A 56,483-nucleotide genomic window follows, 5' to 3' on the forward strand; every position below is an offset into this window, starting at 1 on the left:
ATAGTTGACGAGCTAACGAACCCGAGCTATTTTTTTAAAAAAATGTTTTGAATGTTTTTTTTGAAAGTGCAATTGAGCGATTAAAATAATGAAAATAACGCCATTTCACGCTTTTGTTTTTTCATCCAGCCACGCTCCTTGCAGCGCCACCGCGCTGTCCTTTGTAGCATCCCTGCCAACAGCCGCTGTGCGGAGGCTGCCATGACTGTTTCCGTGGCGGCACCCGGCGTCTGGAGCGACGGCAAGCGCCACCTCTGGTGGCTCGGCACCTTACCGATGATCACCCCTTTGCTGGCCGGGCTGTTTGCCCTGATCAGCGGTGTCCAGGTGTTCTGGTGGAGCGGCGTGCTGGTGATCTTTGGTCTGATTCCATTGATCGACGGCCTGTTGGGAGAGGACGCCAGCAATCCGCCGGAATCCGCGGTTCCCGATCTGGAGAAACAGCCTTACTACCGCTTCATCGTCTATAGCTGCGCCGTGCTCTCGGTGTTGTCCCTGGTGGTCACTGCCTGGATGGCGGTCCGCGGGGTGGACTGGATCATCGCCGGCGGCTTGCTGCAGTTGAGCCAGCAGCTGCACCTGCAAGGCGGTTTGGCGAACTTTGCCACCTTCCTTACCGAGCGCGCGCAACTGCACGGCAGTATCGGCTGGTTTACCTATCTGGGCATGGCCATGTCCACCGGTGCCGCCACTGGCATCGCCATCAACATCGCCCATGAACTGGGGCACAAGAACCGCGGTATGGCCAAGTTCCTGGCCAAACTGGCCCTGGCCTCGACCTTCTACGGGCACTTCTTCGTCGAGCACAACCGTGGCCACCACGTTCGCGTGGCGACCCCTGAAGACCCGGCCAGCTCACGCCTTGGCGAGTCGTTCTGGAGTTTCCTGCCGCGCACCGTCTGGTTCAGTCTGCGTTCGGCCTGGCACCTGGAAAGCGAACGCCTGCACAAGCTCGGGCTGCCAACCTTGCACTGGAAGAACGGCGTGCTCAGCGCCTGGCTCTACAGCGTGGTGCTCTGGGGCGTGCTGATTGCCTGGCTGGGGGTGACGGTGATTCCCTTCCTGGTGATCCAGGGCATCTACGGATTCTCCCTGCTGGAGGTGGTGAACTACGTCGAGCACTACGGCCTGCTGCGCCAGAAACAGCCCAACGGCCGTTACGAACGCTGCTCGCCACGTCACTCCTGGAACAGCAACCGCATCGTCACCAACATCTTCCTGTTCCAACTGCAACGGCACTCCGATCACCACGCCAACCCGACCCGTTCCTACCAGGCCCTGCGTCACTTCGACGAGTCGCCGCAGCTGCCTTATGGCTACGCCACCATGATCGTCTGGGCCTATGTGCCAGCGCTCTGGCGGCGGCTGATGGACCACCGAGTCCTGGCGCATTACTCCGGGGACGTGAGACTGGCCAACCTGCATCCGGCCAAGCGTGCCGAGCTGCTCCGGCAATACGGTTTTGCCGACACCGATCCAGACACCGCCGTTTAGCTGTAGCGCTCGCCTTCAAGCACCGGTGGCCCTTCCTGGGCACCTGCTTGAAGGGGCAGGGCGAAGCCACACCGAAGTCCTTACGCCAAGTTGACCGACAACAACAATAAGCAACTGCAAGGAAGTTACGGATGTCTATTTCACCTTTGTTCGCTGCCCGTCTGTTCGTGGTCCTGGTGGGCGTGTCACTGATGAACGCCGCCGAAGCCGCGCGCATCGAACCGGCCAACACCGAGTTCAGTGCCAAGGGCCCCATCAGCTTTGCCAAAAGCATCATCAATGCCGACTGCACCATCCAGGTCAGCGGCAAGGTCAGTCCCGACGGCAGTTTTGCCAGCGTCGACAAGGTCGATTTCAGCGGCGGCCTCAAGTGCGGCCAGGTGGAAGCCACGCACCTGCCCTGGAAGCTGGTTGCCAAGGACGAAACCAGCGGCGCCATGTCTGGCATCCGGGTCACGGTGCACGCGCCCCTGGTGGGTGGCGAGTGCGGGCCGAGCACCGCCGAGGGCCGCTGGAACAACAGCACCGGAAAACTCGAGGCCGCCCAGGTCAGCCTCGACGGTGGCTGCACCATCAAGACCGTTTCGATCCAGATGCCGCCCACGTTCCGGGTTGCGCCCTGAAGCCAACACAAAATCCATGGAGGGACGCTGATGAAACTGCGATTGAGTCCGGAAGTACCGGTTCTTCAAGCCGGGTCGGTATCGCCCTAGCGCGCTCCTGTAGCGAATTTGGTCGAGCCCGAGAGCCGATGGCGTCATCGACACCCTGGCAAGGCTGATAACCCCCTGGCAACCGACCGTTGCCTAAATCTTGAGGAAAACAACAATGCAAAGCATCAAGACTCTGGTATCCGTAGCTTCCTTCGCCATCTGCCTCGGCGCCGCGTCGATGGCCAACGCCGCTACCATTGCGCCTGCCGGGGCGACCTTCTCGGCACCGGGCACCATTTCGGTGTCTTCGCCGGCGTCGTTCGGTATTCCGGTCAACTGCAACATCAATTTCACCGGTACCGTGGCCGCCAACGGCTCCAGTGCTTCGATCACCGGCGCGACCGTCAGTGGCAGCAATTCGCTGTGCAGTGTGCCAGTGCTGCAGAACCTGCCTTGGACCCTGACAGCCACCAGCGCCACGACCGGCGTGGTGAGTGGTGTCAGTTTCAAGATCCTCTCTAACTGCAGCAGCGCTCCAGTGACCATCAACGGAACCTGGAGCAACGCCACCAACACCCTGAGCATTCCTTCGGCGCAGGCGGTCGGCAGCTGCAAGATCACGGCGCTGAGCGTCAATCCAAGCCCGGCCTTCACCGTCACTCCATGAAGTTGATCTGACTTCAGCCTGCTGATCACTTGCTGAAAAAAGACAGGTGCCCCGCCAGGGGTGCCTGTTGCTACACCCTGGGTCGGTGATAGCCGATCGCGGTCGATAATAATAAGGAGTGGGGCATGAATAATAAGAAACGGAGTATTCAGGCAGCCGTAGGCCTGGCGGTACTGGGCAGCCTGATCAGTACCGGATCGGTACAGGCGGGTGGCTTCTCTACTCCGACCTACGGTGCTCCCGGCTGGGGCCGGGCGTTCGGTGGCGGATCGCTGTTCAAGAACGATCCCAGTGCGGCTTACAACAACCCGGCGGCCATGGCTTTCATTGATCAGAACATCGCGCAGATGACCGTGGATTACGCGCGGATCAAGATGAAATACAAAGGCAATGCCACCGATTATCAGGGGCAGCCGGCTTCCACCATTCCAGTGGACAGCGATGGCGTACCCAGCGGCCCGGCCGAGGAACTGACTGGCAATGGCGGGCAGGGCGGTTTCACCGCCTGGCTGCCCACAGGCTTCCTGGTCATGCCGCTCAACGACCGCTTCGCGTTCGGCCTCAGCCAGGTTGTGCCCCAGGGGATGCGCAGCACCTGGGACGATGGCTGGAAAGGTCGCGACTTCGCCGTCGATACCAAGATCGAGACGGTGGGGGTGACCGGTTCGCTGTCGTTCAAGGTCAATGACCAGTTCTCGCTAGGCGCCGGGCTGATCGTTCAGCACAGCACCGGTTTCGTCAGCCAGAACCTCAACCTCACCGGGGCCGCGGCGCTGTCCCCAAACATTGGTATTCCATTTCCGTCCGGCGTGGGTTCCAACCTGATGCGGGTCAAGGTCGACAACACCTCGGTGGGCTGGTTCACCGGCGTAGTCTGGAAGCCCACCGAACAGGACACCCTGGGCCTGAACTACCACGCCAAGATCAAGAACAAGATGGAGGGTAAATACAACATCTACGCAGATGCCCTGGGCCGCAGTTACACGACTCAGCCGGCGGGCCCGAATGGCGAGACCTTGGTGGAACTGGCCTATCCCGGCCTCAAGCTGAACCCGGACGGCGCCAATGCCACCACCCAACTGGATATTCCGGCGACCCTTGGCCTGGACTGGGTACACGTGTTCAACGACCGTTTCACCCTGGGGGCCAGTGCCACCTGGACGCAGTGGTCGTCGTTCAAGGACCTGACGCTCAAGTCCGATGGCAACACCATCGTTTCCATTCCGTACCGCTACAAGGATTCGATGATGTACTCCCTGGGTGGCGACTATAAGCTCACCGACCAGTTGACCCTGCGTGCCGGGGTGGCGTTCGACGAGACGCCGACCCGTGATTCGACCCGCGACCCGCGGATTCCGGACAATGACCGCTGGTTCACCTCCCTGGGTTTTGGCTATGACATCAAGGCCATTCCCGGGTTGACCATCGATGGGGCGTACTCGCGACAGTTCGTCAAGGAAGCCAAGCTCAAGACGGTCAATCAGGATCGCCTCGGCGGCTCCAGCCTCGACGGTAAGGTTGACGCCAAGGGCGAGGTAGTCAGTCTTTCCGCGACCTACCACTTCTGATCCACGGCGCTCCAGCCTGACGGCAGTGCCCGAGGATGGTGCTACTGCCGTTGACCGGACGGGGTCTGCCTGGCCCGTCCGACCCATTTCCGTTTCCCCCTTCGGCTGACCTGGTTCAGCCGTTGTACGTTGCCGAATAGTCTCAAATAATATTTTCAAAATAAAATTTGAAACATGCTTCTTTCCTTTGTAGGGTGATCTGCGAGGGGCCGGCACAACGCCCAGGGCCCTGGTGGTCGTCTCGTTAGAACAAGAGAGGTATTCCATGATTGTCTGGTTATTGGTGGGACTTGCCGCAGCGCTCGCGCTGGCTTATCGACAGGCGACAGCCGCCCTGTGGCTGGGCGCCGCAGTGGTGTGGCTGGCGGCCGCGTATCTGTTCAGCCTGGTGGGCACGCTGGGCTTGACCCTCGGCGTGCTGCTGGTGTTGGCGCCGGCCGCGCTGTTGAGCTTCAAGCCCCTGCGCCGGGCCTTGCTGACCCGCCGCGCCCTGGCGATGTTCCGCAAGATCATGCCGGCCATGTCCGACACCGAACGTGCGGCCATCGAGTCCGGCTCCGTGTGGTGGGATGCCGAGCTGTTCAGTGGCAAGCCGGACTGGGCGCGCCTGCTACAGGCCGCACCAGCGAGCTTGAGCGCCGAGGAGCAGGCGTTCATGGACAACGAAGTGGAAACCCTGTGCGACATGGCCAATGACTGGGAAACCACCCAGGTCTGGCAGGACCTGTCGCCCAAGGCCTGGCAGTACACCAAGGACGCCGGCTTCCTGGGGATGATCATTCCCAAGCAGTACGGCGGCAAAGGCTTCTCCCATTACGCCCATTCGCAAGTGGTGATGAAGCTCTCGACTCGCTGCTCGGCGGCGGCGATTTCGGTGATGGTGCCCAACTCCCTGGGCCCGGCCGAACTGCTGCTGCACTACGGCACCGAAGCCCAGCGCCAGCATTACCTGCCGCGCCTGGCCCGGGGTGAAGACATTCCCTGCTTTGCCCTGACCAGCCCCTATGCCGGCTCCGACGCCGGGGCGATTCCCGATACCGGCGTGGTTTGCAAGGGCCAGTTCGAAGGCCAGGAAGTGCTGGGCTTCCGGGTTACCTGGGACAAGCGCTACATCACCCTGGGCCCGATCGCCACGGTGCTGGGGCTGGCGTTTCGCGCCGAAGACCCGGACGGCCTGCTGGGCAGCAAAGGCAGCCTGGGGATCACCTGCGCACTGATTCCCACCACCCATCCGGGGGTCAATACCGGGCGTCGCCACTGGCCGCTGAACGCGGTGTTCCAGAACGGCCCGACCACCGGCAAGGATGTGTTCATTCCCTTGGAATGGGTGATCGGCGGTCGTGATCAGGTGGGCAATGGCTGGCGCATGCTGATGGAATGCCTGGCCGCCGGGCGCGCCATTTCCCTGCCGTCGGCCAACGTCGGCCTGGGCAAGGTGGCGGTGCGCGGCACCACGGCCTATGCGGCAATGCGCAAGCAGTTCGGCCTGCCGATCGGCAAGTTCGAAGGGGTGCAGGCGCCCCTGGCGCGCATGGCCGGGCATCTGTATGCCTGTGACGCGGTGCGCAAAGTCTCGGTGGCCTCGCTGGATGCCGGGGAGAAGCCTTCGGTGATCTCGGCCATCGCCAAGTACCACGTCACCGAACGGGCCCGGGCCATGGTCAATGACGGTATGGACATCGTCGCCGGCAAGGGCATCTGCATGGGCCCCAACAACTTCCTGGCCCGGGCCTACCAGCAAAGCCCGATCGCCATCACCGTGGAAGGCGCGAACATCATGACCCGTTGCCTGATCATCTACGGCCAGGGGCTGATCCGTTGCCATCCTTATGTGTTCCGCGAAATGGAAGCGGCCCGGGACCGCGGGCGCAAGGGCCTGGAAGATTTCGACAGTGCGATGTTCGGCCATATCAGCTTTGTCTTCGCCAATACCGTGCGTGCCGCCGTGCATGCGCTGACCGGTGGCCGCCTGATCAAGGCCCCGGCCAATACCGACAAGGCCCTGGCCGGCTATTACCGGCAGATCCAGCGCCTGTCGGTGGTGCTGGCCCTGGCTTCGGACATTTCCATGGGCGTGCTGGGCGGCGCCCTCAAGCGCAAGGAAAGCATCACCGGACGCCTGGGCGACATTCTGTCCCAGCTGTACATCCTGTCCTGCGTGTTGAAGCGCTTCGAGGACGACGGCCGGCCCCAGGCCGATCTGCCCCTGGTGCACTGGGCGGCTCAAGACTCACTGCTGCGGGCCCATGAGGCGCTGTCCGAAGTGCTGGACAACTATCCGTCCAAGGTCGCCGCGCGGATCATCCGTGGCCTGAGCTTTCCCCTGGGCATTCCCCAGCACAAACCCAGCGATCGCCTGCTGGCCGAGGTGGCCGAGCTGGTGCAGACCCCGGGCGCGACCCGCGACCGGCTGCTGGCCGACTCCTACATTCCCCAGCCGGACATCGACAAGCTGGCCTATGGCGAGCTGGCGTTCCGCCTGCAACCGCAAGTGGAACTGATCGAGGCCCGGCTCAAGCCGGCGATCAAGCAGGGCCTGCTGGCGCCGCTGCCGATTTCCCGCGAGGCCTTCGGCGTCTGGCGGGTCCAGGCCCTGGAGCAGCACTTGATCAGCCAGGACGAAGACGAGTTGCTCAGTCGTTACGTGGAATATGGCGATCACGCGATCCAGGTCGACGACTTCCCTCAGGACTTCGGCCTGCTGGAAGCCCTGCAGCAGCGTCAGGCGCACTTCGAGCAAGGCGCCAGGCCGGCCTCGCGCAAACGCGCGGCCAGCAGCGAAGACGCGGTGGCCGCCAGCGATTCGGCCTATTGACCCACTACTGGATTGGATCGGGATCTCTTTATGTCTGACGGTTATCTTTCGTTCGTCAACTCCGGGTGGGGGCGCTGGCTGGCCCAGCGTACCGGCCTGCCGCAACCGCTGCCGCTGCAACGCCAGCGCGAGGGGCAGGGCGGCCACCTGATCAACCCGGTGATCCTCGCCGCGGCGCCCGAGGGGCGCCTTTTAGGCGAGCTGCAACGGATCTTCGCCGCCACCGACACCGTGGCGGCCCAGGCCGCGAGCATCAACGCACCCTCCACCGTGAAGGTCCAGGGTCTGGTCTTCGACGCCAGCGGGCTGGCGGATATCGCCCAGCTCGATGAGCTGTACCGCTGCTTTCACGCCAATGTCCGGCGCCTGGGCGCCCATGCTCGGGTGCTGGTGCTGGGCACGCCGCCGGAACAGTGCAAGGCGCTGGAGCAGGCGGTGGCGCAGCGCGCCCTGGAAGGTTTTGTGCGCTCCCTGGGCAAGGAACTGCGCCGGGCCATCACCGTGCAATTGCTGTATGTCGAGCCCGGCGCCGAAGCGGAACTGGACAGCAGCCTGCGCTTCTTCCTGTCCCGGCGTTCGGCCTATGTCTCGGGCCAGGTGGTGCGCATCGGCGAGCCGGTGGACGTGCCCCGGCACTTCGACTGGGAGCGGCCCCTGAGCGGACGCCGGGCCCTGGTCACCGGCGCCTGCCGTGGCATCGGCCTGGCGATTGCCCAGGTCCTGGCCCGGGACGGTGCCCAGGTGGTGTGCCTGGACATTCCCCAGGTCGAGGCCGAGTTGCAGCAGGCCGCGGCGGGCCTCAAGGGCGAAGCCCTGGCCCTGGACATCACCGCCGCCGGGGCCGGGCAGCGCTTGCTGGAGTTCGTCGGTGAACACGGTGCATTCGATATCGTCGTGCATAACGCCGGCATCACCCAGGACAAGACCCTGGCCAAGATGACCGAGGCGGCGTGGCGCAAGGTCATGGCGGTCAACCTGGAGGCGCCGCTGCTGCTCAGCCAGGCGCTGCTCGAAGGCCAGGGCCTGAACCCCGGCGGGCGGATTGTCTGCGTCTCGTCGATTTCCGGAATCGCCGGCAACCTCGGACAGAGCAACTACGCCACCTCCAAGGCCGGGGTCATTGGTCTGGTGCAGAACCTGGCGCCCCTGGCGGCGCGCCAGCAGATCACCGTCAACGGCGTGGCCCCGGGGTTCATCGAAACCCAGATGACCGCGAAGATCCCGCTGCTGATCCGCGAGGCGGGACGACGCATGAACTCCATGAACCAGGGCGGGCAGGCCGTGGACGTGGCGCACACCATCGCCTGGCTGGCCCATCCGGGTTCCGGCGGGATCAATGGACAGGTGGTCCGCGTCTGCGGGCAAAGCCTGCTGGGGGCCTGAGCCATGAATAGCGACTGTGCGATTCGCATCATCGAACCGCCGCCGTCTCGGGGCCAACTGCTCTACGACGGCATCCGTAGCCTGCGCAAGCCCAAGCCGGAGGCTGCGCCAGCGCTGCCCGCCGAACGCCTGGTGCGCCCGGCGGTGGAGCTGCAGGCCGCCGGGATCGCCCGCTACGCCCAGGCTTGCGGCTTTCGCCGCGAGCACGGGGTGCCGCTGGCGTTTCCCCATACCCTGGCGTTTCCCTTGCACCTGTTGTTGCTGACCGACCGCACCTTTCCCTATCCGGCCAGCGGCATGGTTCACCTGGCCAATCGCATTCGCCAGTACCAGAAGCTGGAGGAGGGCCAGGCCCTGCGCCTGGAAGTGTTCGCCGAACGCTGGCTGGCCCATCCCAAGGGCCAGGCGCTGTCCATCGCCACCCGGGCCCACAGTGGTGGCAGCCTGGTCTGGGAAAGCGACAGCCTGTATTTGCGTCGTGGCGTGCCCAACCCTATCGGTGAGCCCTGGGAGGGCGCGCTGAAGCAGGATGAAGCGCCGCTCAATCGCACCCAGCGCTGGAACCTGGGGGGCGACCTGGGGCGGCGTTTCGCCCAGGTCAGCGGCGACTTCAACCCGATTCACACCTCCTGGCTCGGTGCCCGGCTGTTCGGTTTCCGTCGGCCCATCGCCCACGGTATGTGGACCCTGGGCCGGGCCCTGGCGGCCCAGCAACCGCCGCATCCGCTGGCAGTGGCGGAGCTGAACTGCGAGTTCAAGCTGCCGATCCTGCTGCCGGCGGCGGTGACCCTGTGGAACCGTCTGCCGGACGGTCCGCGCCATGAGTTCGAAGTGCGCAACGACGCGGGGGACAAACCCCACATGCGCGGCCTATTTATCTGGGGAGCTGGGCAATGACTGAGTACAGTTTCAATCCGGCGCCGGTGCGGCGGGTGGCGATCATCGGCGGCAACCGGATTCCCTTCGCCCGCTCCAACACGGTGTATGCCAACGACAGTAATCAGGACCTGCTGGTGGCCGCGTTGCAGGGGCTGGTGGATCGCTACGGCCTGTCCGGCCAGCGCCTGGGGGAGTTCGCCGCGGGGGCGGTGATCAAGCATTCCCGGGACTTCAACCTGGCCCGGGAAAGCCTGCTGTCCACCACCTTGTCGCCACAGACCCCGGCCTACGATGTGCAGCAGGCCTGTGGCACTGGGCTGGAGGCGGCGTTGCTGGTGGCCAACAAGATCGCCCTGGGGCAGATCGAGGTGGGCATTGCCGGCGGCGCCGATACCACCTCCGACGCGCCAATCGGCATCAACGAAGGCTTGCGCCGGATCCTGCTCCAGGCTAACCGGGCCAAGGGCACCGGCAACAAGCTGCGCAGCCTGCTCAAGGTGCGCCCGGGGATGTTGTTCAAGCCGCTGCTGCCACGCAACGGCGAGCCGCGCACCGGCCTGTCCATGGGCGAGCACTGTGAAGAAATGGCCAAGCGCTGGCATATCAAGCGCCTGGCCCAGGATGAGCTGGCCCTGGCCAGCCACCAGCAACTGAACGCGGCATACCAGCGGGGTTTCTTCGATGATCTGCTCACCCCGTATCGCGGCCTGGCCCGGGACAACACCCTGCGAGCCGATGCCAGCCTGGAGAAGCTCGCCGGCCTGGGCCCGGCCTATGACCGGCACAACGGCAGCCTGACCGCCGGCAACTCGACCCCGCTCACCGACGGTGCCTCGGTGGTGCTGCTGGCCAGCGAAGACTGGGCCGCGGCCAACAACCTGCCGGGGCTGGCCTACCTGCGTACCGGGGAAACCGCCGCGGTAAATTTTGTCGATGGCAGCGAAGGGCTGCTGATGGCCCCGGCCTATGCCGTGCCGCGCATGCTGGCCCGGGAAGGCCTGGGCCTGGGGGACTTCGACTTCTACGAGATTCATGAAGCCTTCGCCGCTCAGGTGCTGTGCACCCTCAAGGCCTGGGAAGACGCCGATTACTGCCGGGAAAAACTCGGCCTCGAAGGGCCGCTGGGCAGCATCGAGCGCAGCAAGCTCAACGTCAACGGCGGCTCCCTGGGCTGCGGGCATCCGTTTGCCGCCACCGGTGGACGCTTGCTGGCGACCCTGGCCAAGGCCATTCACCAGCGCGGCTCCGGTCGGGGACTGATTTCCGTCTGTGCAGCAGGCGGGCTGGGTGTCACCGCCATCGTCGAAAAATAAAATAACCAGGAGACTGCCAATGAGTGTCGTGAGCCTGCAACCCGCCGAGCGTATCTGGCTGAACGCCTACCTGCCGGGGGTGCCCGCCGATATCGAAGCCGACATCGACCGCTACCCGTCGCTGCGGGAAGTGTTCCTCGAACACGTGGACAAGTACCGCCACCGAGTGGCCTACGTCAGCATTGGCACCGAGATGGGCTACGACCTGTGGGAGAAGCGGGTGTTCGCCTTCGCCGCCTGGTTGCAATCCAAGGGGGTTAAGAAGGGCGACCGGGTGGCGCTGATGATGCCCAACTGCCTGCAGTACCCGATCTGCCTGTTCGGCACCCTGCTGGTGGGGGCGGTGGTGGTCAACGTCAACCCGCTGTACACCGCCCATGAACTGCGGCACCTGCTCAAGGACAGCGGCGCGGAAACCGTGGTGATCTTCGAGAACTTCGCCCACACCCTGGAGCAGGCGATGTCGGGCAGCCGCCTGAAGAACATCGTGGTGGCCGCCATCGGCGACCTGCTGGGGACCTTCAAGGGCGCGGCGCTGAACTTCGCCCTGCGCCACGTGCAGAAGCAAGTGCCCAGGTTCAACCTGCCGGGCTCGATCCGCTTCCCGGCGCTGATGAAGCTGGCCAGCGTGCTGGAACATCGGCCGGTGGAGCTCAATCAGGATGACATTGCCTTCCTGCAATACACCGGCGGCACCACCGGCGATGCCAAGGGCGCCATGCTCAGCCACCGCAACATCCTGGCCAACCTGATGCAGGCCAAGGCCTGGGTCGGCGATCAACTGGACGAGAGCCAGCAGGAAACCAACGTCACCTTGCTGCCGCTGTACCACGTGCTGTCGCTGACGGTGAACTGCCTGATGTTCATGTGCCTGGGCGGGCGCAACATCCTCATCGCCAACCCGCGGGATGTGAAGCGGGTGCAGATGATCCTGCGCAAGGAAAAATTCAGCGGCATCGTCGGGGTCAATACCCTGTTCAACGGCCTGCTGGAGAACGAAGAGTTCCGCAAGCGGGATTTTTCCGACCTGAAACTGGCCATCGCCGGCGGCATGGCCACTCATACAGCGGTGGCCCGGCGCTGGAAGGAAGTCACCGGGGTGCCGATCATCGAAGGCTACGGCCTCACCGAATGCTCGCCGGTGGTGAGCATCAGCCCGATCGACGTTGCGCGCATGCGCGAAGGCGATTTCACCGGGACCATTGGCGTGCCGTTACCGTCGACCTGGGTGCGTTTCGTGCGTGAGGACGGCGAACTGGCGGAACTGGGCGAGGAGGGCGAACTGCAGGTGCGTGGGCCCCAGGTGATGAAGGGCTACTGGCAGCGCCCGGAAGAAACCGCCAAGGTCCTGGACCGCCATGGCTGGCTGTCCACCGGGGATATCGGGGTGATGAACGAGCAGGGCTTCATCCGCCTGGTGGACCGCAAGAAGGACATGATCCTGGTGTCCGGTTTCAACGTGTACCCCAACGAGATCGAGGACGTGGTGGCCCTGCATCCGGGGGTGGCGGAGGTGGCGGCGATTGGCGTCGAGGATGAGGTGACCGGGGAGAAAGTGAAGATCTTCGTGGTGCGCAAGGACCCGAGCCTGACCCAGGAGCAACTACTGGCCCACTGCCGCGAGTACCTGACCGGCTACAAGGTGCCGCGCTACGTCGAGTTCCGCACCGAAGAGCTGCCCAAGACCACCGTAGGCAAGGTCTTGCGCCGCGCCCTGCGCTGAGACCCTGAACGGCCGCTGGCGCCGACAGGCCGACGGTCTTCTTGTAGGAGCCGGCTTGCCGGCGAAGAGGCCGTTGGTGAGGGCGTTGTTCTTGAGTACGCCTTCGCTGGCAAGCCAGCTCCTACGACGGTGTTGCTGTCGGTGTTGTTGTGCTCAGGGGGCTCCAGGCAGGCGCACCTGGCCCGGCTGCAGGCCAAACACTTCGACACCTTCCGCGGTTGATTGGCCGACGCTTACCGGCAGCCGTTTTGCCGGCTGATCGGCGCTCGCCCGATATTCCACGCTCATGCCATCTGCGCCGCGCTGGATCGCGGTCGGCGGGACGACGATGGCCTGATCGTTGCGGTAGGTGATGATGCTCAATCGCGCGCTCATGCCCAGGCGCACGCGCTGTTGTTGTTCGTGGGTCAGCCTGGGCACCGACAGGGTCACCGGGAACTGCGCGCTGGCACCGCTGGCGTCACCCGGCAGGGCCAGACTGCTGACGATGTCCACCTGGCCCTGGAGGCGCTCGCCATCAAAGCCGTCACCGAGAATTTCCACGCTCTGGCCCTGGCGCAGCTGGTTGATGTCCAGCTCCGACACCTTGCTGACGATCTTCAGTTGCTCGATGTTGGCCAGGCCGAACAGGGCTTGGCCCTGACCGACCTTGCTGCCGGTCTGCACCGGCCCCGAGGCCGCCGCCGAAGCGATTGATGTCAGGTTGAGCCCCGGCGCCGGGACCACGATGCCGGCAAAGGGGGCAACCACGTCCTTGCCTGCCAGCAGGACCCGCAGGGCTTCGTACTTGACCGTGGCATTGGTCAGTTCCATTTCGGCAATCTGGCGCAATTCCCCCTTGCCCTGGTCCAGCGCCTGTTGCAGTTCACCCTGGGCCGCCGTCAGGTCCAGGCGCTGGCTCTGCAGCTGTTGCTTGAGATCGTCCAGCTCGTTGCGGGGAATGATGCCCCGGGCAAACAGGCTCTGGCTTTCACTGAGCTTGCGTTCGGAATTGCTCACCGCCATCTCTGAGGCACGCAGGCTGCGCCGGGCCCGGTTCACCAGGGCGCTGCTGTCCCAGTTCTGCAGTTCCTCAACGCTGCGCCGGGCCTTGAGCTGCACCGACAAGGCTTCGCGCAACTGGATCTCGATCAGGCTGGGATCCATCTTCAGCAGCGTCTGGCCAGCCTCCACCCGCTGGCCCTGTTCCACCAGGTTGGCCAGAACATTGCCGTCGAACGGCGCCGTCAGGCTGATGGTGCGCTGGGGCTCGATCTTGCCCACCAGGCCGATCTGATGAATCAGCGGCGCGGGGCTGACGTCTATCCAGCGGCCTTGTTCTGCCGCTGAGTCAGCCGGGGCGGGGTAACGGGTGAAGGCGACGCCGGCCACCGCCAGCACGATCAGGACCGTGCCGCCCAGCAGGCAGCGCTTACGCCAGTTGTTCTGCTCAGAAGTCGTTGAGCGCAATGTCCCAGGTCTCCAAGGTCGTGCCCAGGGTCAGATCCAGTTGGGTCTGGGCGTTGAGGTAGGCAATCAGTGCATTGAGGCGGGCGTTTTCACTGGTGCGCAAATCGCTTTCGTAACTGAGCACCTGGAAGTTGCTGGAGCGCCCGGCGCTGAGCTTTTCCCGCTCGATCTCCAGCTTGCGCCGGGACAGGTCCACGGCGCGCTGGGCGATCTCGTACTGGCGCCAGCGGGTGCCCAGGTCGCGTACCACGTCGCTGACGCTGCGCTCCAGGGCCTGGCGGGCATCGGCCAGCACCAGGGCCTGGTTTTCCACGTCGACCCGGGCATGCACCTCGGCCTGACGGGTACTCAAGTCGCCGATGGGAATCTGCACCTGGACGCCGGCATAGCTGTCCCAGGTCCGTCCCGCGCCGTTGCCGCCGTCGTTGTCGTAGCGATTGCGCACCTGATTGGCGCCGGCCACCAGGGACACATCCCAGCGGCTCTGGTCCTTGGCGATGATCAGGTTGAGGTCGGCCTGCTGGCTGCCGAGCAAGGTCGCCAGGTAGGTGGGTTGCTGGATCTGCGCCAGACGCAGGGCATCCTGCTGGTCGATGCTGACTTTCGCCGCTTGCAGGCCGTCGCTGGCGCGGATCCGGGTCGACAGGTCCAGGGCCAGCAGGCGCAGCAGCGACAGGCGATTGATGTCCACCTGATTGCGTGCCTCTTCCACCCCCAACTCCTGGCTGGCGATGTCGGCTTCGGTCTGCACGATCTCGAACTCGGCCATGCGCCCGGCGGCGATCAGCGCCTTGTTCACCTGGAGCAGGGCATTGGCGCGCTTGAGGGCGTCCTCGACGATCGCCAGCTGTTGCTGGGCCCGCAGCAGTTCGCGGTAGGCACCGATGATGTCGCTGATGGTCTGCGCCACGTTGGCCTTGAGGTTGAGGCGGTAGGCTTGTTCGTTGATCCGCGCCAGGCGCAGCGGCGCGGTGGTCACGTCCCAGCCGGCGCCCTTGAGCAGCGGCTGGATGATCGACAGGTCGAGGCCGTCACGGCGGTAGTAGCCGGCCCGGTTGGCCTGGCTCAGTTCCTGGTGCCAGGCCATGTTCAGGCGTGTGCCGTATTCCCCCAGCAGGCTGGAGCTGGGGTTGAGGCTGGTGTTGCGCACGCCGTCATTGCTGCCCCTGTTGGCCCGGTAGGTGCCGCTGAGCAGCAGCTTGGGGTTGAAGGCGTCCTCCGACACCCGCAGGTCGAACTTCTGCGCCACCCGCTGCAGGTAGGCGCTGCGGATGCCGCGGTTGTTGCGCAGGCCCAGGTAGACCGCATCGGCCAGGGTCAGCTCGGTCTGCTGCTGGCTCAGCAGCACGCTGCGTTCGTAGGCGCTGCGCAGGGTCGGAGCCGACGCCTGGCGTGCCACGTCCATGTCCCGGGAGCCGGCCTGGCCCAGGGGGCTGAGCAGGCACAGCAGCAAGAGCGCGGCGCGTTGGCGATCATTCATCCCGCAGCGCCTCCACCGGTTGCAGGCGCGAGGCCGAGACGGCCGGGTACAGGCCGAAGAACAGCCCGATCAGCAGGGTGCTGCCGATCCCCAGGGGCAGGGAGGCGCCGGCCAGGGCAAACTGCCAGCCGGAGAGCCGGGCATAGAGGTAGGCGGCGCACATGCCCAGCACCGCACCGGACAGTGCGCCGACGGCGGTCAGGGTCACCGCTTCGAGCAGGAACAGGTTGCGGATGTCCCGGCGCCGCGCGCCCAGGGCCATGCGGATGCCGATTTCCCGGCGCCGTTCCGAGACGTTCATCAGCATCACGTTCATCACCCCGACGCCGCCGCCCACCAGGGAGATGCCCCCCAGGGCCATCAGCAGGTAGCCGAAGGTGCGGCTTTGCCGGGTCATGCCGTCGATGATCTTTTGCGGAACCTGGACCTCGACGCTGCGTCCGGGCAGGTGTCGCTTCAAGGTATCGCCCAGGGCCATGGCCAGCCGGTTCATGTCCTGGGCCGGTGCCGCGCGGGCGATCAGGTTGCTGATCTGCGGGCTCGAGGAAATCCGCCGCATGCCTTCCAGGGGAATGAACAGGGATTCGTTGGTCTGCACCGGGACCAGCACCGCCGCCGGTTGCTTGCCGAGGATGCCGATCACCTGGAACAGGTAGTCGTTGATGCGAATCAGCTCGCCCAGGCGCAGCGGGTCGTGGGGCGTGCTCAGGGCTTCGGCGACCTGGGCGCCAACCACGGCGTAGGTTTGCCCGCTGTCGAACACCGAGAGGAAGCGCCCTTGCTGCACCTGCAGGCGCATGGCGCTGGCCAGGGACGGGGTGCTGCCCACCAGGTTGGCGTTGCTGGAGCGTCCGCGGTACACCACCGGCCCGCTGAACAGCGCCACCGGGGCGATGTCCAGCAACTGCGGCAGGGCCTGGTGTAGGGCCGCCAGGTCGAGGAGTGGCGGCATCGGCGTGCGGCTGGCCGAGGAATCGGGAAACTGCACCGCCAGGGTATCGGTGCCCATGTCCTGGAAGATCGCCGCGGCGTCCTCGGCGGCGTTGTGGCCGATGTTGATCAGGGCCACCACCGATGAGCTGCCGATGACGATGCCCAGCAGGGCCAGGATCGAACGCTTGCCCAGGGTGCGCAGGCTGACGAAGGCCTCGTGCAGCAGCTGGCTGGCGCTCTGCTCGACCTTGAGGCTCATGCCGGGCAGACCTCCTGGACCACGCCGTTGGTCACGCGGATCTGCCGCTCCAGCCGCTGGGCGATGCCCGGGTCGTGGGTGACGATGATCAGGGTCACCTGGCGTTCGCGGTTCAGTGACAGCAGCAGGTCCATGATGTCCCGGGCGGTGTGGCTGTCGAGGTTGCCGGTGGGTTCGTCGGCGAGGATCAGCGAGGGTTCGCCCACCAGGGCCCGGGCGATCGCCACGCGCTGGCGCTGGCCGCCGGAGAGGTCGGCGGGGCGGTGTGCAGCGCGTTGCCCGAGGCCCACCTGGTCGAGCATGTGCTGGGCACGCTCCAGGGATTCGCGCCGGGCCACACCGCGATAGCTCAGGGGCAGGGCGACGTTGTCCAGGGCGCTGAGGCGCGGCAGCAGGTTGAAGCTCTGGAACACGAAGCCGATCTGCCGGTTGCGGATGGCCGCCAGTTGGTCGGGGCTGGCGCGGAAGATATCGTGACCGGCGAAGCGGTACTCGCCGCTGTCGGGCAGGTCCAAAAGGCCGAGGATATTGAGCAGGGTGCTCTTGCCGGAGCCCGAGGCACCAAGAATGGCGCAGCTTTCGCCGGTGTCGATGGACAGGGAGACGTTCTTCAGAATGTGGAGCGGTTGCTCCGCCAGCCGATAGCTCTTGCCTATGCCTTGCAGAGAGATAAAACCTGGGTCGATTATCGTCGCTGTCATCGCTTACCGCGCCGGCTGGCTCGACTGCATGCTTGAACCTCCACGGCGCGCAGGCGTCGCGCGGGGGCCAGGGGCAAGGCCAAGCTCTGGTTTTTATTTATTGTTTTAAAAAATTGTTTGAATAGTAACTGCGTTCATCTTGCCGCGCCAGCTGTCTGAACCGGGTAATTGCGGGCTTTTTTCGGGAATTTTCTGCCAGGAACCCGTGGGTCACAAAACGGCCTCGGGCCGCTGGAGACGTCCCTCGGACGCTTGCTTTTAGGGCTTCTCGCGGGTATAAAAAATCAAATTTTTTTTTAAAACACTGTTCGAACGGTCAGTTTTTCATCCCAGTAAAGGTCAGCCCTCCATGGTCGCCAAGAAACTCAGTGCCCCTAATGTCACCAAGACCCGTCTGCTGGAAGCGACCGAGGCATTGTTCATCAAGTACGGCTACGACGCCGTGCTGCTGCGTCAGATCACCGAGCGCGCCAAGGTCAACCTGGCAGCGGTGAACTATCACTTCGGCGACAAGGATTCGCTGATGAAGGCCCTGTTGATGCAACGCCTGGGGCCGCTCAACGACCAACGCCTGGAGCTGCTGGCCAAGTGCGAGGAGCAGGCCGATGGACCACTGGATTGCGAAACCCTGCTGGGGGTGCTGTTCGCCCCGGCCATGGGCCTGGAACGCAGTGATGAAAGCGGTGGCCTGGAAGGCCGGTCGTTCATTCGTTTCCTGGGCCGGGTGTACAGCGATACCTCGCCCTTCATTCAGGAATATCTCAAGGAACACTATCAACCGGTGTTCGAACGCTTCTTCAAGGCCTTTGCCCTGGCGCTGCCGGACCTGCCGCGCAACGAACTGGGGGTGCGCCTGCAGTTCGCCCTCAAGGCGATTTCCGGGGTGATGGCCGGCACCGAACTGCGTCTGCTGATGCAGGCCATGAGCCTGGGCCGTCCGGCCACCGATGCCGAAGTCATGGCCAAGCTGATCAGCCTGGTGTCGGCGGCGATTCGCGCGCCCATGCAGGACCCCGACTCCGAGCAGGCCCTGGAAAAGGTCCTGAACACCCAGCGCCTGATTCGTCAGCACGGCCAGTCCCAGATCGGCATGGTTCCCGCCTGAGCCGACGCCGCTCCTGCCCGCAGCGCACAGTGCCGGCAGGCGCGGCAGCGTCATTCGAACCATCAATATTGCTCAAGGCCGCGGCCGCCATCTGCTAGGTTCTGCTCCTCGCATCTGCCCTGGAGCGCCCGGCATGCCTTCCTATCAACAGCATCTTCTGGCCGTCAACGGCATCGAACTCAGCGTCCTGGTTGCCGGACCGGAGCACGGAGCCCCGGTGTGGCTGCTGCATGGTTTTCCCGAGTGCTGGCACTCCTGGCGCCATCAGGTGCCGGCCCTCGTGCAGGCCGGGTTTCGCGTGTTCGTGCCGGAGCTGCGCGGTTACGGCCGCAGTTCGGCGCCGCTGGCACTGGAGGCCTACGATCTGCTGACCCTGTGCGCGGACATCCAGCAGGCCATGGACGCCTTCGGCCATCACCGGGTGTGCATGGTCGGTCACGACTGGGGCGCCCCGGTCGCCTGGCACCTGGCACTGCTGGAGCCCCGGCGGGTGGCGGTGCTGGCGACCCTTTCCGTGCCCTTTGCCGGGCGCCCGAAACGCCCGGCCAGCGAGATCATGCGCGAGGTGCACGGCGGGCATTTCAACTACATCCTCTACTTTCAGCAGCCCGGGGTGGCCGAGGCGGAACTGGACGCCGATATCGACGCCAGCCTGCGGCTGTTCATGGGCAACGTGCAGGCCTTGCTCACCCCCAAGCCGGCCGATGCCCGGCTGTTCGACGGGGTGAAGGTGCCACAAGGGTTGCCGCAGTGGTGCAGCGAGGAGGACTTCCAGGCCTATCGCCAGACCTTCGCCGGGCGCGGTTTTCGCGGCGCCCTGAACTGGTACCGCAACTTCGAGCGCACCTGGCAGCGCACCGAGTTCCTGGCCCAGGCCCGGGTGCAGCAGCCGACCCTGTTCCTGCTCGGCGACCGCGATCCGGTGGGCGTGCTCGAAGCCCATACCCTCAAGCGCATGCCCGGCCATGTGGCCGACCTGGAACAGCACCTGCTGAGCGATTGCGGACACTGGATCCAGAATGAGCAGCCGCAGCGGGTCAATGCCCTGTTGCTGGATTTTCTGAAGCGCCGCTTCACTTAGTGAGCCTGCCCGCCCCATGGAAACCGGCTTGCCAGCGAAGGGCTGGGTAAAGCCCGTTCGCCGGTAAGCCGGCTTCTACGCAGGGGCAGTGAAGAGGCGGTCAGCCGAGCATTTCTCGCATGCGGTGCCAGAGCATGCCCAGGGCCAGCAGCGGTGCCCGTAGCGCCGGGCCGCCGGGAAAGGTCATGTGCGGCACGCCGCTGAACACGTCCAAACCCTGGCTGTGGCCGGCCTGGATCGCCTCGGCCAGCAGCCGCGCGGTCCAGTGGGTGACGTTCAGGCCATGCCCGGAATAGCCCTGGGCGTAATACACGTTGGGGTACTGGCGCAGACGTCCGACCTGGGGGAAGCGGTTGGCGGTGATGCCGATCTTACCGCCCCACTGGAAGTCGATGGCCACATCCTGCAACTGCGGGAACACCTTGAGCATCTTCGGCCGCATGTAGCCGGCGATATCCGCCGGATCGCGCCCCGAATAGTGGCAGGCACCGCCAAACAGCAGGCGCCGGTCCGCGGTCAGGCGGTAGTAGTCCAGGCCGACCTTCTGGTCGCACAGCGCCAGGTTCTGCGGGATCAGCGCGGTGGCGCGATCTTCGCTCAGGGGCTCGGTGGTGATGATGTAGCTGCCGGCCGGCAGCACCTTGCCACTGAGCCGCGGCTCCAGATCCTCCAAGTGGGCATTGCAGGCCAGCACCAGGTGCCCGGCGCTGACCGTGCCCGTCGCGCAGCGCACTTTCACCCGATCGCCAGGGATCAATTCCAGCACCGGGCTCTGCTCGAACAGCCGCACCCCCAGCGACGCCGCAGCCCGCGCTTCTCCCAGCACCAGCTTGAGGGGATGCAGGTGCCCCGAGCCCAGGTCCACCAGGCCCCCGGCATACACCGAGGAGGCCACCACCTGTGCCATGTCCTGGGGCTGCACCAGGCGGGTCGGGTGACAATAACCCAGGCTCGCCAGGTGCTCCTGTTCGGCCTGGAACGCGGCGAACTGGGCCCGGGTATTGGCCAGTTCGCAGAAGCCCCAGCGCAGGTCGCAATCGATGCCCTGTTCGGCGATGCGCTGGCGCACCAGTTCCACCGAGTCGATCCCGGCGCGCTCCAGGTATCTCACCCCCTCCTGGCCGACGTAGCGGGCAAAGCCGGTGACGTCATGGCCAATGCCGCGGATCAGCTGGCCGCCGTTGCGCCCGCTGGCGCCCCAGCCGATGCGCCTGGCTTCCAGGAGGATCCCCGACAGCCCGCGCGGGGCCAGTTCGAGGGCGGCGTTGACCCCGGTGAAACCACCGCCGATGACACACACATCGGCCTCCAGGTCAGCACCGAGGGTCGGGTAGCCGGGCAGGGGCCCGGCGGAGGCGGCGTAGTAGGAGCGGGCATGCTCGCTGACGCTGCCCGAGAGTCGTGGCTGATTCATTTGTTGGACTTCACCTTGCTCCAGGAACGGGTCATCAAGCGCATGATGGCCGGCGACTGGGTGCTGGAGATGTACAGCTTGTCGAGCACGGCCTGCGGCGGATACACCTCGGGGTTATGCACCAGCTCGGCGTCCATGTACTGCTGTGAACCCGGGTTGGGGTTGGCGTAGCCGACGTAGGCGCTGACCTTGGCGATCACCTGCGGGTCCAGCAGGTAGTTGATGAAGGCATGGGCCTCCTTGACGTTGCGCGCATCGGCGGGAATCGCCAGCAGATCGAACCACAGGTTGCTGCCTTCCTTGGGGATCGAGTAGGCGATGTTCACCCCGTTCTTGGCTTCCCGGGCCCGGTTGGCGGCCTGGAACACGTCCCCGGAGTAGCCGAAGGCGATGCAGATATCACCGTTGGCCAGGTCCGAGACGTACTTGGAGGAGTGGAAGTAGGTGATGTAGGGGCGCAGGGTCAGCAGCTTGGCCTCGGCCTTCTGGTAGTCCTCGGGCTTTTCGCTGCGCGGGTCCAGGCCCAGGTAGTTGAGCACCGCCGGGAACACTTCATCGGGGGAGTCCATCATCGACACCCCGCATTGCTGGAGCTTTTTCAGGTTGGCAGGCTCCAGCAGCACTGCCCAGGAGTCGATGTGGTCGATGCCCAGCACCTGCTTGACCTTGTCGACGTTGTAGCCGATGCCGTTGGTGCCCCACAGGTAGGGCACCGAATACTGGTTGCCGGGGTCGTTCTGCTCCAGCAGGGCCAGCAGCTTGGGGTCCAGGTTCTGCCAGTTGGGCAGTTGCGAGCGGTCCAGCTTGAGGAACGCGCCGGCTTTGACCTGGCGCGCCAGGAAATGGTTGGAGGGCACCACCACGTCGTAGCCGGTGCGTCCGGCCAGCAACTTGCCCTCCAGGGTTTCGTTGGAGTCGAAGACGTCATAGATCACCTTGACCCCAGTCTTGCCCTGGAAGTCGGCGAGGGTGGTCTGGCCGATGTAGTCGGTCCAGTTGTACACGCTGACACTGGGTTGTGCCTGGACGGCGGCGCTCATCAAGGCCGCCAGTGCTGCCGGGATCACTGCTTGCAAAAGACGCATATCGACACCTCTTCGGGTTGTTTTTATTGATTGCAGACGCTGGGGAGTCAGACGCTGAGCAGCAGGAACTCGCGTTCCCAGGAGCTGATCACGCGCTTGAAGTTCTCATGCTCGGCGCGCTTGACCGCGACGTAGCCGCGGACGAACTTGCGTCCCAGGTACTGCTCGATGGTCGGGCAGTCCTCCATGTGCGCCAGGGCGTCCTCGATGGTGATCGGCAGGCGCAGGTTGCGCCGCTCGTAGGCCCGGCCTTCCACCGCAGCGCTGGGTTCGATGCCCTCGACCATGCCCAGGTAGCCGCACAGCAGGCTGGCGGCGATCGCCAGGTAGGGGTTGGCGTCGGCGCCGGGGAGGCGGTTTTCCACGCGCATGGCTTCCGGGCTGGCGGTCGGTACGCGCAGGCCGACGGTGCGGTTTTCCTCGCCCCATTCGACGTTCACCGGGGCCGAGGTGTCCGGCAGGAAGCGGCGGAACGAGTTGACGTTGGGGGCGAACATCGGCAGCACCTTGGGGATGTACTTCTGCAGGCCGCCGATGTGGTGCAGGAACAGCTGGCTCTTGTTCCCTTGTTCGTCGACGAAGATCGGCTTGCCAGTACTGATGTCCACCACGCTCTGGTGCAGGTGCATGGCGCTGCCGGGCTCGTCGGCCACCGGCTTGGCCATGAAGGTGGCGGTGACGTTGTGCTTGAGCGCCGCCTCGCGCAGGGTGCGCTTGAACACGGTGATCTGGTCCGCCAGGTCCAGGGCGTCGCCGTGGCGGAAGTTGATTTCCATCTGTGCCGGGCCGTCTTCGTGGATCAGCGTGTCCAGGTCCAGGCCCTGGGCTTCGCACCAGTCGTAGACGTCTTCGAACAGCGGATCGAACTCGTTGGCGGCGTCGATGGAGAACGACTGGCGGCCGCTTTCCGCGCGCCCGGAACGGCCCAGCGGGGCCTTGAGCGGCAGGTCCGGGTCCTCGCAGCGCTGGGTCAGGTAGAACTCCATTTCCGGGGCGACGATCGGCTGCCAGCCCTTGTCGGTGTAGAGCTGCAGAACCTTTTTCAGCACGTTGCGCGGCGACAGCTCGATGGGGTTGCCGAACTTGTCGAAGGTGTCGTGGATGACGATGGCGGTGGGCTCGATGGCCCAGGGCACCAGGTAGATCGATGACGAATCGGGGCGGCAGACCATGTCGATATCCGCCGGGTCCAGCAGTTCGTAGTACAGCTCGTCGTCGACAAAATCCCCGGTTACCGTTTGCAGCAGGACACTTTCCGGCAGGCGCATGCCGCGCTCGTGCAGGAACTTGTTGGTGGGTGCGATCTTGCCGCGGGCAATGCCGGTCAGGTCGCTGACCACGCATTCGACTTCGGTAATCTTGTGATCTTTCAGCCAGGAGGACAGCTGATCGAAAGGGGCGTTCATAAAGACCTCGATGATTGTTCTGGTCTGCTCCGAGGTGAGCGGGGGTATCCCGGCAAGGCTTCCCCTGCGGCGCATTGGCGACTATCTTGGGCGAGCCTTGTTGTTCCATCTATCCACTTTAAGCAACACCAAAGCGCACCAAAAGAGTGCGCAAGGTCCCCCGATGACAGCGTCCAATCCGCTTCAGGTCCAAGCGTTCAACACCTTCGATGTCGCCGAGCAAATCCGTGCCACCCCGGGTTGGGTCCAGCATTACCAGCAGATGTCCCCTGGGCATTTCAACGGTCTGGTGCGCTACCTCGACCTGCAGGGCGTGGAGATCTACGAGGAGTGCATGAACACCCGGGTCGAGCAGAATTTCAGCGCTCCGCAAGGCGCCCTGGCGTTCTGTTTCGACCGCAGCGACAACGCTCTGTACGTGCTCAATGGCGAGAGCCGCAACATCTGGATCACCCCGGAGAACTACCAGGAAGTGGCGGTGGTGTTCGGCCCCGAGTTCGTCCAGGGCCAGGGCCTGGGGGTGGAGCGCCTGGATGGCCTGTTCATGGCCCCGCTGACCAATCAGCAGAATGCGCTGTTCTGCCGTTGGCTGAGCGCCACCTTGACCCGCTTGTCCCAGACCCTGGACCCACCCAGCCGCGAAGCCCTGACCCAACAACTGCTGGACGATTGCCTGTACATCCTCGACAACGCCTGCGTGCGCCTGGACCCGGGCAGCCTGCAACGACGCCACGAGGAGCGGGGCATCATGCAGCGGGTGGCGCAATGGGCTGCCGACGTCCCCGAGGAAACCCTCAACCTGCTGGAGCTGTCCCAGGTCGCTGGAGTCTCCCTGCGCCAACTGCAGAGTGCGTTCAAGGCCTTTACCGGCATGGCTCCCAGCCAGTGGTTGCGCCTGCGCCGGCTCAACAGCGCCCATCGGGAATTGCTCAGCCGTGGTCCCGGCGAAACCACCGTGGCCGAGGTGGCGATGCACTGGTCGTTCTGGCACCTGGGACGCTTCTCCAGCAGCTATCAAGCGCTGTTCAAGGAGTTGCCAAGCCAGACCCTGAAACGCCATGGGCGTGCCTGAGCCCTAGGCGCTGGCTGGCCAGGGCAGAACTCGCCCCCCCTGTAACGTCCTGCGCAGAGCTTCCTGGCGAGCCGGTTTGCAGGGCATTCGCGAAAGCGCCGGGAGCGCTCTATGCTCGCTGGGGGCTGTGTTCCTGAGGCGCGCAATGATTGAAACCATCGACCTGACCAACGCTGCCGCGGCCCTGGGCATCGGCATGCTGGTGGGCCTGGAGCGCGAACGGCGCAAAGGGCAGGGGCCGCAGCGAGGCAGCGCCGGGCTGCGCACTTTCGCGGTCACCGCGCTGCTGGGCTTGATCGGCCAGCGGGGGGGCGGCACGGTCTTGCTGGCCACGCTGGCCGTGGCCGTCGCCGCCCTGGTGACCGTGGCCTATTGGCGCACCGAAGACGAGGACCCGGGGGTTACCAGCGAAGTGGCGCTGCTGGCGGTGCTGGTCCTCGGCGCCTTGTGTGACTCGGCCCCGGAGCTGGCACTGGCGATTGCCGTGGTCATGACCGCCTTGCTGGCCTATCGGCAGACACTGCATGACTTCGTGCGCAGTCAGCTGAGCGACCGGGAAATCGCCGATGGCCTGACGCTGCTGGTGGCGGCGCTGGTGATCCTGCCCCTGGCGCCGGATCGTTTCATCGGTCCCTATGAGGCGTTCAACCTGCGCACCATCGGCACCCTGACCGTGTTGCTGATGGCGGTAGGGGCCCTGGGCCACGTCGCGGTGCGCATCCTGGGCGCCCATTACGGTTATGCCCTCAGCGCCGTGGCTTCGGGATTCGTTTCCAGTACCTTGACCATCGCCTCCATGGGCCAGCGGGTCGCCAAGGCGCCCAGGCAGGTCAGGGTTCTGGCCGCCGCGGCGCTCCTGTCCAACCTGGCGACGGTGACCCAGATCGCCCTGATCCTGGCCACGGTCGATAGCGCACTGCTGCAAGCCATGTGGCTGCCCCTGGTGCTGGGAGGCCTCTGCACCGCGTTGTATGCCGCTTGCCTGATGTTTCCCCGCAGCGAACCCGCAAGCGTCGAACCGCTCAGCGACAAGGGCGCGTTCAATCCAAAATTGGCCTTGATCGTGGCCCTGACCATGAGCGCCATTACCTTTGCCTGCTCGCTGATGCTCAATTACTTCGGGCAACCGGGACTGATGTTGAGCGCTTTGATCAGCGGCTTCGCCGACGCCCATGCCTCCACCGCGTCCATTGCTTCGCTGGTCAAGTCCGGGCAATTGCCCGGCACTGCCATCGGCAGCGCCGTGATGCTGGCGGTCAGCAGCAACTCCCTGAGCAAGTGCGTGCTGGCGGCCCTCAGCGGTGGCTGGCGCTTTGCGCTGTACGTCGTGCCCGGGCAGGGGCTGCTGACCCTGGCGATGTGGGTCGGCGTCTGGCTGCAATAAGCGGCCGCCAGGTCGGAAAAAAGGCCGCAACGCCTGACAAAGATCAACTCGTCCCTGGCCATTGCGCTCAGTCTTGAATGACCCCCTTGCGGTTTCTTCAAGCTCCAGTGCCGAGGTGAACCATGTCGCAAACCCCGCGTTTACTCTTGATCGCGCCCCCGCAGATGCAGCGCACGCCGGCTTTCGAACGCACGGAGCAACTGGCCCTGGCCATGCAACTGCCGGTGCATATCGTCGCCCTGGATCATCTGCAGGCCCTGGCGCTGGCCGGGCTGTTCGAGAGCCGCGAGGCCGAGCAACTGCAGGCGGCCTACCTGGAACAGCACCGGCAATGGCTGGAGCTGCAGGCGCAAGGCATGCGCGAGCGTGGCTTGTCGGTGACCTGCGAAGCACGTTGGGCCAGCCAGCCGTATCAAGAGATCCAACGATTCGCCAGCGAGATGCCCCTGGCCCTGATCATCAAGGACGCCCATGCCGAGTCGGCGATGCGGCGGATCTTCTATACCCCGCTGGACTGGCAGTTGCTGCGTGATTGCGCGCTGCCGGTGCATCTGGTGACCGAGGCCCGCCAGCCACGGCCGCGTCGGGTACTGGCGATCATCGATGTGCTGCGCAGCGAAGTGCAGGACCTGCAGTTCAACGATCAGATCATCGACGCAGCGGTGAAGCTGGCCGAGCAGTGCGAAGCCGAGCTGGACCTGCTGCACGTGTATGACTGGGTGGCGGTCTACGCCAAAGATGCCGGGGTCGGCGCGCTGTCCCTGGCCAGCGGCTTGTACGAAGCCCTGGGGGAGGCGCAACGCGAGGTCTATCGCGCTGTGGCGGAGCGCCACGGCGTGCCCCCGCAACGCAGCCACTTCATCGAGGGCATACCGCTGCAGCAAATCTGCCGTTTCGCCGAGGAGCACCAGAGCGACGTGATCGTCCTGGGCACCACCCAGCACCGCGGCCTGCACAAGCGCCTGGGCAGCACCGCCGAACATCTGCTGTTGCAGGCACCCTGCAGTGTCTGGGCGGTCAAGCCACCGCGTGACCCCTTGCCATGAGCCGCACCAGGCCACGCCGGTTGCGGACCGGCGTGGCGCCGTCGATCAGAGGAGCAGGCGATGCACCACCTGATGGGCGTCGCCCGGGTCGGTGTGGGTGGTGAAGCCCAGGTGCGCGGCCAGCTCGCGCATGGCCTGGTTATTCGCGCTGTCCAGCGAATACATCTGCACAAATCCATGCTGGCGGGCGGCGCGGATCAGATGCGTCATCAGCAATGACCCCAGCCCCAGGTGCTGCCATTGATCGGCCACGGTGACGGCGCATTCGCATTCATCGCTGGACGTGGCGGCATAGCGGCTGACACCGATCTCGATCAACTGGCCCTGTTCATGCACCAGGGCGATGTAGGCCAGGCGGTGCTTGCCGTCGACATCCATCAACTGGTCGAGCAGGGCGGCGTCGGGCTCCTTGATCTGGGCCAGAAAGCGCATGTGTCGCGATTGCGGCGACAGGCGCTTGATGAAGTTGTACTCGCGCTCGCGGTCTTGCTCGGCCAAGGGCCGGATCAGCACATGGCGGCCGTCGTTAAGCGCCTCGATCCAGTGCAGGCCGGTCACGCTGCCGTAGGCGGCAGCGGCCTGATCGTTGTGTTCCTTGATGCTGAACATGGGGCGATCCTCTGGGGACGATAAGGTGGGCCCGCGACCCGCGGCCGCGTGCTGACTATCCTTTACCCCTGTTGCCCGGGGCAGGATCTGATCTGGATCAGATCCTGCCCACCGCCGCGGATATTGACGGCCGGCGCGGCCTTAACCCGAGGCTTTGTGACTTTTGTCAAATCGTCGGTCCAAGCGGCGCGCATCATCGGCGCATCGGCTCGGGATCCTCGGGCCGTTGCCCAGCGCGCCGCTCGGGAGGTGCCCATGTCCACACTGCAACGCCTGTTGTTGATCGCCCCCACAGCCTTGTCCCGCACACCGGCTTTCGACCGGGCCAGTGCCCTGGCCCGGGCCATGGGCGCCAGTTTGCACATCGTCGCCTTCGACTTCATCGAAGTGCTGGAGGTTGCTGGGCTGTTCGATCACCAGGCCATGGCCCAGGCTCGGGAAGGCTACCTGCAGGTGCATCGGCAGTGGCTGGAGCAACAGGCGCGCTTCGAGCGGGCCAACGGCCTGCGGGTGACCACTGAAGTGCTGTGGGCCAAGGCCCGGCTGCAGGACATCCTCGATTATGTGACCGACTTCCACCCGGACCTGGTGATCAAGGACGCCCAGCCAGTGCCGACCCTGCGGCGCATTTTCTACAAGCCCCTGGACTGGTTGCTGCTGCGCGACCTGCGCCAGCCGCTGCACCTGGTGACCGACAGTCGGCATCCCTTGCCGTTGAAGGTGCTGGCGGCCCTGGATCTGTCCCACCTGGAATACCTGACCCAGGGCCTGAACCAGCGCATTCTGGAGATGAGCGCGACCCTGGCCAGATACTGCGGCGCCCGGGTGCAGCTGTTGAACGTGGTGGACTGGGCCACGGAAAACGCCACCGGCCTGCCGATCTACAGTCCCGACAACGACCTCAGCATGCGTGATGCGGTGAACGACGCGCAGCAGGAAGCGTTCGAGGCGCTGGCCGAACGCTACGCCATCGCCCCGGAGCACTGTCATCGCCTGGAGGGCGTGCCGCATCAGGTCATCGCGCGCTTTGCCGCCGACAACGACTTCGACCTGATGATCCTCGGGCGCGCGCATCGCCGGGGGCTGCAACGCTTTATCGGCGGCAGCGCCGAGCAACTGCTGTATCACACGCCCTGCAGCCTGATGCTGGTGGAGCCCGAGGAGTGAGGGGCGGCGATGCCCCGGGACCTCGCCCGACACGAAGGAGATGGAGATGCGCCTGAGCTTTCTCGGTGCCGCCGGCACCGTCACCGGCAGTAAATACCTGTTGCAGCATGAGCACCGGCATGTGCTGGTGGACTGCGGACTGTTCCAGGGCTACAAGCAGCTGCGCCAGCACAACTGGGAAGCCTTCGGCCTGCCGCTGCGCGAGCTGGACGCCATAGTGCTGACCCATGCTCACCTGGATCACAGCGGCTACCTGCCGCTGCTGGTGCGCAATGGCTATCGCGGGCCGGTGTATGCCACGGCGGCCACCTGCGAGCTGGCGAAGATTCTGCTGCGCGACAGTGCGCGGCTGCAGGAAGAGGAGGCGGCCTATGCCAACCGGCATGGCTTCTCCAAGCACTCTCCGGCATTGCCGCTGTACACCGAGCGCGATGCCGAACAGGCCCTGAAACTCCTGCACCCGCTGCAATTGCACCACCGGGTGGAAGTGCTGCCGGGGCTGCACATCCAATTGCGCGGCGCCGGGCACATTCTCGGTGCCGCTACGGTCCAGGTCGACGCCGCGGGCATGAGCCTGGTGTTTTCCGGTGACCTGGGGCGCATGCAGGACCCGCTGATGTTCGCCCCCGAAAGCATCGAGCAAGCCGATTATCTGCTGGTGGAGTCGACCTACGGCGACCGCCTGCATCCTCGGGATGATCCCGAGCAGCAACTGGCCGATGTCATCAACCGCACCGCCGAGCGTGGCGGCATCACCCTGGTGCCGTCCTTTGCCGTGGGGCGCGCGCAGTTGCTGATGTACCACCTGTATCGCCTGCGCCAGCGCCAGGCGATCCCCGACTTGCCGATCTACCTCAACAGCCCCATGGCCACCGACACCACCCACCTGTACCAGCGCTTTCGCAGTGACCATCGACTGTCCCGGGAGGAGTGCGAAGGCATGTGCCATGTGGCGCACATCGTGCGCAGCACCCAGGAGTCCATGGCCCTGGACCAGCTCAAGAGCCCGGCGGTGATCATTGCCGCCAGCGGCATGGCCACCGGTGGCCGGGTGCTCTACCACCTCAAGGTGCTGGCGCCCGATCCGGCCAACAGCCTGCTGTTTCCCGGGTTTCAGGCCGGCGGCACCCGCGGCGCGCAGATCATCGCCGGCGCCGAGTCGGTGCGCATTCATGGCCGGGAGGTGCCGATCCGCGCCGAAGTCACGGCCATGCAGAACCTCTCGGCCCATGCCGACGCCGACGAACTCATGCAATGGCTGCGAGGCTTCAAGCGCCCGCCGAAACACGCCTATGTGGTCCACGGCGAGGCCAACGCCGCCGACACCTTGCGCCGGCGCATCAGCCTGGAACTGGGCTGGTCGGTGTCGGTGCCGGAGTACCGCGACAGCGTGGAGTTGCAGCCAGGCCCGGCGAGCTAGTCCCTGGCCGCGTTCTGGCAACCCGCGACCCGCCGCTTCAGGCCCTCCAGATCGAGGATTTCCACCTGCTTGCCGTTGATGGTCACCAGGCCCTGGTCCCGCAGGTGGGCAATGCCCCGGCACACGGTTTCCAGGCGCAGCCCCAGGTAGGAGCCGATTTCCTCGCGGCGCATGCGCAGGATAAAAGCCCGCGACGAATAGCCCCGCAGGCTCAGGCGCTGGGACAGATTGAGCAGAAAGGCCGCCAGGCGCTCGTCGGAGTTCATGTTGCCCATCAGCAGCAACATGCCGTGATCACGCACGATCTCCCGGCTGAGGATCCTGTTCAGGTTGTGCTGCAGCGAAGGCAGGGCCTGGGACAGGTGCTCCAGCTGGGCAAAGGGAATCGGGCAGACCTCGCAGTCCTCCAGGGCAAAGGCGCTGCAGGCATGCTGGTTGGTGCTAATGGCATCCAGGCCGAGAATCTCGCCGGCCATCTGGAACCCGGTGACCTGTTCACGGCCATCCACCGACAGCACGCAGGTCTTGAAGAACCCCAGGCGCACGGCGTACAGCGAATGCAAGGGGTCGCCGGCGTGATACAGCGCGTGGCCTTTCTTCACCTTCAGCCGTTGCAGGATCAAGGTGTCCAGGCACTCGACTTCCTGATGGCTGAGGCCGATGGGCAGGCACAACTCCTGCACGCTGCAACTTGAGCAGGCGGTTTTGAGGTGCTGCACCTGAATCGGACGGGTTTCGAGTGGTGGCATGGGGTGCTCGCATCCGTTGGGCCGGCTTGGGCGAAGGGGGAGGGCAAGCCTGGTGGTTAACTGTAGACCGCTGCGCCCTGTGGCGCCTGGCGCGTGTACGAAGTGATGAGATAAGGGGGGTGGCAATAGGCCACAAAGCATTTACAGTAAGCGCCCCCCACCCTCGTTCAAGGATTGACGATGCGCCCGACCGGATTCTGGACCCGCTGCCAAACCGCCTTGCTGACCAGTTGCCTACTGGGCCTGCCGTTGGCCGTTCTCAGCCTTGAGACTCAGGCCGCGGAGCCTGATTTCATCACCCTGGTGATCGAGAACGAAGGCGATTACCCCATCACGTTCGAGCCGCCTTTCCACGTCGATTCTTCGGATTTCGAGCGCAAATACCCGGTAAACGTGCCCAAATACGCCACCGCCAAGGGCCTGGAGCCCGGTCCCGTGGTGATCGGCGCGCGCCAGCAGGGGATGCTGGTGATGGCCTTGAGCAAACCGATGTTCAACTTCCTCGATATCCTCAACAAGGACTGGGGTTTCAACCTCAAGTTCTGCCAGGAGCGTGGGGCCTGTGACGAAGCCCGGCTCAGCGGGACCATCCGCTCCACCACCAGCTTCAACTGGAAGCAGTCGAACAACTTCAGCCAAGCCCAGGTCAGCGATATGACCAACGACGAGCTGGAGGCCTATGCCAAGACCAAGGCCGTGATCTCCGGCATTCTGACCACCCTGGGCAGCGTTCTCGGCCTGCCGATCGGTGCGGGTGGCATGATCGGTGGCCTGCCGGATGCGCAGAACTTCAAGGTGACCCTGAAGCAGCAATGCAATGCACGCTTTTCGATGAGCCTGGAGCCCTCGCTGGCGGCCAACGGCGATTTTCTCGTCGACTTGCGGGTCAACCGCGTGCTGCCCAGCGACATGAGCAATTTCAACGGTTTTGTCATCGACGACAACGCGGTGCTCAGCCAGGGCCTGCGCCTGGTGGAAAACGCCTGCCGCGACGGCCGGCAGGCCCAGTGCCTGATCCGGCTCAACGGCGGCACCGACATGAAGAACCTCAACACCACCGAGTTCAGCGTCACCGACCGCGCCGGCTGCAAGGCCGGTGACAAGCTGGCCTATTCCCAGGGCGCTTTCATGCTCAGCAACAAGGTCGGTTTCCCGGTGCGCTACACCCTGTTCATCAAGGACCGCATGGTCGACAACGGCGAAGTCTGGCCCGATCAGAACAAGGACCTGCGCCAGCTGGTGGGCCAGGTCATGGCCACCGTCGGCGATCAGGAATGCCCACAGGCCCAGGACCCCTGGATGGGCGGGCGGCGCATGGGCGTCTGCCCGTTGCGCCTGGAAGTCCAGGGCGATGGCGGCCCCGGGCTCAAGGGCAGCCTGCGTTGCAGCCTGTCCATGCGCCAGGGCACCGTGGGCGATCCGAATGCCGACCACATGAACCTCTACAGCCTGACCGGCTGTACCCCGGCCATGCCGGCGTCCATCAGCCCGGTGGCCGGCTTCTACCAGATGGACATCAAGCGCATGGTGCCGCTCAGCGGCATGTACAAGATGATTTCCATCGACCTGTTCAAGCCACAGCCGCAATAAGGACCTGAGCAGATGCCGGTGACACAGGCTTTTACCGCCCCGTGCGGGCACGATGCGGCGCTGACCCGACGCGACGACGACCTTCTGGATCGCTGGCCGGTGGCCAGGCTGGTGTATCGCATGATCACCGCGACGCCCCTGGGCTGGTCGACCCGGATCGGCCTGTACGGCCCGTGGGGCAGCGGCAAGACCAGCGTGCTGAATTTTTTGCAGCTCATAGCCGAGGAGGCAGGTGACATCGTTTTGCGTTTTCCAGCCTGGCAGGCCACAGGAGAGGAGGGGTTCATTGCTCAGTTCTACCTGCAATTGACTGCCGTACTGGAGCGCAAGGGGCTGTCCGAGCCCCTGCAGCCATGGTTGAAGCGCCTGAGCAAAAAGGTCACGGACACCCTGAACAAGGTGTCGAACTCCACTGCGCAGGCGACGCTTCCCGACTCCGTCGAGTACGCCTCGGTGATCAGTGCCGCGGCCCATGTTTCGGGCGTGGTCTTTGACAAACTCAGTGGGATGCTGCAGCTGGATGCAGAAGACCTGAAAGCGTTGCATGAACAGTTGGGAGAGAAGCGGGTGATCGTCTTTATCGACGACCTCGACCGGGCTGACCCCAAGCTCATTCCGCAGACACTATTAGCGCTGCGAGAGTTGCTCGACTGGCCGGATTTCGCGTTTGTCCTGGCTTTTGACAAGGAGGTGGTCAGCCGGGCGCTGCACGGCTACTCTGCGGCCTTCGGTGAGTCTGCCCAGGATTTTCTCGACAAGATCATTGATGTTCCCTTCACTTTGCCGTCGCCGACGCCCAAGCAAGTGCAAAAGATGGCAGCCAGTAATCTGGCGCGCAGTTGCAAGTTTCTCCCGCACCAGGCCATCGAGCAGTGCGCCTCGTGGTTTCCCGGCAATCCGCGCCACGCCAAGCGCATCTGCCGCAGCCTTTCAATCTTCAGCGCAGCGCACACTCGGCATGCTCAGGACGAGCTGGATTGGCGAGGAATCATCCTTCAGACGCTTTTACGCGAGAGCGAGCCGGGCATGGCGGAGTACTTCATGCAGAACGTCTCTGGAATCCTCAATGCGTTCGGGCCGCAGATGTTTAACTCCCCCAACGATGAAGAACGCAACCGACACCGGCAGCTTGCACTCGCCATGACGTCCCATGCCGTCAACAGCCCTCGGGCTGTCAGGGCGCTGGAGCTGTTTGAAGAAGTGACGAAGGCGCGGATTGATAGCCGCTCGTGGCAGGAAAAAATCAACTATGAAATGAGTCTCGCGGTGCTGGTACCGGCCTTTACCTTTCCGGAGTTCAGGCAATTCTTCGACTCCTGGCAGGAGCACAGGAACTCGCGGCTCATTGATGATTTTATCCGTAAGGCCGTGGAAGAAAGTGCTGAAGCCGAAGCACTGGTGGCTGCGGACATGCTCAAGGCCAGCACTATCCTCTATGCCCAGCTCTACAAGAAGGCAGTCTCGAACTACTCACGGGAGGCCTTTGAAAGCGCTTGTGCGGGCTGCAATGACTTGCTTGAGCTGATGGCGCTCTTGTACGGCGAAAAGATGGGCGAGCCTTTGGCTTCAGCTGCTCGCGACCCCGAGACTTGTCTTGCGGTGATCAGGACCTTCTTTGACGTTTCCACCGGGAATGACACCGCGCTTGAGCGGAACCTGCGTCAGCGTGAACGGGAACTGGCCTGTCGCATTGCGCAGCGTTGCAACGATCCAGATGCGATTTATCACCGAGCCCATGAACTTCAGAGTTACGTGACGCATGGCAGATACGACCCAGTGCTGCGCGAGGCTTATCTGGAAAGCATCAGTCGCTCGGTGATACCCGCGCTCATCAGTCGAGCCCTTGAACTGTTCTTCATGCCCAACGGTATCGCCAACGCCTTTCTCATGGGGGAATCGAAGTATCTCTGGGTACTGAACTCCATGGGATCCCCGCTGTATCAGACACCGAGTGCAGAACTGCAACTGGAGCAACTCATGCGGGGCCCGAGAGGTCCTGGGCAGCAGGCGCTGGTGGCCGAGAACGCAATGAGCTACCTGGCTAATTTCGGAGTGGAGCAGGAGGCACTCTTCCCGCCGGTACTTCAGTACTCGGCTCCGAGTCACGCCAGGTACATCGAGTTGGCTTGGGAAGCACTGATGCAGGTTGAGCCAAGAATACAGACGCTGGTCTACCTTGAGGAACTGCGTCAACGCTTGCTGCGCGCCGGCGTAGCAGCGGCATTGCTACCGACGCCCACCTGGTGGCGGGGGCGCGACGGGGATATTCGGCATGAGTTGCAAGGGTTCTGATCCCCATCTCTTGTGCTGAGTTACGCCCGATTCACCCCGGCGGCAACAACCGCAATGGGTCCACCGGTACACCGTTGGCGCGGATCTCGAAGTACAGCTGGGCCCGGTCGGTGTCCTGGGAGCCGGCTTCGGCGATCTTCTGGCCCTTGATCACCATCTGGCCTTCCTTGACCAGCAGCTTGCTGTTGTAGGCATAGGTGCTGGTGTAGGAGGGGCCATGCTGGAGAATCATCAGGTTGCCGTAGCCGCGCATGTAGCCGGCGAACGCCACCTTGCCGCCCAGGGTGGCCTGGATCGGCTGGCCTTCGGTGGTGGCGATGCGGATGCCCTGGTTGAGTTTGCCAGTGGGCGAGAAACGGCCGATCAGCACGCCGCGCAGCGGCCAGCTCCAGCCCTGCAGGGTGACCTTGGGCATGGGCGGGGCAGGCGGCGGGGCCTTGGCCTTGCTCTTGCCGGCGCCGCTGCGCGAGCTGCTGACCACCCGGGTGGTCTTGGTCGCGCCGCCCACCCGCAGTACCTGGCCGACTTCCACGGTATAGGGCGCCTTGAGGCCGTTGAGCCGCGCCACTTCCTTCCAGCTGGTGCCGTTGCGGCTGGCAATCGAGTACAGGGTGTCACCCCGCTTGACCCGGTATTCACCGGCCTTGAGCGGCGCATTGCCGCCAGGGCTGGAGGAATTGGAGCTGCAGGCCGATACCGCCAGCAGCAGTGCAATCAATAGAAGTCTCAGCAACACGCGGCAACCATTAAGTCCTGACCAAGTCCTGTAGCCCAAGCGGCCTGAGGCACACCGGGCAAGCCGGCAACTATACCCGTTTGCCGGACAACCGGCGCGCACTAGACAGTGTTCGGCGCCGTTAAATTCAATCAGGACTCGGGGCATGGCGGATTTCCCGGCCCGCCCCGGGCGGGCTATTGCCGCCGATAGACTGTCGCGCTCCAGTAGCGGCTGCCGTCGCTGTATTGGCGTTTCCAGCCGGCGGCGGCCAACTGCTTGCCGATCAGGCGGTTCATCCAGCCATGGCCGAGCAACAGCACCGGTTGTCTCCCGGCCAGGGACTGCAGTCGGCGGGCGGCGGCTGCGGCGCGCTGCCGGGCCGCAGCGGCCGATTCGACCTGTCCTGAATAACCGCACAACCAGAGGATTCTCAGGATCGCGGCCCAGGTAAAGGGGGACAGGCGTGGTCGTCTCCAGCGCCCGTAGGGCAGTTGTGCCTCGCTGAACACCGGGTCCACCAGGGCAGGTTGCCGTCCGAGCGCCTGGACGGATGCCAGGGCCCGTGGCGCGCTGCTGGAGACAATCACCCCGGCGCTGGCGGCCAGTTGCAGGCTGGAGGGCGGGGCGGGCTGGCCGTCGATGGCGGAGCGTTCGTAGTCGTGTATCCAGCCCTGCATGTCGAGGGCGGAAATTCTCCGGGTGGCAATACCCTGGGGGCGACCGTGACGCATGAGAATGATGGTGTTGTTCAACGGATTTCCATGTCCTTGTTGGCGTTGTCGCTTGAGGGGAACGCGGGGGCGTGATCCCGGTACCAGGCCAGGGTGTCGCCGATGGTGCGTTCCAGGGAACGGAAGTTCAGGTCGAGTTCCTGCTCGCTCTTGCTGGGATCGAAGTGGCTGCGATCCGCTTCCCGGAGCATCAGGCGCACGGTCGCCAGGCTCAGCAACACCGGCTTGCCGGTCAGGCGCGCATAGACCTCCTGCGCCACCGCCAGGGTATAGAGCAAGGGCACCGGCAGCGACCGCGTCGGCGTGCTGACCCCGGCGATACGCCCGATGATCGGCACCAGCTGGGCCATGGTCATGTGCCGGCCCGCCGCCAGGTAACGTTGGCCGCGGCGTCCGTAGCGGGCGGCGGCAATCTGCGCCAGGGCCACATCCCGGGCGTCGACCAGCGAGAAGCTGCCGGGAACCAGTCCCGGCAGGCGACCGCGCACCACGTCGATGAGCAATTGTCCGGCCGAGGTCGGCCCGATATCGCCAGGGCCCCACATCCAGCCGGGCAGGACCATGCATCCCTGCATCTGTGGATGGCTGTCGAGAAAGGCCAGCAGGACCTGATCGGCGAGAATCTTGCTGCGGTAATAGTCGTCCGCGCCCGCCGGGTCGCGCAGGCAGGTTTCATCGATCAGGCTGCCGGGCGCGCCATTGAGCACGGCAACCGACGAGGTATGCACCACACGGCGGATGCCGGCACTGTAGGCCCACTCCAGCAAGCGCTGAGTGCCCAGGACGTTGATCTTGTGCAACTGTTGCCAGTGGCTGCCGCCCTTGTAGTTGTCGCGAAAGAACGCCGCGGTATGAAACAGCGTGTCGCAGCCCTGCAACGCGGCGGCGAACCCGTCGATATCGGTCAGGTCGCCGACCACCAGCTCCAGGCCGCGCAGGGAACCGAACTGCTGTTCGCCCTTGGCTCTGGAGCGCACCAGGGCCTTGACCTTGCAGCCTCGGGCCAGCAGCTCGCGTACCAGGTTGTTGCCCAACAGGCCGGTGGCACCGGTGACGAAGGTGGAGCGCATTTCGGGGATCTGGTCGTTATCGGTGTTCATGTGTGCCGGGTGTTCAAGCGTACTGCTCATTCGGTCCGTTCCATGGGGAGACAAGGGCGCTAGATATACCCTGGCCGATACTCCTGAAAAATAGCGGGTGCTGCATAATGGCTTTGCGAATTTGCAAAGCGGTCGACAGGGAGGAGCGTTTTGGAAGCCAATTGGGATGATCTGCGCCTGTTGCTGGCGGTCTGGCGCCGGGGCAGTTTTCTACAGGCCGGCCAGCTGCTGGACGTGGCGCCGTCGACGGTGTCCCGACGGCTGAGCCAGCTGGAGGCGGCCCTGGGCGAGCCGTTGCTGGAGCGGGGCGTCGAAGGCTGCTGGTTGACCCCGCGGGGCCAGGCGCTGGTGGAGGTCGCCCTGGCGGCGGAGGCCGGGCTCAGGCGACAGCAGGCCCAGGGCAACTCGGGGATGCAGAGCGAGTTGCAGGGCAGCATCCTGGTCAGCGCCGGGGAGGGGTTTGCCTCCAGCGTGCTCGAAGCGGCCCGGCGCTTGACTGCGGCTTACCCTGGATGCTCGGTGGAATTGCAGGTGAGTGCCGAGTTTCACAAGCTGGCCCGCGGCGTCACGGATATCGCCGTGCGGACCGCGCATCTGGGTGAGCCGTCGCTGATCTACCGGGCCCTGGGCAAGATCGAATACGGGGTGTTCGCCAGCGCCGACCTGCTGCGCCGCTGCCCGGCCATCACCCCGGCCACGGCCACCACCATCGGCCTGCTGCCGCCCTTGGACAACCTGCCGCCAATACGCGCAGCCAGGGCCGCAGGCCTTGAGGGAAAGCAGATCAGGGTCAATTCGTTCACCGCGCAGGTCGAGGCGGTGCGCGAGGGGATGGGGGTGGCGGTGCTGCCGCGGCTATTGGCCGGGGATCTGCTGGAGGTGTTTGCGCCCATGACGTTTCCGGCGCTGGATGTCTATCTGGTGACCCGGCCACAGGCCCTGAAACAGGCCCACATCAGGCACTTTTTCGACTTGCTGGAGCAGGTGCTGATTAGGCGGCTCTCGGGTGCGGCAACCGGCGCAACCCCTTAGGATTGCGCCGGCCCGGCACTCAGTGCGGTGCGCGGGGAATGGTCTTGAGCAGGTCTTCGGGGCTGATGTGACCGACGACCGCTTCGGCGGCGGCGCTGCCCGGCAGCGGCAGGTCGAGGATATGGCCCTTGATCTTGCCCACCACGTGCATTTCGCAGGGCTTGCAGTCGAACTTCAGGGTCAGCACTTCGTCACCGTGCACCAGTTGCATCGGCGCCACCTTGGTGCGCACCCCGGTCACGCCCTTGGCCTGCTTGGGGCACAGGTTGAAGGAGAAGCGCAGGCAGTGCTTGGTGATCATCACCGGCACGTCGCCGTGTTCTTCGTGGGCCTCGAACGCCGCGTCGATCAGTTGCACGCCGTGGCGGTGGTAGAAGTCCCGGGCCTTTTGGTTGTAGACGTTGGCCAAAAACGACAGGTGCGACTCCGGGTACACCGGCGGCGGGTTGCTCTCGGCCTTGCGCCCGCCCCGTGGATGAGCGGCGATGCGGGCCGCGTCCAGGGCTTCGATGACTTCCCGGCGCAGGGCCTTGAGCTGGGAGTTGGGGATGAAGTAGGCCTTTGGCGCATCCAGCTTGATGCTGGTGGCGTGGTAATGGGTGGTGCCCAATTGCCCGAGCAGATCCTGCAGTTGCCCCAGGGCCTGCTCCGGTTTGTTGGCCACGCCGAACGGGCCGGCCAGGGTGACGCTGGCGCTGATGCCTTCTTCGCTGGTGGCGGTCAGTTCCAACTGCTCTTCGCGCAGGGTGGCCAGCCAGGACAGGCCAATGCGCCGTTCGGCGGAGGTGCGGGTCAGGGCCTGTTGCCAGTTGTGATCGAGGTTGCGGCTCAGCGGATGGTTGGGACGCAGGCGCTGCAGGGCTTCGGGCATTTCGTTGGGCTCGACCCGGTAGCGGTAGCGCTTCTCGCCGTCTTCTTCGAACTCGCCACGGGCTTCGGCGATATTGGCGCGGAAACCCACCACTTCACGCTTGACCAGCAGGTTGAGGCCGTCGCCATTGGACAGCGGCTCGAAGGTCACCACTTGCAGGTCGCGCTTGCCGACCTTTTCCACGGTGCCTACCGGCAGGCCGGTGAAGGTCGGCGAGTCGAAGGCGCCGATGTCGATCTTGCGCTCGCTGACGAAATAGTCGGTGCTGCCACGGTGGAAGGTCTTGTCCGGATCGGGGACGAAGAAGTGCGCGGTGCGGCCGCTGGAGGCGCGGGCCAGGTCCGGGCGGTCTTCGAGCACGGCGTCCAGGCGCTGGCGGTAGTAGGCCGTTATGTTCTTCACGTAGGCCATGTCCTTGTAGCGCCCTTCGATCTTGAACGAGCGCACGCCGGCTTCCACCAGGGCGCGGATGTTGGCGCTCTGGTTGTTGTCCTTCATCGACAGCAGGTGCTTCTCGTAGGCGATCACCCCACCGTGCTCGTCTTTCAGGGTGTAGGGCAGGCGGCAGGCCTGGGAGCAGTCGCCACGGTTGGCGCTGCGCCCGGTCTGGGCGTGGGAAATGTTGCACTGCCCGGAAAACGCCACGCACAGCGCGCCATGAATGAAGAATTCGATGGCCGCGTCGGTTTCGGCGGCGATGGCGCTGATTTCCTTGAGGTTCAGCTCACGCGCCAGTACCAGCTGGGAGAAGCCCGCCTGGTCGAGGAACTTGGCCCGTTCCAGGGTACGGATATCGGTCTGGGTGCTGGCGTGCAGCTCGATGGGCGGAATATCCAGCTCCATCACCCCCAGGTCCTGGACGATCAACGCATCGACACCGGCGTCGTACAACTGGTGGATCAGCTTGCGCGCCGGCTCCAGCTCGTTGTCGTGGAGGATGGTATTGAGGGTGGTGAACACCCGGGCGTGATAGCGGCGGGCGAACTCCACCAGCTGGGCGATCTCGCCCACCTCGTTGCTGGCGTTGTGGCGGGCGCCGAAGCTCGGGCCACCGATGTACACCGCGTCGGCGCCGTGCAGGATGGCTTCACGGGCGATGGCCACGTCGCGGGCAGGGCTGAGCAGTTCCAGGTGATGTTTGGGCAAGGACATGTTTTTTTAGTCAGGCTTATCAGGGTCAAGGCGCGCATTGTAGCGGCGAAACGCGTGCCCGGCACCCGTGTGCTGCCCGGTGGCGGCCACGCGTTGCGCGCAGCCGCGAATAAACCCGCGGCGTCAGGCCTTGGCGGCCATCGCAGTGACTTCCACGCGCATGCCTTCCACTGCCAGGGCGGCCACGCCCACCGCGGCGCGCACCGGCCAGGGCTTGGCGAAGAAACGCTGGTAGACCTCGTTGAACGCGGCGCGATCGGCCATGTCGGTGAGGTAGATGGTCAGGTGCATGACCCGGTCCATGGAACTGCCGGCGCGCTCCAGAGCGACTTTCAACGCCTGCAGGGTGCATTCGCTCTGCAGGGTGATGTCCCCCAGTTCCAGGCTGCCGTCGGCGCGTGTGGGGATCTGGGTGGAAACCAGGATGCCGTTGAACGCGGCAACGTCGGAGGAAATGGAGTCGGCGTCCGGGTCGGGGGTGAAGATGAGGTCTGGCTGGGTCATGGGGAGCTCTTGTGTCCAAGGGTTCAAAAAGCCATGGAGTATAGGGGCGGCCCTGCGTCCTTGTCTGCGCCAAAGCACCGCCTGTGGGGACGCTGCTGCAGGCCGTGCGCTTGTTCGGGTTACATTGCCGCGACTTGCCGCTACTCTTTGCAGCCGCGCCGCAGGCTGGCCAGTGCGGCGCTCGACGATTCATTTATCCAGGTAAGGAACAGGCTTTGACTGATCGCATGGTGTTGACGGCTGATGGCAGCGTTGGCGCGTTTTCCACCTTTGAGTCCGTGACTTGCCTGGTGCTGCTGGGCGATCCCGGAGCTGGCAAGAGTCATCTGTTCGAGCACTGGGCCGAGCAGGCCGGCGGCCGGGCCCTGTCGCTGCGCAGCTTCCTGTTGCGCGATCCGGCGCTGATCGCCGAGGGCAGCACCTTGTTCATCGACGCCCTGGATGAGCATCGTGCGCAGTATGGCGACCGGCCCGCCTTCGACGACCTGATTCGCCACCTCGGGCGCTTGCCGCCGTGCCGGGTGCGCATTGCCTGTCGCAGTGCCGACTGGGCGGGGCTCAACGACCTGAAGCTGTTGTCCAGCTGCTTTCCGGGAAAGGGCCAGGTGCAAGAGCTGCACTTGCTGGCGCTCAGTGAAGAGGAACAGCAGCAGGTCCTGGAGCAGCATGGCGGCACGCCAAAGGACTTTCTGCAGCAGGCGCGGCTGCGCGGCCTGGGAGAGATGCTCGGCAACCCGCTGACCTTGCTGATGCTGGCCCGGGTGGTTGCCCAGGATCACTGGCCGCTGACCCGCAGGGAACTGTTCGAGCGTTCCAGCGTGCTGTTGCTGGACGAGCTCAATGCCGCACACCGTGATGACCGCCAGCCCCACGCGCAACTCTCGGAACAGCAGATGCTGGAGGCGGCAGGCCTGTTGTGCGCCTTGCGCCTGCTGGCTGATATCGACGGTTTCAGCACTGACGAGCGCGACGACCGACGCTATCCGCCCCTGCGCAAGTTGCATGCATTCGGCACTGCTGCGCTGCGTGCGGCCCTGGCCAGCCGGGTCTTTACCTCGACCCGCGAACCCGGGGTGTTCGACTACGGCCACAAGGCCAGCGCCGAGTACCTGGCGGCGCGCTATCTCGCCGGGCAGTTCCATGCCGGGTTGCCGTTAAGCAGAATTCGCCTGTTGCTCTGTGTCGAGGGCAAGCCGGCCTCGTACCTGCGCGGCGTGCATGCCTGGCTGGCGGTATTTCTCGGGGCGCAGGTCAGCCCGTTCATCGAGGCGGACCCTTACGGAGTCCTGGTCTATGGCGACGCTGCCTCGCTGAGCGTGCAGAGCAAGATCCAGTTGCTGCAGGCGCTGGCCACGCTGGCGCTGGCCGATCCCTGGTTTCGTGGCCAGGAGGCTCCGGCATTGAACCTTGCGGGCTTCACCGAGCCGGGGCTGGAGCCCTGTTTTCAACGCCTGTTGTTCGACCCGAACCTGCCTCACGAGCTGCGCATGCTGCTCTTGGACCTGTTACGCGCCGGCCAGCCACTACCGGCGATGTTGCTGCCGTTGACTCAACTGCTGGCCGCTCCGGGCACTCATCTGAACGAGCGCGCCTACGCCGCGCACGCCTTATCGCGCTGGGGGGAGGAGGGAACTCAGGTGGTGCGCCAGGTTTATCCGGACCTGGTGGGCGACAAGCACGCCAGGAGCCTGTGTGGCTACATCCTCAGTCACCGCCTGGCAGGCCAGATCCACTATGGCCAGCTGCTGGAGCTGTACCGACAGGGCGCCGATGCCCCTGGTACCGCCCACCCTTCGCTGGTGCGCTGGAGCTTGCATGAGGTGGTGGCCGAGTCGGAGATGAGCGCTTGCCTGGATGGCATGGTCGAGCTGTGGCAGCAAAGCGTTGAGGAAAGCGCCAGGGGCGAGGTGCTCAGGTTCGTCCTGTGCTTGCTGGTGCGTTATCTCGGCACCGTGGCCGTGCTGGACGAGCCCCGACTGTTTCAGTGGCTGGCGTTTATCAATGCCGGCGTAGTCGATCCGCATCCGTGGCTGTTCAATGGTCTGCGCGAGGCGCTGCAGCTGCGTCCGGAAACGCCCTGGGGCCTGCTGGACAGGGCCGCCAGCCATCCCGGGCTGGAGGGCTGCGGGTTTCTTGAGGAATCGGCGCCCAGCGAGGACGAGCCACAGGCCGAGGCGCAGGAGAGCGGCTATCCGTGCCCCGAGCAATATCAAGCCGCGGTTGCAGCGCTGCGCCAGCAACTGGAAGACGCAGAGGCGCCGCTCATCTGTGACGCTTTTCTGTTGGGGTTCGTGATCTTCGACTGTATCGAACGGGAGACTCTGGCCGGGCAGGCCTGGTTCTCAGCCTTTCGCCAAGCGCAGTATGCGGACTACATCGATTGCATCGTCCTGCACTTTCTACTGCTGCCGGACCGTTTCAGGCAGCGCAGTTGCCTGTCATGGAAATCCACCCGGCAGATTGCCTTGGCGGACAAGCTCGATGTGGTCTTCAAGGTCCTCAATAGCGCCGAGTCGCTGGACAAGACAGCTTTGTACGATGTGGTCCGACCGTTCTGCCTTCACCTCGACCTGCAGCGCTTTGGCCCCTGCATCAGTCAACTGCTGAGCAGCGGTGCAGGCCTGGAACATCAGGCCTTCATCATCACCCAGGGGCTGTTGCTGTCGCTGGAGCAGTTCGCTCCGGTGCTGCAAGCCAGCGATACCGCCACCCGCAATGAGGTGGTCTGGTACCTGCGCGACCTGACCGGGCTGGTGCGCGGATTCGACGGCCCCATGGATCTGTCCGCCGAGCAGGCAGTGTGTTTCTGCGGCCTGGTCGCCGATCAATACCCGGCCAAGCCGCTGGCATTCGATTGGTTTGCCGTCAGCAACACCGGGGCCGAGGACGCCGATGAGTTCCTGGCCGGCCTGATCAGTTATCTGGCGAGCAAGACCTGTGACGACTCCCGACGCCATCTGCAGACCCTGCAAGGTCATCCGCGACTGGCCTCGTGGCGTCCCTACCTGAACCACGCGCTGCTGCTCAACGACGCTCGGCGGCGTGACGCCCGGCACATCCGGCATGGCTGGGCGCAGGTGGCGCAGGTCTTGAACAACGGCGTGCCCGGCACTATCGAGCAAATGCAGGCGCTGGTGCTGGATGAGTTGCAAGGAATCGCCGGCCTGCTGCGCGGCAACCTCGACGTGCACAAGTTTTTCTGGAACGAGGTCAAGGGCCGGATCAGCACGCCCAAATGGGAGGAAAGCTGCCGTGACGTGCTGCTGAGCCTGCTGCGCCCGCGACTGGAGGCACGCCACATCACCGCCGAACCCGAGGCGCACATGGCCGATGAAAAACGCGTGGATATCGCGGTGCAAAGCGGGCCCATCAAGCTGGTGATCGAGCTCAAGCGCAGTTCACACAAGGACGTCTGGAGTGCGATTCAGGATCAGTTGATTGCGCTCTACACCCCCGATCCCGGAGCCCGTGGCCACGGCATCTACGCTGTGTTCTGGCATGGACCGCGGGCCAAGGTCCGCGCCGGTCCCGGGGGCGTGGTGCCGCAGAGCGCGGAGCAGATGCTGAGCCTGCTCCAGGCCTGCGTCCCCGAGCCGCAGCGGCCGTACATCAAGGTCTTTGTGCTGGATGTCTCGGGGCGCTGAGGGCTGAACGGGGCGGCCTAGCGGCGCTCAATCAGCTTCGGCGGCGTCCTGCACAGGGCTCAACCAGGTCGCCAGCACCCGCCGGTCCAGCTCTTCCCAGTCGGCCATGCCCAGCACCCGGGTGGTGTTCAAGCCGCGCAGGTAGCCGCGCAACTGGTAGGCCACCGCCTGCTGCAGTTGTGGATCGGCGCCGGAGTCGCCCAGCACGCTTTCGTACTCGATCAGGTAGTCGGCCACCCGGTCGCGAAATTCGGGCAGGACGGCATCACGGATAAGGTCAAAAGTTCGCACGCGAGAATCCCTTTTAGTTGTAGTTGGACTGCCGGGCAGTCTGCCCGGAGGGCAACTATTGGTTCAAGTAATAGTGACAATCAAAAAACAGCTATTTTGCTGGATGCACTAACCGTGGAAAATCGCCGCCATCGATAGCGCCCGCCAGATTCAACCCGTGGCGCCCTGTACCCGCGTTCTTGACTCCAGGATTTGTCCGATGCGCCTTTTACCCCTGTTTGCCATGACGTCTGCCGCTCTGGTGCTGGCCGGCTGTGCCTCCGCGCCGAACGATCCGAGCCTGGTCATGCAGACCCGCAAGACACCCGCCCAATACGCCGATTGCGTGATCCCCAAGCTGCAGAGCAGCGACCAGACCGCTACTGTTTCGCAGTCGCAGCGCGGCTACCGGATCGTGGTCACCAGCAAGGTGGCCGCGGACAACGTACTGGAAGCCTTCAAGGCCCCCAACGGCGGCAAGGTGTTCCTCTATGAGCGGCATTTGCTGGCCTCCAGCTTTGCCCCGTCGCATTTCGAAAAGGCCGCGCAAGACTGCCTGTAACCAGCCCAGGACTCATGGCTTGCTGGCGCGGGCGCTGCGCCGACAGCGTTCGGAACACCAGCGCACTTCATCCCAGCAACGGGCCCAGCGTTTGCGCCAGGTGAAGGGCCGGCCGCAGGCGGCGCAGTCCTTGCGCGGCAAGTCGGATTTCTTCAAAGACTCTCTCCTGCGTCCAGGCGCGCCAGCAACTCCTCGCCCCGTTGCCAGATGGCGTCCCGGCGTGGGGCGTCCATGCGCTGCAGGTTGCGGTAGGTGAGGGCCAGCCGCGGATTGCCGCCCAACTGCTCCTGGTGGCGGATCAGGAAATGCCAGTACAGGGCGTTGAACGGGCAGGCATCGCTGCCGCTGGCCTGGTCCACCCGGTAACGGCAGTTGCCGCAGTGGTCGGACATCCGCTGGATATAGCGGCCGCTGGCGCAGTAGGGCTTGGAGCCCAGGTAGCCGCCGTCGGCGTGCATCACCATGCCCAGGGTGTTGGGCAGCTCGACCCAATCGAAGGCATCCAGGTAGACCGCCAGGTACCAGTCGCAGATGGCCTTGGGGGCGATGCCGGCCAACAGGGCGAAATTGCCGGTGACCATCAACCGCTGGATATGGTGGGCATAGCCCAGCTCCAGGGTCTGGCCGATGGCCTGGGCCATGCAGCGCATGTCGGTGGCGCCGTTCCAGTAGAACTCCGGCAGGGCCCGGGTATTGCCCAGGCCGTTGAGCTCGGCGTATTCCGGCATGCGCAGCCAGTAGATCCCGCGGACATATTCGCGCCAGCCGATCAGTTGGCGGATGAACCCCTCTGCGGCATTCAGCGCCACCCGGTTCTCGCGGTAGGCGCGCTCGACGTCGGCGCAGAGCTGGCGCACATCCAGCAGGCCGATATTCAGCGCGGCGCTGATCCGCGCGTGAAACAGAAAGGGCTCGCCCTCGGCCATGGCGTCCTGGTAATCGCCGAAGGCGGCCAGGGAAAAGTCCAGGAAGTGCTGCCACAGTTGCTGCGCCTGCTCGTGGGTCACCGGATAGTCGAAGCCTGCCAGGTCACCGTAGTGATCGCTGAAGCGCTGGCCCACCAGCTGCAGCACGTCGCGGGTGATGGCGTCCTGGCCGAAGCGCGCTGCAAAGGGGCCGCGCAGGCCCCGGGGCAGGGCCTTGCGGTTGTCGGCATCGAGGTTCCAGGTGCCGCCGCAGGGGCGCCCGTCGGGTTCCAGCAGCAGGCCGCTTTGCTTGCGCATCTCGCGGTAGAAGTATTCCATGCGCAACGACGTCCGCCCGGCCGCCCAACGGCGGAACGCTTCCCGGGAACACAGGAAGCGCCGGTCCTCATGAAAGGTCAGGGGCAGGCCAGCATCGCGCAGGGCCTGTTCCAGTCGCCATTCTCCGCATTCGGTGACATGCAGCTGCGTTGCGCCGAGTGCCGCCTGCCAGCGTCGCAGCTCGCCGGGCAGGCTGCCGCTGTTGTCGGGGTCGTCCAACTGGACATAGATCACCCGCCAGCCTTGCTCGCGCAGGCGCGCGGCAAAGTGGCGCATGGCGCTGAAGATCAGCAGGATTTTCTGTGGATGATGCCGGACATAACGTGCCTCGCTGTCAACTTCGGCCATCAGCAGCGTGTCGCGGGCCGGGTACAGGACCTTGAGCACCTCCAGGTCGAACGACAACTGGTCGCCCAGCACCAGCCCCAGTCGGCCGCCAAAGCCGGCAGTTACCATGGCAGACGCTCGCCGTCGTAGGCGAAGAACTGGCCGCTGTCGGCGGCGCTCAGGCGGTCGATCAGTGCCAGCAACTCCCGGGCCGCAACGCTGGCCGGCCGCGCCGCCGCGGAGCCGCGGAACGGTTGCGACAGCTCAGACACCACCGTGCCGGGATGCAGGCTGAGCAGGCGCGCGCCGGGCCGGGTTCGCGCCAGCTCGATGGCCGCGGTCTTGACCAGCATGTTCAGCGCGGCCTTGGAAGCGCGATAGGCGTACCAGCCGCCCAGGCGGTTGTCGCCGATGCTGCCGACCTTGGCCGACAGCAGCGCCATCGCACCCTGGGGCGCCAGCAAGGGCAGAAAGTGCCGCATGACCAGGGCCGGGCCCAGGGCGTTGACCTGGAACACCGCCTTGAGTGCTTGATCTTCAAGGGCGGCGTAGGTTTTTTCCGGCTTGATATCGGCGCGATGCAGCAGGCCGGCGGCATGCACGATCAGTTGGTAGGGCGCCTCACCCGCCAATTCGGCGGCGGCCGCGGCAATGCTTTCGGGCCGTTCAAGGTCGATCCCGGGAAGCGTGCGGCGGGACAGGGCGCGTACCCCCACACAGTGCGGGTCTTCTTCGAGCCACTGGCAAAAGGCCGAACCCAGGGCGCCGCTGGCGCCAATCACCAGTGCACGGTAGCCCGCACCCAGGGACTGCATGTTCAAGGTATTGCTCATTGTGTTTTACCCACCGATCAACGTGGCAGCGAGCCCGAATCCCTGCTCACAGCGTGAAAATCCATGGGTAATATTTGTACATAAAATTTGATTTTGTACAGGTTATTTGCAGTATTACCTGCTAAAAATTTTTCGGCTGGAGCCACTGCCGGCTTCGCCGAGCGCAGGAGAGTGCAATGTGGGAGATAGGCCTGCTGTTTGCTCTGGTATCGGTTATGACCCTGTTGCTGGGCCGGCGTCGGCGCCAGTCAAAGGGGCGAGGCCTGAGGCGCAGAGCCAGTGCCTGTATGGGGGGGGAGGAGTCGTACCCGGGCGATTAGTTGTACGCGTGCGGTGCGTTGTACAGCTTTACCTGGTGGCAAGGCTCAGGATTCGCCCGCAGGTCCGTGGGACCGACGGGCGACGGGCTACGGCCCAGTCAAGCGGTCACGCCAAGCCAGGGCAGCGCCAGGTACAGCTTGATCACGATGGCGTTGCTGATGTCGATGAAGAAGGCACCGACCATCGGCACCACCAAAAACGCCATCTGCGAGGGCCCGTAGCGCTGGGTCACCGCCTGCATGTTGGCGATGGCTGTCGGGGTCGCGCCGAGGCCGAAGCCGCAATGGCCGGCCGCCAGAACCGCCGCGTCGTAGTTGCGCCCCATGACGCGGAAGGTGACGAAGATTGCAAACAGCGCCATCACCAGGGTCTGCACGGCCAGCAGAATCAGGATCGGCAGGGCCAGGGTGGCCAGGTCCCACAGGCGCAGCGACATCAAGGCGATCGCCAGGAACAGCGACAGACTGACATTGCCCAGCAGCGACACTTCCTGATCGAAGACCTGGTGCCAGCCCAGCGCCGACAGGCCATTGCGCAACACCACCCCGACGAACAGCACGCAGACGAAGGTCGGCAATTCCAGTGCCGTGCCCTGGATCAAGCCACTGAGAAAATTTCCGGCCTGCAGGCTGATGGCAACCAGGGCCAGGGTTTCGATGAAGCTCAACGCGGTGATCTGCCGCTCCTTGTACGGCTGCTCATAGCCCCTGGGCAGACGCGGCTCGGCCTGGGCCAGTCCCGGAGTCTGCACCCGCTTGACCAGCAGGCGGGCGACCGGTCCGCCGATCAAACCGCCCAGCACCAGGCCGAAGGTGGCCGAGGCCATGGCAATTTCCGGCGCCGAGGCCATCCCATACTGCTCCTTGAACACCGCGCCCCAGGCGCCGCCCGTGCCGTGACCGCCGGACAGGGTCACCGAACCTGCCAGCAGCCCCAGCAACGGATCAAGCCCAAGCGCCTTGGCCAGGCCTATGCCCATGGCGTTCTGTACCAGCAGAAAAGCGGTCACCACCAGCAGGAAGATCGCCAGCTTGCGTCCGCCCTTTTTCAGGCTGGCAAAGTCTGCGCTGAGGCCGATGGTGGCGAAGAAGGCCAGCATCAAAGGCGCCTGAAGCGAGGTATCGATGCGACCCTCCATGCCCGCCAGGCCCCGCAGCAGCAGAAGCAGCACGGCCACCCCCAGGCCACCCGCCACGGGCTCGGGGATGTTGTAGGCACGCAGGAAACCGACCCGGGTGACAAGACCCCGTCCCAGCAACAGCACCAATGACGCGGCCACCAGGGTTCCATAGAAGTCCAGTTGGACCATTCGCACACTCCTCGGTCTGGGTTTCAGGACGCACTGCCAGCCAGTTGCGTCGGCGAAAAGGGTTGAGAGGCCTCAACCTGATTGATTGCGGGATAGGGGCAGCCTCGTGGGCTTGCCGGAATCATTGGCGCGTCAGCACCCAAACGGTCACGAACCAGGGCCAGGCGCTGGAACAGGGCAATGACCGGCGATACAGCCATGGGTCGTGGCGGGGCGAGTACGGCATGCGGGGGTTTTAAGGGGGGGGTACACCCGCGCCCTTCACCAACGTAATGACCCGCGAACTTCATCGCGGCAGTGTTAAGAAAGGATTAACGCGGTAGGCAAGGGCGTATTGGCGGCGGCCTTTTAAGAAACGTCTTATCAGTCATGGCCCCTGGAGTGAGTTCTCCCAGCCCCCAAACGGGATGCTCAATCACCGTTTGGGGGAATCCAGACTCCCGCTTATTCAATATTGACTTTGAGGTTGAACTGCTCTGAAGGCGGGCACTGCGTCCTCGTTGCCCGTCGCGTGACATTGGCCGACTCCTGCTGCCTGGGCTGTCCGGGCGGCAGGTTGAGCAGACCCAAGTCGCGCTTCATCCGTCGGCTGGTTCGGTGTTAAAGTCGCGCCCCATGAAATTGTCCCGCCCCGACCGCTCGCTCATTGCCTGGACCCTGTATTTCTGCGTCCTGTTCAATGTGTTCGCCTGCGGTTTGGGGCACGGCCAGATGATGGGCTTTGCCCTCAACGGCATAGGCGGGCAGTTCTGCTCCTCCCTGGGCAGCAAGGCCCCGGTGCAGCAGGCCGACTTCAGCGACCAGAGCGCCAGCACTTGGGCCGGCAGTTTTTCCTGCCCGGTCTGTGCCGGCGCCACCCTCAGCCTGGTGTTGCTGTTCTGCCTGAGCTGGCTGCTGCGCATCGGCCAAGTCCGACGCCGTGCGCTTGAACCGCGCTGCAAGGCGCCCCCTCGCTATTGCTGGCCCTCGGCCAATCCTCGCGCCTCCCCACTGATCTGAGCTCGCAAGCGGACAGCCGCATTCGTCGCTGACCGCCGGTAGGCCTGCATCCCTCCTGTCTCTGGCTGCCATTCGCGGCCGCGGCTGTGTGGCTGGATGCGGGCCGTTCGATTCTCATGATGTCGAGTGCGTGGCATGAACGATTTTCAACGCTCGCTCCCTAGCCTGGGCGTGCGCCGCTGATGGTCTGGTGCGGCATGCGCAATGCCAGCCATCAAAACGCCTGGGTAGCGGCGTTCCTGGCGATTGTGCTGAAGATCATGGCGCTGCCGATGGCCAGCGCCATGGGCACCCTGAGCCTGGAGCAACTGCTGTCGGGCAGCTTCTGTTCGTCCGGCGGCGTGCAGCAGATTGCCGTGTCCCAGGACAAGGAACCGTCCAGTTCCGCGGTCCCTGGGGATTCGGCCCATTGCTGCTGCTCGCAGTCGATCGGCGCTGCGCCGCTGGGGGCGTCTTCTCCGGTCTTGCCGGTCTTCCTCGGCCTGGCTCCGCGCCTGCCGAGCGGCCGGCCGTTGACGCTGACGCCTCGCGAGCGCTGGCCGTCGATCAATCCCCGGGCTTCTCCCCACGCTGATGCATGACCGTTGTTATCCGCGCGTCCCCACGGCCGGTGGCCGAGGACGTGTTCATGGTTATTGCTGAGATGGAAAGGAGCACGACATGGCTCGAATCATTCACGGCTGGCGACAGCCACCACGGCCCGTTGCCGCCAACCTGGACCTGGGTCGCCGGAGGCTGGCATGCGCGCACTAGCGATCCCCTCTGGTGTCAGCCGTCTACTGAGCAAAAGCACTCGGGGACCCAACCACGGCGACTTCCTGCTGCCGTTTCCCGATTACCCGAGCAACGCTCGCAGCTTTGTGCACCTGGATGCGCGCCTGCTGCCGTACTGGCACACCTTGTTCGATGTCTGCCCGGGGTTGCTCAAGCTGGATCCGCCGGACGGCTTGAACATCTTCCGCGGCTTCATGACCTGGGCCTACCGCAACCATCCGCCGCTGAACTGGACCTATTACCTGAGCCTGTGCCGCTGGCTGCTGGGCTCGCGCTACGGGGCGCAGATCAATGCCGAGCACATCGAAGCGTTCATGAGCGCCGCAGCGGCGCGCTGGATCAACACCGATGACAGTCAGGCTCGCGGGCTGGTGCTGGCCTGGCGCGAGTCGGCGGACTGGGTGTTCGACTGGAAGGTGGCGCCGCGTCTGGTGCCGCAGGCCGATGGCGAGCCGGAGGACTACCCGCCGGTGCCCTGGGATTTTGCCTGGTGCCCGTTGAGCGCCAAGGGCGGCGCGGGCTTTCGGCGCTGGTTGCCGATTCCCTGAGACAGGTATCCGGCCAGGGCTGATGCCCGGCAGACCCAAGGTCTGCCGGGCACCTTGGGTTACTGCGGCAGCAGCACGCTGTCCACCACGTGAATCACCCCATTGGACTGCATGACATCGGCGATGCTGATCGCTGACTTGCCGCCCTTGGCATCGATGACCCAGAGCTTGCCTTCATAGGGTTTGACGGTCAGCGCCTCGCCCTGGACGGTCTTGAGCATGACCTGACCGCCATGTTGCTTGGCCTCGGCCATCAGTTGCGCGGCGGTGTGGGTCCCGGCCACCACATGGTAGGTCAGGATCTTGCTCAGATCGGCCTTGTGCTCAGGCTTGACCAGTGTCTCCACCGTGCCGGCCGGCAACTTGGCGAATGCCTCGTTGGTGGGGGCGAACACGGTGAACGGGCCTTTGCTGTTGAGGGTGTCCACCAGCCCCGCAGCCTTGACCGCCGTGACCAGGGTGGTGTGGTCTTTGGAGTTGACCGCGTTTTCCACGATGGTTTTGCTCGGGTACATCGCAGCGCCGCCGACCATCACCGTATCGGCGGCGAAGGTGCCGAGCGGGGCAGCGGCGGAGAATACGGCGAAGCAGACAGCGGCCAGGCGTTTGGTAAACGTTTGCATGATGCAGCTCCTCGATTATTCAGCCCTCCTGATGAGGGTGCTGAATGTACGGCGCCCATCGGCAAATGGATGCAGCGCTGCCTGATATTTGCGGGCAGCGCTCGCTCAAGCGACTCGGCGGTGGCTGCCCGCAGAACAGTGCAGGGCGCGCCTTACTTCGACATCCAGCTGATCACCGCTTGGTAATCCTCGGCGCTGCAATCCATGCACAAGCCACGGGGCGGCATGGCATTGAAGCCTTCGGTCACGTGCTTGACCAATACGTCTGTGCCTTGAGCCAGGCGCGGTTTCCAGGCCTCCTGATCGCCCTTTTTCGGCGCCATGGGCAACTGCCCGCTGTGGCAGGCGGTGCAGGCGCGATTGAACACCGCCTCCGGGTCCTGGGCGGCGTGGGCGCTGGTGAATGCGAGTAGGCAGGCGGTAGCCAGTAGCGTCTTCATGATGGTCCTCATCGTGTTCTTATCATCAGGTTGTCGCGCTGCTGCGCGATCGAAGCAGTGTAGGGAGGGGATTTTTACGCCCCCAGTGCGACAGCCTGCCGCAGCCTTTGGCGGCCAGCGCTGAGTTGGGGGATCCGCCTGAAGAGAGCAGTCGACCTGTGGCAGGTTGTCGCACGCCAGGCTGGCAAAGCCTGCGTGCTAGATTGCCGGCCGGCGGGATGCTTTCTCTAGGCAGGGTTACATCACGTCACTGAGTGCCGGTGTTCCGGAAGGAACCCGGCACTCTTTTGCAGATTTCACGAGTCGGGCCTTGCAGGCGCCGACTCGCACGATCAGGCACTCAAGCACGGAACATGCCCCTGCAACGGGCATCGCTGAGCCGCTGGGCATGCTTGGTCGGACTCAATCGCCGACGCTGAAACCGTAGGTGCCATCACTCTTGTGGGTGTCCACCGACACCGCGTGCCACTGCACTTTGTACTCGCCGGGCGCCAGCGGTTGTTGCGGGGTGACGATCAGGGTTTTCTGATCGCCCGCAGCGTTGGCAATGCTCTTGATCGCCACGTCCGCGCCTGCGGTGCTGATCTTGACCTGGGTGAACTGGGCTTCGACGCCTTCGGAAAACACCAGGCGCAACTCCTTGGGCGCGCTGACGGTGGAGTCGGCGGCCGGGGTTTCATCCTTCAGATGGGCATGGGCGAACGCCGAGCCGGCGCTGGTCAGGGAGGCCAGCAGGGCCAGGGTGGTGAGAATTTTTTTCGAACTGTAGATGGTCATGGGCAGTGCCTCTTGTCAGGGGTGGCTACAGATGCGTGGGGCAACCCGGACGACTGGCGCCCGGACGGGTTGGTTGATCAGAAGTCCAGGGTGATACCGGTATAAAGTGCGCGACCGTCGCCCGGCGAGTGCAGCGAAGCCTTGGCGCCGTCCGGGTCGTACCAGACGTACTCGTAGTAGCGGTTGGTGAGGTTCTTCAACTGCATATCGACACTTACCGATTCGCTGATTCTGTAGGTAGCGCCCAGGTTCATCAACACGTAGCCGCCGTAGGTGCCTTTGGTGTTTTCCCGCTCCAGATAGTAGTGGGTCTGGCCGTTCATCCAGGCGCTCAGTTGCAGGGCAGGGGTCAGGTGGTAGTTGACCCCCGCGTTGTACAGGTGATGGGGAATGTGATCGATTTCCTGGCCCTGGCTGTTGGGCAGGGTGGCGCTGGGCTTGAGGATTTTCGAGTACTGCCAGGAATAGGCCAGCCACATGTCGGTACGTTGGTCGGGGTGCAGGTTGAGTTGCAGGTCATAACCCCAGCGCCGGGTTTCGCCGACGTTGTCCGACTCGCCACTGGGGTCGTTGAGCCGGCGGCTGACTTCGCCGCTGGCGTCCTGGCGCCAATAGGCGACGCGGCCGTCGAGCCAGTCGCTCGGGGTGAACTTGATCCCGGTTTCCCAGCCTTGGTTGATCGACGGCGCCAGGTCGGTGTCGCGGGGCGGGATCTTGTAGGCCGCCGCGCCGGTGCCAACCTGAAAGGTGCGGCCCCAATTGGCGTACAGGCTGGCGACGGTCCAGGGCGAGTACACCACGCTGAGCTTGGGTTGCTTGATCAGCCCATAGTCGTTGATGTCGTAGTCCAGGCCGGTCATCTGGTTGGTGAAGTCGCCCTGGATCTTGTCGACGCGATACGCCGGCACGATCTTCAGCGACTCGAACGGCTTGATCTCGGCCTGCAGGTAAGCGCCGTAGGTGTCGAAATCGAACTGCTGATCGCGGGTCTGGGCCAGGCGTGCGCGGTTCAGGGTGCGGTAGCGCTCACTGCGGTTCTGTTGCTGTTGCACATCCGCGCCGCCTTCCAGGGCAAAGGCATAGAGCCAGCTGACCTGCGGGCGCCAGGTCAGGGAACTGAGGGCGCCGTACTGGGTTTCGTAGGTGTCGCGCTCCTGTTGCGAGCTGGTGCGCCAGTACTGGGTCCAGCGCCGATCGTCGAAGGTGTTGACGTAGGTCTTGGCCGACCAGGCCAGGGTGTCGGCCAGGTCCGTGTCCAGATGCAGGCTTAGCTGGTTCATGCGCCGCGTGCCTTTGTCCGTGGCGTTGTAGCTGTTGCTCATGGTCGGGTGCTGGCGGGCATCGCTCTGGCTCAGGTAACCCGGCTCCTGAGCCTCGGTTTCGTAGTGCCGAGCGATCAGGCCGAGGCGGTAGCTGCCGTCGTCCGGGGTGTAGAACCATTTGCCGGACAGGGAGAATTTGTCCGCTTGGGCGTGGTCGCGATAGCCATCGGCCTTCTGGTAGGCGAAGAAGTAGTTCTGCGTCCAGTTGCTGCCTTCGATGCCTTTGGCCAACTGGGTTTCCTGAGTATTGAAACTGCCGTAGCGCAGTCGCGCCTTGGTGTAGTCGCCGCCGCTGCGGGTGAGCATGTTCACATTGCCGGCGATGTTGTTCAGGCCGTAGCGGGCATCGCTGGTGCCGCGCACCACTTCGATGCTGTCCAGCTCCATGGGGAAGATCATGTCCATGAACGGCATGTTGCCGTCGTTGCTGTTGCTCGGAATGCCGTCGATCAGCAGCTTGACCGCGTTGACCTCACCCTCGCCGTTGAAGCCGCGAAAGGAGATCTTGCCGGACGTCGTGCCCTGGTTGAACTCGGTGAGCATCACCCCCGGCGCGCGGCTGAACAGCTCCCAGCTGTAGTTGACCGGCATCTTTTCCAGGATGTCGCCGCCGAGGATGTCCACCGAACTGAGCACGCTGCGGGTACTCAAGGGGCCGCTGCCTTCGGCATCTGCGCCCTGGACGGTGACGGTGCCCAGGGTCAGGGTCGAGTTCTCGACCTTGGGCGTTTCAGCCAGGGCGGCGGACAACGGGTTCAGGGCAAGCAAACCGCAACTGAGCAGTGGCCAGAGGGCAGGGGAGACGCACACAGTCTTTGCTCGAGGCAAAGCAACACGAACAGGCATGAGCATAAGCAACTTCCAGACAGCCAGGACTTCCCCCGGGGCTATCGCCAGCCCATATGGGGACGGGAGGAAGGGCATTTTCCGCAGCGCTGGAGCGAAAGTCTTGCCTGGGCCCACGCGGCCTGCCTGCGACAGGCTGACGCAGCTGATGGCCTGCTGGCGCGGTGGCGGCCTGGAGCCTGCCGCAGTGACGGCGGCAGCTCTGGACCGCGGCACCAGGGACCGCTGCTGCGGCGGACTGTCGCAGGCAGATTGTTCCTGCGCTCGGGTGCCGGGAACGGCTGCGGAGGCAATTCGTCAACATATTGGCTAAAAGCTCACTGTTTTTAAAATCCGATCAGCTTTAGACGTATTATTGACGTAATGGCTTTTTCACCCCAGTATGCGCCCCCTGAGCAGTTGATTTTATTGATGTTTTTTTGACGCCAACATCGTCGGATCGGCTCGAGCCAAGGCGCTAGAGCCTTGGCAACACCACAGTCCCCCAATAAATGACACCCATGGCAGCTGTTAGCCATGACGCATTCAACGGGTGTGCTAGCTTGAATCGGCGTAGCGACGATATTTTTCTTGGGATGATCTATGTCTACTGAACGGATATTGGTTACGGGTGGCGCCGGTTTCATTGGTTCCCACCTGGTCGATGCGTTGTTGGCCAAAGGCTATGCCGTTCATGTTCTGGATGATCTGTCCACCGGCAAGACCAGCAACCTGCCGATGAGCCATCACGGCCTGCAACTGACGGTCGGCGATGTCGCCGATGCCACGCTCCTGACCAGCGCAATGAGCGGCTGCAGCG

48 protein-coding genes (1 of these 48 only partly in view) are annotated in these 56,483 nt (G+C 64.4%); 25 read left to right on the top strand and 23 right to left on the bottom strand.

Translation table 11 applies throughout. The features are described 5' to 3' along the window. Positions 1-201 precede the first annotated feature (201 nt). The 9 genes from DNK59_RS18240 to DNK59_RS18280 all read left to right on the top strand — a co-directional run bounded on the left by DNK59_RS18240 (position 202) and on the right by DNK59_RS18280 (position 12,495). Positions 202-1,494: an alkane 1-monooxygenase gene (locus DNK59_RS18240; RefSeq protein WP_110725425.1), complete on the top strand. Its 1,293-nt coding sequence runs from the start codon at positions 202-204 to the stop codon at positions 1,492-1,494. 131 nt (positions 1,495-1,625) lie between these two features. Next, positions 1,626-2,117 (top strand): alkane oxidation protein activator PraA, encoded by a 492-nt coding sequence (gene praA, locus DNK59_RS18245; protein WP_110725426.1) that lies wholly within the window; start codon positions 1,626-1,628, stop codon positions 2,115-2,117. Between the two features lie 205 nt (positions 2,118-2,322). Beyond that, on the top strand, positions 2,323-2,814 hold the full coding sequence (praB, locus tag DNK59_RS18250; protein ID WP_110725427.1) for an alkane oxidation protein activator PraB: 492 nt from the start codon (positions 2,323-2,325) through the stop codon (positions 2,812-2,814). A gap of 125 nt (positions 2,815-2,939) precedes the next feature. Then, the gene (locus DNK59_RS18255) at positions 2,940-4,382 is read left to right on the top strand and encodes an outer membrane protein transport protein (RefSeq protein ID WP_110725428.1); all 1,443 of its coding nucleotides are present in this window, start codon (positions 2,940-2,942) and stop codon (positions 4,380-4,382) included. A gap of 265 nt (positions 4,383-4,647) precedes the next feature. Further along, positions 4,648-7,197 (top strand): acyl-CoA dehydrogenase, encoded by a 2,550-nt coding sequence (locus tag DNK59_RS18260; protein WP_110725429.1) that lies wholly within the window; start codon positions 4,648-4,650, stop codon positions 7,195-7,197. A gap of 30 nt (positions 7,198-7,227) precedes the next feature. After that, entirely contained in the window at positions 7,228-8,580 is a 1,353-nt protein-coding gene (locus DNK59_RS18265; protein ID WP_110725430.1) for a 3-oxoacyl-ACP reductase, read from the top strand. 3 nt (positions 8,581-8,583) lie between these two features. Continuing rightward, the gene (locus DNK59_RS18270; RefSeq protein ID WP_110725431.1) at positions 8,584-9,477 is read left to right on the top strand and encodes a MaoC/PaaZ C-terminal domain-containing protein; all 894 of its coding nucleotides are present in this window, start codon (positions 8,584-8,586) and stop codon (positions 9,475-9,477) included. Then, positions 9,474-10,772: an acetyl-CoA C-acetyltransferase gene (locus tag DNK59_RS18275; RefSeq protein WP_110725432.1), complete on the top strand. Its 1,299-nt coding sequence runs from the start codon at positions 9,474-9,476 to the stop codon at positions 10,770-10,772. The genes DNK59_RS18270 and DNK59_RS18275 overlap by 4 nt, the downstream gene beginning before the upstream one ends. Before the next feature lie 19 nt (positions 10,773-10,791). After that, complete coding sequence (locus tag DNK59_RS18280) at positions 10,792-12,495, top strand: AMP-binding protein (protein WP_110725433.1); 1,704 nt, start codon at positions 10,792-10,794, stop codon at positions 12,493-12,495. A gap of 153 nt (positions 12,496-12,648) precedes the next feature. Here the strand turns inward: DNK59_RS18280 and DNK59_RS18285 are convergent, their stop codons facing one another. The 4 genes from DNK59_RS18285 to DNK59_RS18300 are packed head-to-tail and all read right to left on the bottom strand — an operon-like array spanning position 12,649 to position 17,317. After that, entirely contained in the window at positions 12,649-13,944 is a 1,296-nt protein-coding gene (locus DNK59_RS18285) for an efflux RND transporter periplasmic adaptor subunit (RefSeq protein ID WP_110725434.1), read from the bottom strand. Continuing rightward, the gene (locus tag DNK59_RS18290; RefSeq protein WP_110725435.1) at positions 13,925-15,424 is read right to left on the bottom strand and encodes a TolC family protein; all 1,500 of its coding nucleotides are present in this window, start codon (positions 15,422-15,424) and stop codon (positions 13,925-13,927) included. The genes DNK59_RS18285 and DNK59_RS18290 overlap by 20 nt, the downstream gene beginning before the upstream one ends. Continuing rightward, positions 15,417-16,616: an ABC transporter permease gene (locus DNK59_RS18295; RefSeq protein ID WP_110725436.1), complete on the bottom strand. Its 1,200-nt coding sequence runs from the start codon at positions 16,614-16,616 to the stop codon at positions 15,417-15,419. The genes DNK59_RS18290 and DNK59_RS18295 overlap by 8 nt, the downstream gene beginning before the upstream one ends. After that, on the bottom strand, positions 16,613-17,317 hold the full coding sequence (locus DNK59_RS18300) for an ABC transporter ATP-binding protein (RefSeq protein WP_110725437.1): 705 nt from the start codon (positions 17,315-17,317) through the stop codon (positions 16,613-16,615). Before DNK59_RS18300 ends, DNK59_RS18295 begins: the two co-directional genes overlap by 4 nt. A 349-nt stretch (positions 17,318-17,666) precedes the next feature. Here DNK59_RS18300 and DNK59_RS18305 point away from each other — a divergent pair, with 349 nt between their 5' ends. Then, positions 17,667-18,422, top strand: a complete 756-nt coding sequence (locus DNK59_RS18305) for a TetR/AcrR family transcriptional regulator (protein WP_110725438.1) — start codon at positions 17,667-17,669, stop codon at positions 18,420-18,422. A gap of 133 nt (positions 18,423-18,555) precedes the next feature. After that, on the top strand, positions 18,556-19,503 hold the full coding sequence (locus DNK59_RS18310) for an alpha/beta fold hydrolase (protein WP_110725439.1): 948 nt from the start codon (positions 18,556-18,558) through the stop codon (positions 19,501-19,503). Positions 19,504-19,603: 100 nt separating this feature from the next. Here the strand turns inward: DNK59_RS18310 and DNK59_RS18315 are convergent, their stop codons facing one another. From DNK59_RS18315 to DNK59_RS18325, 3 genes are read right to left on the bottom strand one after another with little or no spacing between them, the layout of a single operon-like run. Then, complete coding sequence (locus DNK59_RS18315) at positions 19,604-20,917, bottom strand: FAD-binding oxidoreductase (RefSeq protein ID WP_110725440.1); 1,314 nt, start codon at positions 20,915-20,917, stop codon at positions 19,604-19,606. After that, a complete protein-coding gene (locus DNK59_RS18320) occupies positions 20,914-22,002 on the bottom strand; it encodes a polyamine ABC transporter substrate-binding protein (protein ID WP_110725441.1) in 1,089 nt (362 codons plus the stop codon). The genes DNK59_RS18315 and DNK59_RS18320 overlap by 4 nt, the downstream gene beginning before the upstream one ends. 47 nt (positions 22,003-22,049) lie before the next feature. Next, positions 22,050-23,408, bottom strand: a complete 1,359-nt coding sequence (locus tag DNK59_RS18325; RefSeq protein ID WP_110725442.1) for a glutamine synthetase family protein — start codon at positions 23,406-23,408, stop codon at positions 22,050-22,052. A gap of 163 nt (positions 23,409-23,571) precedes the next feature. Between DNK59_RS18325 and DNK59_RS18330 the strand changes: the two genes are divergently transcribed. The 3 genes from DNK59_RS18330 to DNK59_RS18340 all read left to right on the top strand — a co-directional run bounded on the left by DNK59_RS18330 (position 23,572) and on the right by DNK59_RS18340 (position 26,910). After that, the gene (locus tag DNK59_RS18330; RefSeq protein ID WP_110725443.1) at positions 23,572-24,480 is read left to right on the top strand and encodes a helix-turn-helix domain-containing protein; all 909 of its coding nucleotides are present in this window, start codon (positions 23,572-23,574) and stop codon (positions 24,478-24,480) included. A 145-nt stretch (positions 24,481-24,625) separates the two neighbouring features. Continuing rightward, a complete protein-coding gene (locus DNK59_RS18335; protein ID WP_110725444.1) occupies positions 24,626-25,864 on the top strand; it encodes a DUF4010 domain-containing protein in 1,239 nt (412 codons plus the stop codon). A 122-nt stretch (positions 25,865-25,986) separates the two neighbouring features. Beyond that, on the top strand, positions 25,987-26,910 hold the full coding sequence (locus tag DNK59_RS18340) for a universal stress protein (protein ID WP_110725445.1): 924 nt from the start codon (positions 25,987-25,989) through the stop codon (positions 26,908-26,910). Between the two features lie 45 nt (positions 26,911-26,955). Here DNK59_RS18340 and DNK59_RS18345 read toward each other — a convergent pair whose 3' ends face one another. Next, positions 26,956-27,519 (bottom strand): GNAT family N-acetyltransferase, encoded by a 564-nt coding sequence (locus tag DNK59_RS18345; protein WP_110725446.1) that lies wholly within the window; start codon positions 27,517-27,519, stop codon positions 26,956-26,958. 255 nt (positions 27,520-27,774) lie between these two features. On the opposite strand from DNK59_RS18345, the gene DNK59_RS18350 reads away from it, so the two are divergent. Both DNK59_RS18350 and DNK59_RS18355 read left to right on the top strand, forming a co-directional pair. Beyond that, the gene (locus DNK59_RS18350; RefSeq protein WP_110725447.1) at positions 27,775-28,686 is read left to right on the top strand and encodes a universal stress protein; all 912 of its coding nucleotides are present in this window, start codon (positions 27,775-27,777) and stop codon (positions 28,684-28,686) included. A gap of 46 nt (positions 28,687-28,732) precedes the next feature. Beyond that, the gene (locus DNK59_RS18355; RefSeq protein WP_110725448.1) at positions 28,733-30,106 is read left to right on the top strand and encodes an MBL fold metallo-hydrolase RNA specificity domain-containing protein; all 1,374 of its coding nucleotides are present in this window, start codon (positions 28,733-28,735) and stop codon (positions 30,104-30,106) included. Here the strand turns inward: DNK59_RS18355 and fnr are convergent. Continuing rightward, the gene (gene fnr / locus DNK59_RS18360; RefSeq protein ID WP_110725449.1) at positions 30,103-30,855 is read right to left on the bottom strand and encodes a fumarate/nitrate reduction transcriptional regulator Fnr; all 753 of its coding nucleotides are present in this window, start codon (positions 30,853-30,855) and stop codon (positions 30,103-30,105) included. The two genes, DNK59_RS18355 and fnr, sit on opposite strands and share 4 nt — an antisense overlap. A gap of 180 nt (positions 30,856-31,035) precedes the next feature. Between fnr and DNK59_RS18365 the strand changes: the two genes are divergently transcribed. After that, positions 31,036-32,445: a hypothetical protein gene (locus DNK59_RS18365; protein ID WP_110725450.1), complete on the top strand. Its 1,410-nt coding sequence runs from the start codon at positions 31,036-31,038 to the stop codon at positions 32,443-32,445. Positions 32,446-32,457: 12 nt separating this feature from the next. Continuing rightward, entirely contained in the window at positions 32,458-34,737 is a 2,280-nt protein-coding gene (locus tag DNK59_RS18370; RefSeq protein ID WP_110725451.1) for a P-loop NTPase fold protein, read from the top strand. 31 nt (positions 34,738-34,768) lie between these two features. Here the strand turns inward: DNK59_RS18370 and DNK59_RS18375 are convergent, their stop codons facing one another. From DNK59_RS18375 to DNK59_RS18385, 3 genes are all read right to left on the bottom strand, one after another. After that, entirely contained in the window at positions 34,769-35,473 is a 705-nt protein-coding gene (locus DNK59_RS18375) for a peptidoglycan DD-metalloendopeptidase family protein (RefSeq protein ID WP_177431264.1), read from the bottom strand. A 176-nt stretch (positions 35,474-35,649) separates the two neighbouring features. After that, positions 35,650-36,186: a histidine phosphatase family protein gene (locus DNK59_RS18380; protein ID WP_177431265.1), complete on the bottom strand. Its 537-nt coding sequence runs from the start codon at positions 36,184-36,186 to the stop codon at positions 35,650-35,652. Positions 36,187-36,203: 17 nt separating this feature from the next. Continuing rightward, complete coding sequence (locus tag DNK59_RS18385; RefSeq protein ID WP_110725498.1) at positions 36,204-37,256, bottom strand: SDR family oxidoreductase; 1,053 nt, start codon at positions 37,254-37,256, stop codon at positions 36,204-36,206. A gap of 180 nt (positions 37,257-37,436) precedes the next feature. Between DNK59_RS18385 and DNK59_RS18390 the strand changes: the two genes are divergently transcribed. Then, positions 37,437-38,318, top strand: coding sequence for a LysR family transcriptional regulator (locus DNK59_RS18390; protein ID WP_110725453.1), 882 nt, complete (start codon positions 37,437-37,439; stop codon positions 38,316-38,318). Positions 38,319-38,337: 19 nt separating this feature from the next. On the opposite strand, the gene DNK59_RS18395 is transcribed toward DNK59_RS18390, so the two are convergent. Both DNK59_RS18395 and DNK59_RS18400 read right to left on the bottom strand, forming a co-directional pair. Then, complete coding sequence (locus DNK59_RS18395; RefSeq protein ID WP_110725454.1) at positions 38,338-40,341, bottom strand: U32 family peptidase; 2,004 nt, start codon at positions 40,339-40,341, stop codon at positions 38,338-38,340. A 123-nt stretch (positions 40,342-40,464) separates the two neighbouring features. Beyond that, the gene (locus tag DNK59_RS18400) at positions 40,465-40,845 is read right to left on the bottom strand and encodes a RidA family protein (protein ID WP_060839208.1); all 381 of its coding nucleotides are present in this window, start codon (positions 40,843-40,845) and stop codon (positions 40,465-40,467) included. Positions 40,846-41,060: 215 nt separating this feature from the next. On the opposite strand from DNK59_RS18400, the gene DNK59_RS18405 reads away from it, so the two are divergent. Beyond that, positions 41,061-44,489, top strand: coding sequence for an NACHT domain-containing NTPase (locus tag DNK59_RS18405; protein ID WP_110725455.1), 3,429 nt, complete (start codon positions 41,061-41,063; stop codon positions 44,487-44,489). A gap of 27 nt (positions 44,490-44,516) precedes the next feature. Here DNK59_RS18405 and DNK59_RS18410 read toward each other — a convergent pair whose 3' ends face one another. Beyond that, positions 44,517-44,780 carry a hypothetical protein gene (locus tag DNK59_RS18410; protein WP_110725456.1) on the bottom strand — a complete coding sequence of 88 codons (264 nt, stop codon included), beginning with the start codon at positions 44,778-44,780 and terminating at the stop codon, positions 44,517-44,519. A 199-nt stretch (positions 44,781-44,979) separates the two neighbouring features. On the opposite strand from DNK59_RS18410, the gene DNK59_RS18415 reads away from it, so the two are divergent. After that, positions 44,980-45,321, top strand: a complete 342-nt coding sequence (locus DNK59_RS18415) for a hypothetical protein (RefSeq protein ID WP_110725457.1) — start codon at positions 44,980-44,982, stop codon at positions 45,319-45,321. Between the two features lie 12 nt (positions 45,322-45,333). Here DNK59_RS18415 and DNK59_RS18420 read toward each other — a convergent pair whose 3' ends face one another. The 4 genes from DNK59_RS18420 to gltS form a co-directional block, all read right to left on the bottom strand. Beyond that, complete coding sequence (locus DNK59_RS18420; protein ID WP_016964061.1) at positions 45,334-45,477, bottom strand: DUF2256 domain-containing protein; 144 nt, start codon at positions 45,475-45,477, stop codon at positions 45,334-45,336. Continuing rightward, positions 45,474-47,021 (bottom strand): cryptochrome/photolyase family protein, encoded by a 1,548-nt coding sequence (locus DNK59_RS18425; protein ID WP_110725458.1) that lies wholly within the window; start codon positions 47,019-47,021, stop codon positions 45,474-45,476. The genes DNK59_RS18420 and DNK59_RS18425 overlap by 4 nt, the downstream gene beginning before the upstream one ends. Continuing rightward, positions 47,015-47,725, bottom strand: coding sequence for an SDR family NAD(P)-dependent oxidoreductase (locus DNK59_RS18430; protein WP_110725459.1), 711 nt, complete (start codon positions 47,723-47,725; stop codon positions 47,015-47,017). The genes DNK59_RS18425 and DNK59_RS18430 overlap by 7 nt, the downstream gene beginning before the upstream one ends. Positions 47,726-48,143: 418 nt before the next feature. Continuing rightward, positions 48,144-49,355 carry a sodium/glutamate symporter gene (gene gltS / locus DNK59_RS18435; RefSeq protein WP_110725460.1) on the bottom strand — a complete coding sequence of 404 codons (1,212 nt, stop codon included), beginning with the start codon at positions 49,353-49,355 and terminating at the stop codon, positions 48,144-48,146. 615 nt (positions 49,356-49,970) lie between these two features. Here gltS and DNK59_RS18440 point away from each other — a divergent pair. From DNK59_RS18440 to DNK59_RS18450, 3 genes are all read left to right on the top strand, one after another. Continuing rightward, positions 49,971-50,354: a DUF2946 domain-containing protein gene (locus tag DNK59_RS18440; RefSeq protein ID WP_110725461.1), complete on the top strand. Its 384-nt coding sequence runs from the start codon at positions 49,971-49,973 to the stop codon at positions 50,352-50,354. Positions 50,355-50,551: 197 nt separating this feature from the next. Beyond that, positions 50,552-50,935 carry a DUF2946 family protein gene (locus DNK59_RS18445; protein ID WP_256596450.1) on the top strand — a complete coding sequence of 128 codons (384 nt, stop codon included), beginning with the start codon at positions 50,552-50,554 and terminating at the stop codon, positions 50,933-50,935. A 159-nt stretch (positions 50,936-51,094) separates the two neighbouring features. Further along, positions 51,095-51,676 (top strand): putative natural product biosynthesis protein, encoded by a 582-nt coding sequence (locus DNK59_RS18450; RefSeq protein ID WP_110725463.1) that lies wholly within the window; start codon positions 51,095-51,097, stop codon positions 51,674-51,676. Positions 51,677-51,735: 59 nt separating this feature from the next. On the opposite strand, the gene DNK59_RS18455 is transcribed toward DNK59_RS18450, so the two are convergent. The 4 genes from DNK59_RS18455 to DNK59_RS18470 all read right to left on the bottom strand — a co-directional run bounded on the left by DNK59_RS18455 (position 51,736) and on the right by DNK59_RS18470 (position 55,684). After that, complete coding sequence (locus DNK59_RS18455; RefSeq protein ID WP_110725464.1) at positions 51,736-52,299, bottom strand: fasciclin domain-containing protein; 564 nt, start codon at positions 52,297-52,299, stop codon at positions 51,736-51,738. Positions 52,300-52,451: 152 nt separating this feature from the next. Next, positions 52,452-52,742: a cytochrome c5 family protein gene (locus DNK59_RS18460; protein ID WP_371920305.1), complete on the bottom strand. Its 291-nt coding sequence runs from the start codon at positions 52,740-52,742 to the stop codon at positions 52,452-52,454. Positions 52,743-53,141: 399 nt separating this feature from the next. Continuing rightward, on the bottom strand, positions 53,142-53,516 hold the full coding sequence (gene copC, locus DNK59_RS18465) for a copper homeostasis periplasmic binding protein CopC (protein ID WP_110725466.1): 375 nt from the start codon (positions 53,514-53,516) through the stop codon (positions 53,142-53,144). Positions 53,517-53,593: 77 nt separating this feature from the next. Continuing rightward, the gene (locus tag DNK59_RS18470) at positions 53,594-55,684 is read right to left on the bottom strand and encodes a TonB-dependent receptor (RefSeq protein ID WP_110725499.1); all 2,091 of its coding nucleotides are present in this window, start codon (positions 55,682-55,684) and stop codon (positions 53,594-53,596) included. 582 nt (positions 55,685-56,266) lie between these two features. On the opposite strand from DNK59_RS18470, the gene DNK59_RS18475 reads away from it, so the two are divergent. Next, positions 56,267-56,483 carry the 5' portion of an NAD-dependent epimerase/dehydratase family protein gene (locus DNK59_RS18475; RefSeq protein ID WP_110725467.1) on the top strand. 716 nt of this gene lie beyond the right edge of the window, so only the first 217 of its 933 coding nucleotides appear in the window; it begins with the start codon at positions 56,267-56,269; its stop codon lies off the right edge, out of view.

This window comes from Pseudomonas sp. TKO26, from assembly GCF_003225665.1.
GTDB classification, from domain to species: domain Bacteria; phylum Pseudomonadota; class Gammaproteobacteria; order Pseudomonadales; family Pseudomonadaceae; genus Aquipseudomonas; species Aquipseudomonas saponiphila.

What these genes read in the sequence shown, in the direction of transcription:
- DNK59_RS18240 (WP_110725425.1), top strand. Translation starts at nt 202, where the DNA reads ATGACTGTTTCCGTGGCGGCACCCGGCGTCTGGAGCGACGGCAAGCGC.
- praA (WP_110725426.1), top strand. Translation starts at nt 1,626, where the DNA reads ATGTCTATTTCACCTTTGTTCGCTGCCCGTCTGTTCGTGGTCCTGGTG.
- praB (WP_110725427.1), top strand. Translation starts at nt 2,323, where the DNA reads ATGCAAAGCATCAAGACTCTGGTATCCGTAGCTTCCTTCGCCATCTGC.
- DNK59_RS18255 (WP_110725428.1), top strand. Translation starts at nt 2,940, where the DNA reads ATGAATAATAAGAAACGGAGTATTCAGGCAGCCGTAGGCCTGGCGGTA.
- DNK59_RS18260 (WP_110725429.1), top strand. Translation starts at nt 4,648, where the DNA reads ATGATTGTCTGGTTATTGGTGGGACTTGCCGCAGCGCTCGCGCTGGCT.
- DNK59_RS18265 (WP_110725430.1), top strand. Translation starts at nt 7,228, where the DNA reads ATGTCTGACGGTTATCTTTCGTTCGTCAACTCCGGGTGGGGGCGCTGG.
- DNK59_RS18270 (WP_110725431.1), top strand. Translation starts at nt 8,584, where the DNA reads ATGAATAGCGACTGTGCGATTCGCATCATCGAACCGCCGCCGTCTCGG.
- DNK59_RS18275 (WP_110725432.1), top strand. Translation starts at nt 9,474, where the DNA reads ATGACTGAGTACAGTTTCAATCCGGCGCCGGTGCGGCGGGTGGCGATC.
- DNK59_RS18280 (WP_110725433.1), top strand. Translation starts at nt 10,792, where the DNA reads ATGAGTGTCGTGAGCCTGCAACCCGCCGAGCGTATCTGGCTGAACGCC.
- DNK59_RS18290 (WP_110725435.1), bottom strand. Translation starts at nt 15,424, where the DNA reads ATGAATGATCGCCAACGCGCCGCGCTCTTGCTGCTGTGCCTGCTCAGC.
- DNK59_RS18295 (WP_110725436.1), bottom strand. Translation starts at nt 16,616, where the DNA reads ATGAGCCTCAAGGTCGAGCAGAGCGCCAGCCAGCTGCTGCACGAGGCC.
- DNK59_RS18300 (WP_110725437.1), bottom strand. Translation starts at nt 17,317, where the DNA reads ATGACAGCGACGATAATCGACCCAGGTTTTATCTCTCTGCAAGGCATA.
- DNK59_RS18305 (WP_110725438.1), top strand. Translation starts at nt 17,667, where the DNA reads ATGGTCGCCAAGAAACTCAGTGCCCCTAATGTCACCAAGACCCGTCTG.
- DNK59_RS18310 (WP_110725439.1), top strand. Translation starts at nt 18,556, where the DNA reads ATGCCTTCCTATCAACAGCATCTTCTGGCCGTCAACGGCATCGAACTC.
- DNK59_RS18315 (WP_110725440.1), bottom strand. Translation starts at nt 20,917, where the DNA reads ATGAATCAGCCACGACTCTCGGGCAGCGTCAGCGAGCATGCCCGCTCC.
- DNK59_RS18320 (WP_110725441.1), bottom strand. Translation starts at nt 22,002, where the DNA reads ATGCGTCTTTTGCAAGCAGTGATCCCGGCAGCACTGGCGGCCTTGATG.
- DNK59_RS18325 (WP_110725442.1), bottom strand. Translation starts at nt 23,408, where the DNA reads ATGAACGCCCCTTTCGATCAGCTGTCCTCCTGGCTGAAAGATCACAAG.
- DNK59_RS18330 (WP_110725443.1), top strand. Translation starts at nt 23,572, where the DNA reads ATGACAGCGTCCAATCCGCTTCAGGTCCAAGCGTTCAACACCTTCGAT.
- DNK59_RS18335 (WP_110725444.1), top strand. Translation starts at nt 24,626, where the DNA reads ATGATTGAAACCATCGACCTGACCAACGCTGCCGCGGCCCTGGGCATC.
- DNK59_RS18340 (WP_110725445.1), top strand. Translation starts at nt 25,987, where the DNA reads ATGTCGCAAACCCCGCGTTTACTCTTGATCGCGCCCCCGCAGATGCAG.
- DNK59_RS18345 (WP_110725446.1), bottom strand. Translation starts at nt 27,519, where the DNA reads ATGTTCAGCATCAAGGAACACAACGATCAGGCCGCTGCCGCCTACGGC.
- DNK59_RS18350 (WP_110725447.1), top strand. Translation starts at nt 27,775, where the DNA reads ATGTCCACACTGCAACGCCTGTTGTTGATCGCCCCCACAGCCTTGTCC.
- DNK59_RS18355 (WP_110725448.1), top strand. Translation starts at nt 28,733, where the DNA reads ATGCGCCTGAGCTTTCTCGGTGCCGCCGGCACCGTCACCGGCAGTAAA.
- fnr (WP_110725449.1), bottom strand. Translation starts at nt 30,855, where the DNA reads ATGCCACCACTCGAAACCCGTCCGATTCAGGTGCAGCACCTCAAAACC.
- DNK59_RS18365 (WP_110725450.1), top strand. Translation starts at nt 31,036, where the DNA reads ATGCGCCCGACCGGATTCTGGACCCGCTGCCAAACCGCCTTGCTGACC.
- DNK59_RS18370 (WP_110725451.1), top strand. Translation starts at nt 32,458, where the DNA reads ATGCCGGTGACACAGGCTTTTACCGCCCCGTGCGGGCACGATGCGGCG.
- DNK59_RS18380 (WP_177431265.1), bottom strand. Translation starts at nt 36,186, where the DNA reads ATGCGTCACGGTCGCCCCCAGGGTATTGCCACCCGGAGAATTTCCGCC.
- DNK59_RS18385 (WP_110725498.1), bottom strand. Translation starts at nt 37,256, where the DNA reads ATGCGCTCCACCTTCGTCACCGGTGCCACCGGCCTGTTGGGCAACAAC.
- DNK59_RS18395 (WP_110725454.1), bottom strand. Translation starts at nt 40,341, where the DNA reads ATGTCCTTGCCCAAACATCACCTGGAACTGCTCAGCCCTGCCCGCGAC.
- DNK59_RS18400 (WP_060839208.1), bottom strand. Translation starts at nt 40,845, where the DNA reads ATGACCCAGCCAGACCTCATCTTCACCCCCGACCCGGACGCCGACTCC.
- DNK59_RS18415 (WP_110725457.1), top strand. Translation starts at nt 44,980, where the DNA reads ATGCGCCTTTTACCCCTGTTTGCCATGACGTCTGCCGCTCTGGTGCTG.
- DNK59_RS18425 (WP_110725458.1), bottom strand. Translation starts at nt 47,021, where the DNA reads ATGGTAACTGCCGGCTTTGGCGGCCGACTGGGGCTGGTGCTGGGCGAC.
- DNK59_RS18430 (WP_110725459.1), bottom strand. Translation starts at nt 47,725, where the DNA reads ATGAGCAATACCTTGAACATGCAGTCCCTGGGTGCGGGCTACCGTGCA.
- gltS (WP_110725460.1), bottom strand. Translation starts at nt 49,355, where the DNA reads ATGGTCCAACTGGACTTCTATGGAACCCTGGTGGCCGCGTCATTGGTG.
- DNK59_RS18440 (WP_110725461.1), top strand. Translation starts at nt 49,971, where the DNA reads ATGAAATTGTCCCGCCCCGACCGCTCGCTCATTGCCTGGACCCTGTAT.
- DNK59_RS18445 (WP_256596450.1), top strand. Translation starts at nt 50,552, where the DNA reads ATGCGCAATGCCAGCCATCAAAACGCCTGGGTAGCGGCGTTCCTGGCG.
- DNK59_RS18450 (WP_110725463.1), top strand. Translation starts at nt 51,095, where the DNA reads ATGCGCGCACTAGCGATCCCCTCTGGTGTCAGCCGTCTACTGAGCAAA.
- DNK59_RS18455 (WP_110725464.1), bottom strand. Translation starts at nt 52,299, where the DNA reads ATGCAAACGTTTACCAAACGCCTGGCCGCTGTCTGCTTCGCCGTATTC.
- copC (WP_110725466.1), bottom strand. Translation starts at nt 53,516, where the DNA reads ATGACCATCTACAGTTCGAAAAAAATTCTCACCACCCTGGCCCTGCTG.
- DNK59_RS18470 (WP_110725499.1), bottom strand. Translation starts at nt 55,684, where the DNA reads ATGCCTGTTCGTGTTGCTTTGCCTCGAGCAAAGACTGTGTGCGTCTCC.